The organism is Paenibacillus sp. 23TSA30-6, assembly GCF_014858585.1.
GTDB lineage: Bacteria > Bacillota > Bacilli > Paenibacillales > Paenibacillaceae > Paenibacillus.
Window position 1 is genome coordinate 57,672 of the sequence record NZ_SLTL01000004.1, and the last position, 57,671, is coordinate 115,342.

Here is a 57,671-nt window from a genome sequence, read left to right on the forward strand (position 1 = left end):
AGCCTTCCCTGAGCCAGCAATTGTCCAAGCTGGAGAAAGAGCTAGGGGTCCTGTTATTTCAACGCAATACAAGTGCGGTGGAATTAACGCATGCAGGAGCAAGCTTTGTGGAACAAGCGAAAAAGATCGTCGATGCAGTCGAGCAGCTCCGGCAGGAAATGGACGATATTTCTCAGCTGCGCAAAGGTAAGGTCGTCGTCGGCAGTATGCCTATCACGGGTTCCCATTTGCTGCCACATGTGTTGCCTGTATTTAAAAAAGCTCATCCGGACATTGAAATTGTTTTGGTTGAGGATTCATCCATGAATCTGGAGAAAAAAACAGCCAGCGGCGATACCGATCTCAGCCTGCTTTCTCTCCCGTTAGTAGAGCCGACACTTTCCTATGTGCCTATCGGTGAAGAATGGATTGATCTCGCTGTTCCCCCGGGTCACCCGCTGGCTCTGCGCAAAATCGGTGACCAGCCACAGCCAGTGCATCTGGAAGAGCTGAAAGACGAACCGTTTGTCGTCCTGAAAAAAGGGCAAGGCTTCCGAAAGCTGACGATGGACTTGTGCCATCAAGCGGGCTTTGAGCCGAATGTGGTGTTTGAAAGCACCAATATGGAAACCCTCCAATCGCTCGTAGCGACAGGGATGGGGGTGACACTCGTGCCTCGTTTTATCGCCCGGGCCGCCAGCAGCGAGTTTGTTCCAGCATTGCTGCCACTGGCTGAACCGACACCAAGCCGCACGCTGGCTATTGCGTATCGGAATGGGCGTTATTTATCCAAAGCCGCCGAGGCTTTTATTGAAACTTTCCGCGAAACGGTCAAGCAGCTTTCCCAAAAGTAGTTCTCACGTAAAAAGACCGTCTTCCTCCCCAGCCAAAGCCAGAGAAGAAGACGGTCCCGGGGCTACACCCCTATACATTACACATTTAATGTTCAGTTCCATTAGGTTCGATTACAATGTTGCTATGCTGCTCCACCTGGTTTCAACGAACCTTATTATGTTCCCTTGAATTCCATGTCAGCCTCGCCTGATTACCTTAACCTTGCTCGGAAACTCCACTTTATCCATCCCGCATCACTTCTTTCCATAAGGTCTCATGCCCTGGTTTCCCAAGAATGTCCTACCTCAGTTCCAATGTGCTGTGTGATCCCAAAGTGCCTATCCTCGCCTTATCGTGATCAGGGTCGCCCTGAATCTGGTGGACTTTTATCCTGATCATAGCCCATTTCGTGATTATTGCCGACAACCTGTCTATTTAAGCCTCTCGGCCGTGACAGGCCATCCCTATTCGCCAGTTCGGATCTACTTTGGTTATCCATCGTTATCAACCTCCTGGTGTCGGGATACTATTATAATACACCTATGGGCTGTATCTGAAACAGGAACGGTAATATTTATTTAACGGTCATACAGAGAAGGACGACGGTCCTCGAATACTGGAATACGCCCACGTACGTCCTGCACCAAGGCTGACTCAATTGTTCCTGTGATGATGTCCTCCTGCTCTCCGCCCTCGGCAATGATTTCTCCCCACGGATCAATAATGAGAGAATGCCCGAAGAAATCCGTATCTCCACTGCGTCCTACCCGGTTACAGGCGATGACGTACATTTGATTTTCAATGGCCCGTGCAGTCAGCAACGTACGCCAGTGATGAAGCCGGGGATGTGGCCATTCCGCAGGTACGACAAGCACATTTGCGCCAGACAGGGCCAGACTGCGGGCTAGCTCGGGAAAACGAATATCGTAGCAGATCGACGCACCCGCCTGAATCCCTCCATCCAGCGCGAATAAAACCTTTTCCTCGCCAGGCTGCAAATATTTTTCTTCATCCATAAGCCGGAACAAATGAATCTTGGAATACGAAGCAACCTCTGCACCGGATCGGTCAAAAACGAGCATCGTATTGTACACATGACCGTCGCTTTTCTTCTCCGCGATAGATCCGGCTACCACGTTCACCTGATGAGTAGATGCGAATGCCGATATCCATTCGCGGGTTTCCGCTCCTTCCTGGTCCGCCAGCTCATGAATGCGGTCCAGCGCATACCCCGTGTTCCACATTTCCGGCAGTACAATCAGGTCCGGCTTTAATTCGGCTGTCATCGCTTGTTCCATTAACGTACGAATATGACTGCGGTTCTCCGGGGGATTCCCCAGCTCAATATGAGCTTGTATGAGTGCAACACTGAACGGCTGAGCTTCATGATATGTCAAAATCGTTCATCCTCCCTGTGAACCGGAGCTTCCGGTGATCGCTTGTCCGGCATTTTCTCCCATCATAGCCCGATCAGGCTCGGCCACGCAACCGCATAAGACCAATCCCCTCTATACAACTTGGTTAAATCGTGATAAATTAATCCTCAAACTATTCCAAAAGGTCGTGTGAAATGATGAGTAAGTTTTCCATCCCCTCCGCTGATGTGATGAAACAGTTACCCACTCAATTTTTTGCCACACTCGTACAAAATGTAAACCGTGAAATTGCGGCAGGGCATGATGTCATTAATCTCGGGCAAGGGAACCCGGATACACCTACCCCACTTCATATTGTAAAAGCTTTGCAAGAATCAGCGGATAACCCGCTGTATCATAAATATTCGCCTTTTCGCGGTTACGGCTTTCTCAAGGAAGCCGTGGCCCAGCGCTATCAGGAGGATTACGGTGTGACACTTGACCCGGAAACTGAGGTCGCCATCCTGTTTGGCGGAAAAACAGGCTTGGTGCAGCTACCGCAAATTTTACTCAATCCCGGCGATGTGTGTCTCGTGCCTGATCCCGGCTATCCGGATTACTGGTCTGGCGTAGCCCTGGCTAAAGCGGAAATGTCCTTTCTCCCATTAAAGGGAGAGAACCGTTTTCTGCCCGATTATGAGGCTATTTCCGAGGGAGACCGCCGCCGAGCCAAGCTGATGTTCCTCAATTATCCGAATAATCCGACCTCGGCCACTGCACCTCTTTCCTTCTATGAGGAAACGGTTGAATTTGCGAAGCGTAATGGCATTGTGGTGGCCAGTGATTTTGCCTATGGCGCTATAGGTTTTGACGGCGAACGTCCGGTAAGCTTCCTTCAGGCCGAGGGTGCCAAGGACGTAGGGATTGAGTTTTATACCCTGTCCAAAACGTACAATATGGCGGGCTGGCGCGTCGGTTTCGCGCTCGGCAATGCCGAAATAATCTCGATGATTAATCTGCTACAGGATCATATTTATGTAAGCCTGTTTGGCGGCATTCAGGCAGCGGCGGCAACCGCTCTGACATCCTCGCAGGACTGCGTGGGCGAGCTGGTTGCACGTTATGAATCGCGCCGCAACGCTTTTTATGATGCACTTGAGCAAATAGGCTGGAAGGCGATGCGTCCGAGCGGTTCCTTTTTTAGCTGGTTGCCCGTGCCGCAGGGTTATACCTCAGCTTCCTTTGCCGATCTGCTGCTGCGGGAAGCCAAGGTGGCTGTTGCTCCAGGGATTGGCTTCGGTAACGGCGGCGAAGGATATGTGCGGGCGGGGTTGCTAAGCTCGGAAGCTCGACTGACCGAGGCGGTTGAACGAATTGGCAAGCTGAGCCTGTTTGGTTAAGCCGTATTTTCCAGCTACAACTTCTTTGCCAAACCCGGCCTTTTCATGGTATTCTGTTACCAATATCATTTAGCGTGTTGAAGGGACTATTAAGAGAGACCCGTCCTGTTCAGAGAGTAAATTCCGATAGGCTGCAAGAATTTACCTGGACCCTCTCCCAACTCCTATCCCCGAGCGCCCTGCGCAGTCAGGCGGTTCCTGCCGTTAACAGGTTTCAAGTGGGATGATCATGAATCATCAATGAAGGTGGTACCGCGGAAGCACAAACTTTCGTCCTTTGCATACAAAGGATGAAAGTTTTTTTTGTATAATAAAAAGAGTACAAATTAAGGAAGTGGACGTCTTGTCAACACGAATCGTCATTAAAATCGGAAGCAGCTCCTTAACCGGAGTCGAGGGGGGCTTGAATCGGGAAGCCATTGCTTATTTTGCCCGCGAAATCGCCGGACTTCGTTCAAAGGGCCATGAAGTGCTGCTGGTTACATCAGGGGCAGTCGCCGCCGGGTTTCGGGAGATTGGGTACCCGTTTCGCCCCAAACTGCTGCATGAGAAACAAGCGGCGGCAGCCGTAGGTCAGGCGCTGCTTATGCAAGCCTATGAGCAGGCTTTTAAAGATTTTGACCTAGTGATCGCGCAGGTTCTGCTAACCCGTAGTGACTTTTTGAGCCGCAAACGAATGAACAATGCCGGAATGACCGTAGAAGAATTGTTGCGCCAGCAGGTTATCCCGATCTTTAACGAAAATGACACTGTGTCGATTGACGAATTGAAATTCGGCGATAACGATATGCTGTCCGCACTGGTTGCCAATCTGGTCAAAGCGCAGCATCTGATTATCATTACGGACACCGATGGCGTATATACGGCAGATCCGCGCAAGCATCCGAACGCCGTACGTTTTGAACGCATCGACGAGATTACCGAGGAAATTTATGCATTGGCTGGAGGTTCCGGGTCAGCCGTAGGGACTGGCGGTATGCGATCCAAGATCGAAGCTGCCAAAGTCGCCACACGCGGCGGTGTGCCTGTGTTTGTAGGACGCGTCAACGCAGACGGCGATCTGGATGCCGCCGTGGAGGGACACGGGCCGGGGACTTATTTTGACACCCACCTCTCTTCCCTGCCGATGAAAAAACAATGGCTTGGCTTCATGTCGACGCCGCTCGGTACGGTGCATGTAGACCAGGGAGCCGAGGAAGCGCTGGTGAATGGTGGTCATAGCCTGCTTCCCGTTGGCGTACGGCGCGTGGAAGGCAGCTTTCATGCCGGAGATGTCGTTGAGGTGCTGGGTCCGGAAAATAAGGTATTGGGGCGCGGCATCGTCAATTATGACGATGGGCAGCTTCGAAGCGTACAAGGATTACCAAGCGGCGAGGTTGTGGGCAAGATCGGCCCCATTCACCGGCTTGAGGTGATTCACAGGGATGAATGGATTACATTATAAATGCGGGGAGGCCGTAACATGAGTGAATTAACGACGAACACAGCCACAACAGATGAAAGCCAGTTCAGTGAAGTACGCGCCAAAGCGACTCTGGCCAAAAAAAGCGCCGGGGTCATGAACCGACTGACGACAGCACAAAAAAACGAAGCGCTGCTCGCCATGGCTGAAGCACTGGTAAATCATACGGAAGAGCTGATTGCAGCGAACAAAAACGACTTAGAGCGTGGACGGGAACTAGGAACGTCGGAATCGCTGCTCGACCGCCTCAAGCTGACTGAGGACCGAATCGGGTCCATCGCCGAAGGCTTACGCCAAATTGTGGAGCTGCCTGATCCGGTCGGTGACACGCTGGAGCATATCGAACGTCCAAACGGCCTTCGTATTGAAAAAATACGCGTGCCGCTGGGTGTCATCGGCATCATCTATGAAGCGCGTCCGAATGTGACGGTAGATGCTGCGGGCCTGTGTCTGAAAACAGGAAATCCGGTTGTGCTGCGCGGTGGCTCGGCTGCTCTATTTTCCAACCGCAAAATCATTGAAGTCCTCCAACAGGCATTGGATACAACTGCTGTACCGCGTGATGCGCTTCAGCTCATTGAAGATTCAGACCGCGCCTCTGTCAATGAAATGCTCACGCTGAACGGCTTGCTGAATGTGATCATTCCACGCGGCGGGCGCTCGCTTATTCAAAATGTTGTTCAGAATTCTACTGTACCTGTCATTGAAACCGGAGCTGGTGTGTGCCACACCTATTTGGACGCTACGGCGGATACACAAATGGCTGAGGCCATTACGCTGAACGCCAAGGTGCAAAGACCGTCCGTATGTAACTCCATGGAAACCCTGCTCGTTCACTCGGATTATGCACAGGCACATCTGACGAGTTTAGCAGAACGCTTCCGTGAGGCCGGGGTCGAGCTGCGCGGCTGCGCACGGACACGGAAACTGGCTCCCTGGGCTGTTCCAGCCACGGAAGAGGATTATGGCACCGAGTATAATGATTACATTATGAACGTCAAGGTAGTAGACCATTTGGACGAAGTGCTGGAGCATATTGCCCGGTACGGTACGATGCACTCGGAGTGTATTGTGACCGCAGATGAAGCCCATGCCGAACGTTTTCTGCAAGAAGTGGACGCGGCAGCCGTGTATCACAATGCCTCCACCCGTTTCACGGATGGCTTTGAGTTTGGATTTGGTGCCGAGATCGGGATCAGTACGCAAAAATTACATGCCCGTGGTCCGATGGGACTGCCTGCGCTAACTTCAACCAAGTATCGTGTGTACGGTACTGGACAAATCAGGGAATAATATCATTTATCAATCCGTATCCTTGGAGGTTATGAAACCATGTGTGAATCACAAACAAAGGCTTTAATTCAAGAGCAAATTACGTTTTTCGGAGCAGGCTCGATGGCAGAGGCTATTATTCGCGGGATGATGGCCCGTTCCGTTGTCAAACGTGGTGGTATTACCGTCATCAACCGTAGCAATCAGGCTCGCCTGGAGGAACTTCAACAACAATATGGGGTGTTGTTCCAAACCGAGGATGCCGCCAAAACCGAGCTGCTGCGCCGTTCTCCGGTGATTGTGCTTGCCATGAAGCCCAAAGATGCTGCACAAGCCCTTGGACAGCTCGGCCCGCTCCTGTCCGATGGACAACTGATCATTTCGGTGATCGCCGGACTGTCCATTCGTACGATGCAAACGTTGCTCGGTCGCAAGCAGCCCATCGCCCGGACGATGCCGAACACATCCAGCTCGATTGGATTGGGAGCCACAGGCATCAGCTTTTCCAAGGAGATTAGCGAAGACCAGCGTAAAAACGTGCTTACGATATTCGAATCTGTGGGTACGGTGACGGTTATAGAAGAAGAGAAAATGGATGTTTTGACCGGCATTTCCGGAAGCGGCCCTGCCTATGTCTACTACTTGATGGAAGCCATGATTGCCGGAGGAATCCGTGGCGGCTTGACTCCTGAGCAAGCGCACGAACTGACGGTGCAAACCGCGCTTGGAGCGGCACGCATGGTACAACAAACCGGGGAGGAGCCTTCTGCCCTGCGCCACAAAATCATGTCACCCAACGGCTCCACGGTAGCTGCGTTGGAAACGCTGGACAAAGGCGATTTCTACGAAACGGTAATTGCAGCGGTACAGCGTTGTGCTGTACGATCCCGTGAGATGGGAGCTGTACTAAAGGAGGGAATTGAATGAGCTATTGCTTGGCGACCTACCGGGTATACGATGACAAAGCCGATTTTAACAAAAAGGCCCAATCCATTGCCATCGGCATGACGGTGGGCAGCTGGACCGAGCTTCCGCAAGCCAAGCGGGACGCAATGCAAAAGCAGCTCGGCTCGGTTCAATCCGTGGACGTTCACGATGGAGGGCCCGGTGAACGGTATGCCGACCTGACCATCGCTTACCCGGATGTCAATTTCAGCCGGGACATTCCCGCACTGCTGGTGACGGTCTTCGGCAAAATTTCGATGGACGGCCGTATCAAGCTGACGAAGCTGGGCTTCTCGGAAGCATTCCGTTCCGCTTTTCCGGGGCCGAAATTTGGTATCAGCGGCTTGCGTGAGCAGCTCGGCGTATATGACCGTCCACTGCTAATGAGCATTTTCAAGTCAGTGATTGGTCTTAATCTGGACGAGTTGAGCGAGCAGTTTACCCGACAAGCCCTGGGCGGCGTCGATCTGATCAAGGACGACGAGATTTTATTTGAAAATACGCTGACGCCGATTGAAAAACGCGTCGAAGTCTGCATCAGAGCCGCCGAAGCGGCTGAGAGTGAAACCGGTAAAAAGCTGCTGTACGCCGCTAATTTAACTGGACCAACCTCACAGCTCAAAGCGCAAGCCCTCAAGGCCATCGACGCAGGCGCAAATGCCCTGCTGTTCAACGTGCTGGCCTACGGCTACGATGTGCTGCATGAACTGAGCAGCGATCCTGCTATCTCGGTGCCGATTGCAGCCCACCCTTCGTTGGCGGGTGCTGCTTATCCTTCGCCGCATTATGGTATTTCGGCATCGGTGCTGCTCGGTCAGCTCATGCGACTGGCAGGAGCCGACCTCGTCCTCTTCCCTTCTCCTTACGGCTCGGTTACGATGCCACGGGAGGAAAACATGGCGATCCGCGATGAGCTGATCACCCCTGAGCTGCCGCTGAAGGCCAGCATGCCTGTGCCATCCGCAGGGATTCACCCCGGCCTGGTGCCGTTAATTGTGCGTGATTTCGGCACAGATGTTGTCGTGAACGCCGGGGGCGGCATTCACGGCCATCCGCTCGGCACCGAAGCAGGTGGGCGCGCCTTTGTGCAGGCGATTGAAGCTGTGCGTCAGGCTATGCCGCTGGCGGAATACGCCCGCACGCACCCCGAGCTGCAATCCGCGCTCGACACGTGGGGAGGCGACCGATGAGTACAGCGAAGAAACCTGTCATTTTTTGCGATTTTGACGGGACGATTACGAACAGCGATAATATTGTCGCCATTATGAAGCATTTTCAGCCTGCGGGCTATGAGCCGATTATGCATAATATTGTGAACGGACAGACGTCCATTCGTGAAGGCGTGGGTGCGATGTTCGCTCTGATGCCCTCGACGCAAAAAGATGAAATCATCTCTTATGTACTTGGACAAGCTGGTATACGCGAGGGCTTTGCCCGTTTTTTGGACTATGTACGTGAACAGGATATTGAATTTTTTGTCACCAGCGGCGGTATTGATTTCTTTATTGATCCCCTGCTGGAGCCTTTCGACATTCCACAGGATCACGTTTACTGCAATGGATCCGATTTTTCCGGCGATCATATTGAAATTACGTGGTCTCATCCCTGTCAGGAGCCGTGTACAAACGATTGCGGTATGTGCAAAACAACTGTAATTCGTCAGTACCCTGCCAAACAGTACGATCGAATTTTGATCGGGGACAGCCTGACGGATTTTGAAGGAGCCAAAATTGCTGACCTCGTGTACTCCCGTTCGCACCTGACTTTAAAGTGTCAGGAGTTGGGCGTACCCCATGTGCCCTTTGAAACATTTGACGACATTATTAAGGATTTAAAGCAAAAACAGGAGCAAGGGGTGCTGTAAATGAGCTATAGCCTGGCAGACATTACGTTGGAAGAAAAACGCCGCGCACTGGAAGAACTCGCTGATATCAAGGAGCTATTCGCATCTCGCAACTGGTTCCCCGGCACGAGCGGCAATTTGTCGATACGGATCGGGGATTTTCATCCTGAACAATTTTATTTTGCAGTTACTGCCAGCGGTAAGGATAAAACCAAGCGGACACCGGAAGATTTTCTGTTCGTGGACCAGTTCGGAAAAGCGGCAGAAGCCACGAACCTCAAACCGAGCGCCGAAACGCTGATTCATTGCGAAATTTACCGCCTGACAGGCTGCGGAGCCGTTTTCCATGTGCATACGGTTTTCAACAATCTCATTTCCGAATATTACGGGGAACGCGGCTCTGTACCTGTACAAGGCATTGAACTCATTAAGGCCTTTAACATTTGGGAGGAAAATGCCGCGATTGACATTCCCGTGCTGCCGAATTACACGGATATTGCTGCGATTGCCAAACTGGTGCCGGGTGTGCTGAATGATCAGGTGCCGGGGATCTTGCTGCGCAACCACGGCATTTATGCGTGGGGGCGTGATGTGTTCGAGGCTAAAAAGCATCTGGAGGCGTTTGAATTTTTGTTTGAAACGACGTACCGCTCCCTGCTGCTGAGACCTTAATAATGAAGAACAACTTGCTACATGCGCGCCTGTTTTAATTAGAAAGTGCAAAGTGAATACAGAGTACGTAGCCCCAGCGAGAGCGGGGGAGCGTTCTCTTTTTTAAAATGCAAAGGCAGCCTTGGACGTGTAAATAAAGTCCCGGACTGCCTTTGTATCATTATGGAATCAACCTGATTATACATGCGGGATAGAGTCTCTAGTTATTTATTTAGTAACCATTGCTCACAAGTATCCGCTCGTAGCTGTAACTCATTAAAAAGCACGCCAGCATGGTAGCCGTCGCAGACAACCATATCCTGTCACAATCCCGGCATATTATTTTGCACTGCTATTAATAAACTCTGATCATCTCATGTAATTAGAGCATGCTGCGAGAAAGGATGCTCCTCAGGCTTTGTGCAGCCTCACGGGGGGCTTCTGCCCATGAGATGGCTGAAATGACCGCTATGCCGTCCGCTCCAGCCTGTAGGACGCTGGCAGCGTTGTCCGCTGTAATGCCACCAATGCCTACCAGCGGAAGGCTAGCACCACCTGCACGCAGCCTGCGGACCAGCTCCGGTCCCTGCACAGGATGTGCATCCGACTTGGAACGAGTCGGGAACATCGGCCCTGCGCCCGCATAATCAGCGCCAGCGCGTACCGCCTGCTCCGCTTCTGTTAGGCTGTGTACCGATACGCCGATGATTTTGTCGCCCATTCGGGAGCGAACGCGGTCTGCCGGCTCGTCATCTTGTCCGAGATGGACGCCATCTGCATCCACAGCCAAAGCAAGCTCGACATCATCATTGACGAGAAATGGAACGTCATACTGATGACACAGCCTCCGGGCGGCTTGAGCAAACTCGTGCAAGCGACTTCCCGTCAGACAGCCCTCACCCTTTTCACGCAATTGAAAAAGGGTCACACCTCCCTGCAACGCTTTCTCCAAAACCACCAGCGGATCACGGCCGCAATTCGCACTCCCCATGACCAAATAAAGACGCAGATGCTCCCGCATACGCCCTATATCAACTCTTGGCATCGCTTTTTTCCTCCCTCATTGCCCTGCTCCATACAGACGCTCCTTCTCCTGTCCAGCGTGCATTCCATGCCCAATGGTTCGTCGGTCCATGCCCACTGCCGATACCCAAGCCCTGCTCAATCGCCGCCTGTATAAAAGCCTTGGCCGTCTGCACTGCCTCGGGTACACTGCGTCCTGCCGCCAATCCAGCCGCCAGCGCCGCCGAAAAGGTACAGCCCGTTCCATGGGTATGCGGGGTATGAATTCTTGCCCCGTCCAGTTCGGTAAAATCGCGCCCGTCGAACAACAAATCCACGGACCGTTCCGCTTCCGAACTGTGCCCTCCCTTGATGATCACGTAGCTGGTCCCCAAATCAGCCAGCATTCGAGCGGCTTCCTTCGCATCCTCACGACTGGAGAGGGTTAAGCCTGTCAACGCTTCCGCTTCCGGAAAGTTTGGGGTGACTACCTTCGCCAACGGTAACAAATACGATTTTAGCGTTTCCACTGCCTCGTCATGAAGTAGAGAAGCTCCGCCTTTGGCGATCATTACCGGGTCTACGACAACATTAGGCCACTGAAACTGGCGAATTTGCACGGCCACCTGACGAATGACCTCAGCCCCCACGAGCATACCCGTTTTAACGGCATCAGGTGGTAAATCCGTACCTATGGACTGTAATTGAGCTTCCACCATGGCAACAGGGACAGGATGAACAGCTTGTACACCGCGTGTATTTTGAGCAGTAACTCCCGTCAGGGCAGACATGCCGTACACGCCCAGCTCCTGAAAGGTTTTTAAATCAGCCTGTATGCCCGCGCCCCCTCCGCTGTCCGAGCCTGCAATGGTCAATGCTTTGTACACCGTATGGGTCATAGTTGTGGCCCCCTGACAACGTCTTGCCGCTTCCAATTCTGCTGCTCATCCTGAATCTGATTTTTGGTATAAAGTAAAATGAATTTCAATATCAAGCGAACCCTGCTCCTTTGATGACAGGAGCCTGCGTTTCTTTCCAGCCAAGAGATATGGTTTTCTGCATGTACATGCTCAAGTGTATGAAATAGCAAAAAAACACTATGCAAAAGCAGAGTGTTCCTACACTAAGGTCCCTGCGCTGGCATTATCCAACAGGTTCATACGGTCTACGACAGAATAGTCGTACTCTCAGCTTGCTTCCGCAGGCTCCCGTGCTATTTTTTTATAATCGTAACCCTTTATACTATAAAAAGCAACGTCCCCTATTGGGGACGCTCCAGCTTAAATTGCTCTCCGAGCTTTGCATAATCATTGCCGGCCAAACGACTCACCGGACGCAGCTCCTTGGCGATTATGTATGTATTTTGATACGCTTCCTCGGACAAATGATACTGCACCACGCGCCCGATCAGCAGATCGCAGGCAGGTGCGCCCTCTGTGCCCCCCAGCGGTATCGCCTGCTCCAGGACACATTCCATGCGTATTTTCGCTTCAACCACGCCAGGAACCGCGATTTTTGTGCTTTTTATCGGCGTAAGTCCGGCTAGTGTGATTTCACTTTCCTCCGGCGACAGACGGGAAGCCGTCACATTCACCGCGCCCACATTGTCCTCATCCGTAATATGAACGACAAAGGCTTTTTGCTCCATCGCATTACGTGCTGTATCCTTGGACACCCCATCGACACGTTGCACGGACACAGACAGAAGCGGCGGCTCGGAAGCTACGATGGAAAAATAACTGAACGGCGCACCATTCAGCACCCCTTCATTGCTCAGTGTCGTCACAAAGGCGACTGGCCTTGGGATAATGCTTCCGCTTAACAGCTTATAATTTTCACGCCCGGTAAGCGTATCAGGATTTAATGCTATCATGGTTTCTCCCTCTTTCCTGGTCACATTCGCATTTACAATCAGATTCAGCATACCCATGTCCACCCGCAGGTTCCCACTCACTAAATGAGCAGCTCACAAGCACTTTGGGTTTCTATTGAAGCTTCTTCTTCTAGTATCGCGTGAATGACGCAGGATGTAAAGCCGGAGCCGAAGAGTCTCTCTATTTTTCAATTATATTTCCCTGATTATCGCGCACGGTAACCGTAATCCCCTCGGGTACAGCAATCGTAACGTCGAGCTGATGCTGGGGTTGCATAAAACGTGTCGGGATTTGGCTCAGTAGCACATACAGCGTATCTCCGATATGCTTTGTCTGATACAGCACCTGTCCTTTTAGTTCATCCTCGTTGCCTGTATAGACATAACTTCCGAACACATGCACCTCTGGTGAGGTGGTTGCGTCAATTTTGACCGCATAGGGATTTTCACCCTGCACGATCACCTTGGTCACTCCGACAGGCAGTTTTTCATGCCAATCAGGAAGGACCCTTGTTTCCTGAACCGAGCTCATCATATCCCTGACTTGCGAAGTAAGTCCCAGTGAACTGACCAAAGCAAATCCGATACAACAAAAAACCAAAACTGCTGTAATAAACATGCTGAACAAATCATAACGGATGCGCTCACGTGTCCCTTTCCACGCCGTATACATTAAAATTTCGAGTCCCAGCAAAACAAAAACGACAGGCCACCACGTCAACGCCTGATCCAATATGCTCGCTCCCCAAAACTTGGAGGCAAACGTTACTCCTCCCAACAAGACCAGAAAAAGTCCCATCGACAGCCTTCCGACCTTCCAAACCCCTGCCGGGGCGTTTGGTGTTTTGGAGGAGCTGCTTTTGTTGGTTGATGTACCAAATATACCTGTAGAGCCTCCTGTATCGCTATGAGGATGATGGACTCCCTTAAAGGGAGCCTCACTCTTTGAAAATTCAGTATCCATTCTATTGTTTCTCCTTTACCCGTTTAGATTTGGAATTACCGATCATCATCCAAATACCACCGCCAATCAACAATAAGGATACGATAATCGTCCGTAGATACATGTCAACCAAATTATAAATCTCTTCGTTCGGGAACAGACGATCCAGAGTAGGAACAAGTACGTTGATCAAGATGTAATAGGCACCCAGCAATAGCAACCCCAAGCCTACCCAGCGGTGATATTGTGCAAACATACCGATCACAGGCTTGTCAATCAACGGCTCCCGTCCATAACGGCTTACTTGCTGCAATGCATCAAAAAAACTGTAAAACCAGACCACCGGAATCAGGAACAAAAAGAGTGAAAGATACAGCACGTCCAGTACATAGATGCCTCCTAAAAACAGAAGCATGAGCTGGAGTCCACGCTTTTGCAAACCGATATACATATGTCCGGCACCGGGAAATACCGATAAAATGGTAGCCAGCATTTTACTTCGGCGTCCCTCGACTCTTCCATGCTCTATTTCCTCAAACAAAGTCCGGTCCTGAAGAATTTCTCCAGCTTGTTTGCGATGTACATGCTGCACCGCATCAAACATGCAATACAGCCAAATGATCGGCAACACGCCCCCAAAGGCCAAAAATCCGGATTCGTTTGTAATGCTAGTAATAAAGACGAGGATCGCTCCAAAGCCAAAGAAGGATAGCAGAAAAGACAAACCACGCTGCATCAAACCTAGATGAAGATGTCCCAATCCAGGAATGAACGAGAGCAAAATCGTAAAAAAGCGTTCATTGTCCGATCCTTTTTGAAAAGCAGATGATCCTGCCATACCATAGTTTCCTTGTTGATAATGGTTATAGCCCGGGCCATATCCCATTCCTGCTTCCGGCGCATCCGTATCTGCGTGTGTTGCCTCCTCCGGTACCTCTCCTGTTAAACCAGCCTGTCCATAAGGTCCACTTTGCGAGTAAAAACCATATGGATTGGGCCCTGCATGAGGGGGGTATGGAGCAGCGACTGCACGAGGATCATAACGCAACAAGCTAATAATGATATGCAGCGTGCTGAGTCCCCAGAAAAGGGCGGCAACAAACATACTGGCCAATAAAGGCATTTCGTCACTTGATACCACTGAAAAAAATAATCCTCCCGCCAGACATCCGAAAAACAAAATGGTGTATACAAACGCATTGGCTTTTCTGGTCCAGTAATAGTGTCCCACACCGGGAATAATGTTCAACAGAAATGCCAGGAGCTTGCTTCGTTCCGTATAAGGCACCGCTACACTTCCTTTCTAATCTTGGGATTTTGATAAAATCCTCATCTGGAGGTTTGAATTAAACCTTTTTTCTGTCACTTTAATTTATTTTAGGGCTTTAATTTGTCCAGCCAGCTTGTCGTAGCCCGCATGACCTCTTCACTGTAAGAGACGCGTTCTTTCGGAGGAACAGGCTTACCGCCGGTTTGCGGCATCATTTTGTCAAAAGCACCACTGGACAGCAAGATCAAAGTCAGGCTTGCTGCAACAACGTAGTGAAACACAGGCTTTTCAAACCAACGACGTTTTTTGAAAATCACTTGACTCGCTTCTGCTTCCATATCGGGAAGAGCAGCCATTACCTGATCTGTGAAGCGCTCCGTATCCATCCAGGCAGAACAATCGTCCAATGTTGATTCTAACTGCTCCAGTGCGGCAAGATATAAAACCAGCACCTGTTCATCTTCCAGCAGAAGCTTTTCCAGCCGTTCAGATTCCTTTGTCGTGCAAGCTCCTGTAATATAGGCGTGCCAGTCATTCATCTGCCCTTCAGTCCACGGTTTATCATGTTGGTCAGTCATTGCCATTCCTCCTCCTTCCAGTGATTTCGAATCCACTGCCGTGCCCGGTAGAGTCTGGACTCCACCGTTTTTAAGGCTACCTGCATCTCTTCTGCAATTTGGTCATATGTTTTGCCCTGCATATAATAGGCCTGGATAATATCCCGATGCTGCTGGGGCAGTTGGGCAATTTTTTGCGATAGTTCCACATTTCGTTCCTCGCGGATCAGACGGACCAGCACATCCTCATCCCGGGAAGGGAGCTGTAGGAGGGTTTCTGTCACATCTATAAGCTCTGCGGGCCGCCTGTCCTGTTTGCGCTTGATATCCAGCGCCTTGTGGAGCGCAATTCGGGTCAGCCACGTTTTAAATCCTTCGTTCCGGTACTGGGGGAGAGACTTATGCACCTGAACGAACGCTTCCTGCGCGGCATCTTCCGCTTCTTTGCTATCATGCAGTACCGAATAGGCCACATGATACACATGCTTGCTGTACAGCTCTACCATCTCACGGAACGCCTGCCGGTCGCCAGACCGTATTCGTTCAATGATTCTCTCTATATCAATGATGCTCTCCCCCTTCCCAATACTATAGACGCCGGAGAATTTTCCTCCCCCTGCATATTTCTAAAAAATATTTAAAAAAGGACACACCCTCCTGTTGGAGTGGTGTGTCCTTTATCGCTAAAGCTGCTGTATGCTAGAATATTTTACTTACATACGTTTAGCTTTTAGTTACTTTAACCAAGCATATAAATCTTTCTGGTGCCTGAAAACCTCGGTCTATCGCTTTAGCTGCGTCCGCCGCCACGGAAACGCTGAGCGTATTCCTTTGCATCTTGTGCATTACGGACACGGTTGCGGCTCCACTCCAGCAAAATGCGGTCAATATACCGGAAATGTACCTTCCCTGCAAACACCGCTTCCTTCAAAGCGAGCAAAATCAGCTCCTCGGAATAACGATCCTGATCCACCCAACTGGTGATCGTCTCGTATTCCATCGGTGACAACGGTCGGCCGAATTCCTTCTCGAAAATCGTAAACAAATTCCGTTCCTCTGAAGGTGAAGATTCCGATATACCATTTAGCACATCCGAGTTCCCAGCAAACAAAATATCATCGTCATCGTACTGCTCCGTGCGCTCGGGTATCATACATTCCGCCAACTTACGGTACATCCCCGTTAGATTGTAGCGTTCGAATTGAACGGACGAGTTGCGGTCCTCCACAGTATCAATCCGCAGAAAACCTTCCTTCATCAGCTTGCTGAAATGGAGCGCAATTTCGTTCGCTGTACATCCGATACGGGTCTGCAATTGTTCCCAGGTTGGAAATTCATTGCGTTCGGCTTGTTTAAAAGCAAGCAACTGCATAAGCAGAAGCATTTCGCCATCCGTCAGCCGAAGCGTCTGGTAATGCTTGAGCAGGGCATAGGGAATCTGGACCATTCCGGCTTCCATAGCAAAGGCTACTCCCTCCGCCCACTCTGCCGCTGATGTCTTGTCGAATGATCCGGTCATTGGTTACGGATACAGACGATACAGCATACGTGGGAACGGAATCGTTTCACGTACATGATCGAGTCCACAAATCCATGCTACCGTACGCTCCAGTCCCAGTCCAAAGCCGGAATGCGGAACGGTGCCGTAGGTGCGCAGATCCATATACCATTGGTAAGCTTCACGCGCCAGGTTATGCTCGTTAAAACGCTCTTCCATCAAGGCCGGATCATCAATCCGTTGGGAACCCCCGATAATTTCGCCATAGCCTTCAGGAGCGATCATATCGGCGCACAGTACAACCTCTGGACGAGTTGGATCAGGCTTCATATAAAATGCCTTAATGTGAGTCGGCCAATGTGTAATGAACACTGGCTTGTTATATCTCTCAGCAATAGCCGTTTCATGCGGAGCGCCAAAGTCCTCGCCCCACGGGATATCGAATCCTTCACCTTGAAGGAAAGCAATCGCCTCATCATACGTAATGCGCGGGAATTCTCCCTGAATTTGCTCCAGCTTCGAAACATCGCGTCCGATCGTTTCAAGCTCTTTTGAACAATTTTTCAGCACTGATTGTACGATATGACTCACAAACTGCTCCTGTACGCGCAAAGATTCCTCATGATCTACAAAAGCCATCTCCGGCTCGATCATCCAGAACTCAATCAGGTGACGACGTGTTTTAGACTTTTCCGCACGGAAGGTTGGACCAAACGAGTATACCTTGCCAAGCGCCATGGCTGCCGCTTCCATATACAACTGTCCGCTTTGTGTCAGATAAGCATCCTCGTCAAAATATTTGATATGGAACAGCTCTGTTGTGCCTTCTGCGGAAGAAGGGGTCAAAATTGGCGGGTCCACCTTTGTGAAACCATTGCCGTTAAAAAATTCCTGTACCGCACGGATAATTTCCGCCCGTACGATCAGAACCGCGCGTTGCTTGGCGGAACGCAACCACAGGTGACGGTGATCCATCAGGAAATCTACACCGTGTTCTTTTGGCGTGATCGGGTAGTTTTCTGTCAAATGAATGATTTCAATGCCCGTTACCGTTAATTCAAAGCCGGATTGGCTACGCGGTTCTTCGCGCACAACTCCGGTAACATACAAAGAGCTTTCTTGTGTCAAGGATTTGGCATCATTCCAAATGTCCTCGGACACCTCGCTTTTCACGATAACCCCTTGAATATATCCGGTACCATCGCGCAGTTGCAGGAACTGGATTTTACCGCTAGATCGTTTATTATTTACCCAAGCGCCGATTGTAACCGTTTCCCCTACATGGCGGCCCACTAGGGCAATCGTACTTTTATTCGTCATGATCGTCTCTCTCCTCTTAACCGAAAATCAAACAGCCCTTCCCCCTGGGTCAGGCTGTTTGCTCTCGCTGTTTGGTACATACGGAACCTATTTAAGTGATAGCCCGTATGCATAAAGTTTAAACTTCGGGTCGAACTACTGAACCAGACGGTACGTGTCGCGGGCAATAACCAGCTCTTCGTTCGTCGGAACGATCAATACATCAACCTTCGAATTTGCTGTTGTAATCCGGCGAGGCTCGCCAGAACGAATAGCGTTCAACGATTCATCCAGCTCGATACCGAGGAATGTCAGTTGCTCCAACACTCTCTTACGCAGAACGACGGAGTTTTCGCCTACACCTGCCGTGAATACGATCACGTCTACCCCATTCATTGCCGCGGCATACGAACCAATGTATTTGCGCAGACGGTATTCATACATTTCAAATGCCAATGTAGAATTAGCTTCGCCTTTTTCCATACCTTCCGTGATTTCACGCATATCACTGCTGATACCGGAAATAGCTAAAAGTCCACTGTGCTTGTTCAGCATGGAGTTGACTTCATTGACGGTCAATTCTTGTTTGTTCATCACATAAGGCACGATTGCCGGGTCCAAATCACCACTACGTGTCCCCATCATAAGTCCTTCCAGTGGAGTCATACCCATGGAAGTATCTACGGACAAACCGCCTTGAACCGCTGTTACACTACCACCGTTACCGATGTGACAAGTGATGATTTTCAACTCTTCCAAAGGACGACCGACGAATTTGGCAGCTTCTTTGCTTACATAATCATGGGAAGTACCGTGTGCGCCGTAGCGACGAACCTTGTACTTATTGTACAACACTCTTGGAATGGCGTACATATAAGCTTTTTCAGGCATGGTTTGATGGAACGAGGTATCAAATACAACAACCTGCGGTACATCAGGCATATTCAATTCAGCCGCTTTAATACCCATCATAGAGGCCGGGTTATGCAATGGCGCAAGGTCGAACAAGCGGCGGATTTCACTCTTCGCTTCAGGCGTTACAACCGCTGACTGCTTGAAAATTTCTCCTCCATGAACAACGCGGTGTCCCACAGCCTGAATTTCATTAGTGCTGGAGATTACACCATGTTCCGCATCTGTGAGTGCATTCAGCACTTTACGGATCGCTGTAGTATGCTCCAGAATTTCGCTAACCTCAGTGTATTCTTCTTTGTTGGTTGGCTTATGCGTCAGGATGGATGAATCCATACCGATGCGCTCGACCAATCCTTTTGCCAGAACGGACTCGTCCGTCATATCATACAGCTGGTATTTCAGGGAAGAACTCCCTGCATTAATTACGAGAATTTTCATACCCGGTCACCATCCTTGTCGTACTTAAAGAAGCCTTCGCCCGATTTCACGCCCAGATTACCTGCACGCACCATTTTCTTCAGGACGATGGACGGACGATATTTCAATTCGCCGAATTCACGGAACATGCGCTCCAGAGCAGCCAAAACGGAATCCAGACCAAAGCGGTCAGCCATTTCCAAAGGACCGCTTTGGAAGCTGTAGCCGATTCGCATAGCATCGTCGATATCTTCAGCGGAAGCTACGCCCTCTTGGAGAACGTGAGCTGCTTCATTAATCAGCAGGCAAATGATACGGCTTGTTACAAAGCCAGGGGATTCATAAATCATAACCCCTTTTTTCTCCACTACTTCTTCAACAAACATTTTTGTGTTTTCAAACGTTTCGTCCGAAGTTTTCAAGCCACGAATAATTTCCACAAGATCAATGCGGGATACTGGATAGATAAAGTGCATACCAATAACACGCTCAGGATACTTGGTCGAGCTGGCAAGCTCGGTCAGGCTCAGCGTGGATGTATTACTTGCAAGAATAATGTTGTTTGGACACACATAGTCCAGTTCTTGGAAAACAGCTTTCTTCTCGTCCAGATTTTCTGTAATGGTTTCAATGACCATGTCACAGCTTCCAAGCTCAGCCAAATGGGAAACTTTCTGGATTCGGGATAAAATCAATTTTTTCTCCGCTTGTGTGATAGCCCATTTTTCCAGTTGCTTGTCCAGACTCGTTTCAATCATATTGTAGGCGTAGTCTAGTTTCTCTGGTGTCTGCTCTACCAACAGCACATCAATTCCTTTGGACGCGAGCATTTCAGAAATACCCTGTCCCATGGTGCCGCCGCCGATGACGCCGATTTTTTTAAATTGCATGGTTCTTTACTCCACCCTTTCCTGGTCACTCTCTTATATTGTATCCTTCTTTGTCGAAAAATACATGTTTATGTCCCAATAGCTAATAATATCTTAGCACGGACTAAAAGTAAAAAAAAATAACCAGCATAAAAAATTATGCTGGTAATAGAGCATTTTCACTAAATTGACATCTAAATTGATCCCCAGACAGGGTTTCTTCCTTCATAAGGATGTCAAGAGAGTTGTCGAACACTGGACGATGCTTTTCGAGCATCTCCAAAGTACGGTTATGAAGGTCGTCCATAATCTCACCATTTTCGCGCATGAGCTCTTCTTTCGTTACCATTTCCATGTTAATAATGCCAAGTGAAGTCAAACCGGAAGTCATCATCGTATGAACAATGTTCAGCGCCTGCTCAAAATCGTTGCTAGAGCCTGTACTGCGACCGCCATAGTACATTTCTTCCGCCGTAGCCCCTGCGAGCGAGATCATGATCTGCTCCTCCAGGAACTGCTTGGTATACAAATAATGCTCTTGCTGTGGATTGTGCCGCACATAGCCGAGCGCTTTCCCACGCGGGCTGAGCGCTACCTGGCTGACACTGCCCGGACGAACGATTTCAGCCATAATAGCATGTCCCAGTTCATGAATCGCTACACGTTTTTTCTCTTCCAACGTTGATTCACGATCCGTTTTCTCACCCATCATCACCTTGTCAATCGCCATCGACAGATGCTTTTGCGCAATCGTTTCCTGTTCCTGTCTCATCGCATAGATTGCCGCTTCGTTCATGACACTTTCCAGCTGTGCACCGGAAAACCCGTAGGATTCCTCAGCAATTTTGTCCAGATTCGCATCTTCCTGAATCGGTTTGTTTTTGGCATGGATTTTAAGAATATGAAGACGGCCCTTCTTATCAGGTAAGTCCACTTGAATATGACGGTCAAAACGCCCCGGACGCGTTAAGGCGCTGTCCAGCATTTCTTTACGGTTTGTAGCCGCAATGATCAAAATGCGCGGAGTATCTGCTGAATAGATGCCATCCATTTCAGTCAGCAACTGATTCAAGGTTTGGTCATATTCACGTTGCTGTCCACCCTCACGCTTGCCGCCAATCACGTCGATCTCGTCAATAAAAATAATAGCATTTTCCTTCTTTTCCTTGGCTGCACGAGTGCGGGCCTCCCGAAACAGCTCACGGACACGGCCTGCACCAACACCTACGTACATTTCAACAAACTCACTGCCTGCAGCGGCAACAAATATAGAATTGGTATAGTGCGCAGCTGCCTTCGCCATCAGTGTTTTCCCGGTTCCCGGAGGGCCTGTAAGCAAAACACCTTTTAATGGACGAATGCCAAACTTGGAAATTTCATCATGCCGATTCAAAAAATCCAGCGCTTCGCGCAGCTCCTGCTTGGCGCTTTCTTGCCCACCGATTTCCTCAAAAGTCAGCTTGTCCGGGCCATTCTTTTTGCGTTTACGTTCTTGCCCGGCCCCTACAGCCAAGCCTCCACGTGCATGCATGAGCATTAACAAGCCGCTAAGCATCACGCCTGCAATCAGAAGGGGGATGATATTCACCCCGATAAAAATGAGAAATATAATGGTCACCGGCACAATGCCGATTAGTGCTTCCTTGATCCATCTAGGCATTAGGCCATACCCCCATTTGCTGAGATTGACGTGGCAAAACGATGAACTTGGTCGCTTTGCCTTCGCTGAGTCGGATATAGACGTTGTTTGAATCCATATCGGTATCGGCCTCGATACCGGTTTTTTTCTTTTTCATCTGCTCGACGGTAGATGAAATTTGGGTGTATTTTTTATTTTCCATCGCTTCCGCTACCGAAAACATGGCCTCAGACCACCACTGGTTCAACGCTGGACTGGAATGATCCGCAATTTCCAGCTTAACTGTACGGCTGCCAATGATGGACTGTCCTTTTTGCTTAACTACATTGACCAATCCGGCGACATCTGCCTGCGGTTTGAGATCCAGATTCAAAACAACCTGATCCGGTTTAATATCTATTTGAGCGCTTGTGACGCCGGGATATTGGGAAACCAGTTTTTCCAGAGGACTCTGCATTGTAAACTGACGGTAAATAAACCATCCTCCAAACAACAGCGATGCTGCCAGAACCGCGGCAACAACGATAGGAACTGCACGTAATTTCAAATAACATCCTCCTCTCAAAATGTAAAACACAGAAGAAACGGGACGAATGTCAACACATAAACCAGAATGCATGATCTACAGGATCAGCAGGTCTTTTTCTATCATTTTTGTCTATCACTTATAAATTATAGTATATCATAACGTATATCTAATATCGAAGGCAATGTGTGGGGGAGTTGTGAGTGGGCAAAATCTTTGGTTATGGTGGTGGGAGACGCTCCGGGAATGATTTGATCTTACGAATCGCTGTTGCCGCCGGATTTTTTTCGATCAGATTCTTATGGGGAAAATCCGGCGGCAAAGGCGAACGCTATCGCTTCTTCAGATTCAAATCCTCCACTCCGCTACTGCATAGCCATAAAGATGAATTTGCCTTAGGAGGGAAGTTGGGTAGGTAAAGATGCTTAGCTGGCTTTCAGCCAAGCTTCGCAGAGTGGCAGTGAAAAAAGACGTAAATACGAAATTTATCGTATTTACGTCTTTTTTTTAGTTTTTTTAGGCGGAAACAAAGATTTTCGTATAGCAATTAGATCTCATACTGTAAGCTAACCTTACACTGTATATAGAGGATTGATTATTACCTCATAGTACAACCTTTAAAGCTTTAAAGAAACATCATCCCGCCGTCGATCAGAGGGGATTGTCCTGTCATGTAATCGGAATCGGGGCCTGCCAGGAAGGATACGAAGGCGGATACGTCTTCTGGTGTAGACAGACGGCCAAGGGCAATTTTGCTGCCGAATTCCTTGGTTGCATCCCCTGTTGCTTCGCCTTTGGATGCCGTAATTTCTTTATCGATACCGCTCCACATTGGCGTTTGTACAATGCCGGGACAGTATGCGTTTGCTGTAATACCGTATTGGGCATATTCCTGAGCAGCGGTTTGTGTCAGAGCACGAACCGCAAATTTGGTCGCGGAGTAAATACCGAGATTGGCATTACCAACATGGCCTGCCTGAGAAGAGGCATTGATGATTTTACCACCATGACCCAGTTCCTTGAATTTGGCGGCTGCCGCCTGAATGCCCCAAAGTACACTGGTCACATTGATGTGGAACAGCTTATCAAAATCAGCCAGCGTAACATCCTCCAATAGCTTGGCGGGAGCAATCCCAGCATTATTTACAATGACATCAAAGCCACCGAGCTTCTCAGATGCTTCCTTTACAGCCGCAAAAACCTGATCCCGGTCGGAAACATCGACTTTAAGGGCAAGCGAGCGCCCTCCTGCCTTTGTAATCTCACCAGCAACACTTTGCGCCGTTTCTTCATTTAAATCTACAACTGCCACTGCGAAGCCGTCTTGGCTCAGGCGTAAAGCAATAGCCCGTCCAATCCCTTGACCTCCACCCGTTACTAATGCAACTTTCCCATCCACTTTTCCCATGTCCATGAATCTCCTTTTTGTACAAGTAGTCATGATAACATAGCCACAAAATTATGGGTTACGTTAGTCTGCACCTATAATTAAACCATTATAAGGAAAAAATTATTATGATCTATGTAATAGACTTCATATTTAACCTGTTTAAGGGAAATTCAAGTGATAGTTGAGCTTGAAAGATACATGCGGAGTCACTGCGCAGGCGGATGGTGCTTCCCATCGCTGTTGCCCCCGGATTTCTAGAATGAGCACACATGGGTAGAAATCCGGGCAGGTGATGCTTTCGAAGCGAGCTTTCCTACGGAAAGCTTTTAAAACGAATACTACCGCTTGTACAGCACCATTCCGCCTACTCCGTTTTTATGTACATTTTCGAGTTCTGCTTATATAACATTTTTTAAGTTAAACACAATCAGTCATTCCATGATAAACACTTACCCAACAAAAAAAGCTAAAAAAGACGTAAATACGAATAAACCGCATTTGCGTCTTTTTTTAGCTTTCAACCATTCTTTTTATAAGACAATGTCTTCATCTTTTTTAGTAAAAACGATTTTCCAGTTCGTACAGAATTAGTTTGGTGTAAAACCCAAAACGGAAATAAGCGCAGCGGCGTCCGTGCCCCCTACCCCAACTCCCCTCCCATAAAAAGAGTGGTGTTTGGAGTGACTCCATAGCGGTCAGCCAGCGGAGTGGGCCATTTGAATCTGAAGAAGCGAAGCGTTCGCCTTTGCCGCCGGATTTTCCCCATAAGAATCTGATCGAAAAAAATCCGGCGGCAAGAGCGATCGTAAGATCAAATGGACTACGCAGCGCTCCTAGCGTCCCTAACACTCCCAAACCACCATCAGCCAGTCCTCACATCACTCTAGTAATTGGGCAAAGTATACTTTACCCCCACCGATCCCCCATCCGAGAAGCGATAAAAGGTATAGTAATGATGACTGCCGTCATCATAAAACAGCTGCCACACATATTGACCGTTAAACACACTCGGCTGAAGACTCACAATATCTGCACCCGGAAGCTGCTGCTGGATCATCGCCGTCATTTTTTGCTCGTCGACTCCGTTTTTCAGTAGCTCGGTATGAACACCACTATTATCTGTGACAGGTACATTCGGTTGGCCCTCCACTTTTTGAAAAGGAACCCACACCATAATATTTTCGTTCTGAGCATTTTTCCCTTGAACTACCCAGTATACCTGATCCCACACCGACTTCCACGTCTGCGTCGTGCTGACCAGACCACCCGATTGCTTGGCCTTTACGATAGCGGCATTTCTCTCGGTCACCTGGTCTTGAGTAACGTAGGAATAATACCAGAAAATGCTGACCAGGACCAGTATGACGGCCAGAATGGCGACCGCTATCCATTTTTTCTTTTTTTTCAAACCTGTGCTTCCTCTCTAAGGGGATGTGACACCTGAATTAGCGCGACAGCAGCCCTTCAAAGGCGGCTTGGGCCTCATGCTTGATACGTTCCTCATCCATAGTCAGGCACTCACCGTTTTTCACAACCTGACGACCGTCTACCCATACATGAGCCACGTCTTTGGCGCTTGCAGAGTATACGGCATGGGAAATGAGATCCGTACGCGGCAGGAAATGCGCCTGATTCAGATCGAGCGCGATAAAGTCTGCCTTGTTGCCTGCTGCCAGCGCTCCTACCTCTTTCAAGCCAATCGACTTCGCTCCGTACTCCGTTGCCAGACGCAACGCCTCACCCGCAGGAACTGCGGTTGGGTCGCCAGATACTCCCTTGTGAATGAGTGCAGCCAGACGCATTTCCTCAAACATATCCAGGTTATTGTTACTCGCGGGACCATCTGTTCCGAGAGAGACAGTAACGCCTGCACGCAGCAGGTCAGGCACTCTTGCCACACCACTTGCGAGCTTCAAGTTGCTGCCCGGATTATGCGAAACCGCTACACCACGTTCAGCCAGCAAAGCTATTTCTTCGTCATTCAAATGAACGCCATGGGCAACAAGCGATGGACGGGAGAAAAAGCCCAGCTTATCCAGATGTGCAACCGGACGCAAGCCGTAATCGCGTACGTTTTGCTCTACTTCGGCAATCGTTTCGGACATATGCGTATGCAACGGCAAGTCCAGATCATGCGCTGCCTGTACGAATTTTTCGATAAACGCAGGCGGGCACGTATACGGCGCATGCGGAGACATCATGGTCGTAATGCGACCGTCTGCTTTTCCATGCCAATTACGCGCAAAGGTCACAGCCTCAGCCAGCTTGATCCGCTGCTCTTCCTCCGAACATAGTCCAATCGCTCCACGCATCAGACTGGCACGGATGCCGGACTCTTCAGCTACACGAGCCACCTCATCCATATGATCGTACATGTCCAAAAAGGTTGTTGTACCACCTTTCAGCATTTCCAGCACGGACAAGGACGTACCCCAGTACACATCCGTAGACGTAAACTTGGCTTCCATCGGCCACATTTTTTCCTGTAGCCATACTTGGAGAGCCAGATCGTCCCCATACCCACGTAGCAAAGACATCGCCGCATGACCATGTGTATTAATCAGGCCAGGTAAAAACAGCAGCCCGTTACCGTCAATCGCGTCCGTCTCTTCCTCACCCGCTGGCAAAGTCTCACCAATGTAGGTGATGCGGCTATCCTCCACGATCATATAGCCGTGGATTACCCCGGCTTCCGGTCTGTTCACGGCAAAGGAGCCGTTTTTAATCATCCATTTATTCGCTGTCATGTTGCGTATCTTCCTTTCCGTCCTCCAAATAATAAGCAAGGCTTAACAAATCCGTTGTAAAATCTGTGGCATGTACCCGAATGTTTGCCGGTGTCTTGAGAGTAGTGGGTGCAAAGTTCAAAATTGCTCCAATCCCACTCTCAATGAGCCTGTCAGCGACGTGCTGTGCTTCAAAATCCGGTACGGTAATAATCCCGATCCGAATGTTTTGTTCCTTCACGGTCGCTTCCAGTTCATCCATCGGCTGTACGACCAGCGTATTGATCCTGGTTCCAACTTTATCTGGAACAGCATCAAATACCGCTACAATTTTCATATTGTCTTTTAAATAAGCATTATAATTCGAAAGGGCTTGCCCCAGATTACCTGCTCCGACCAATACCACGTTAATTTGCTGGTCGATTTTCAGGATATGGCGTATTTTCTCGATAAGATAAGTAACATCATAGCCGATACCCTTACGGCCAAAATCTCCAAAATACGCGAGATCCTTTCGAATTTGAGCCGGATTCAGATCCAGTCTTTGTCCCAGCTCCTGGGAAGAGACCGTAGACACCTCCCGTTTGTGCAGTGCATTCAGATAACGTAAATATACGGGTAACCTCCGTACGACAGCCTCTGAAATTTTATCTGATTTCATACTTGCTCCCCCTAATTGTAACGGACACATTTAGATGTCCGTCCGTTATGCCTCTGTCTCCGGGGCGGATTGGAGCCATTCGGCGATGCGGGGCACCATTTGCTCCGTCGGCATATGCTCCATTTTTGGTCCCGGTAATGAGTACAAAAAATGCTTCCCGTAATAGGATTCGATCACACGCGTATCGTAAACGATAACGACCCCGTGGTCGCTCGCCGTACGTACCAAACGTCCAAATCCCTGTTTGAAGCGAATGACAGCCTGTGGAACAGACAGCTTCATAAAAGGATTTTTCTTCTGCTGCTGGAGCAGCTCACTTTTAGCCTCCAGCAGCGGGTGATTGGGCGGTTGGAACGGCAAGCGGACGATAGCCAGACACGTCAGCGCCTTGCCCGGAATATCGACGCCTTCCCAAAAGCTGCTGGTTCCCAGCAACACAGAAGCTTTCGCTTCCTGAAAACGTCGGGTCAGCTTGCTGCGGCTCCCACTGTCCACGCCCTGCCCCAGCACGGTGATATCGCTGGAAGACAACGCCTCCTTAAGCGGCTCATACACCTGCCGGAGCATACGGTAGGAGGTAAAGAGAACGAGCATTCTCCCCCGCGTCGCTTGAGCAGTCGCGCCTAGCGAGCTGACGAGCATATCTACAAAATGCTCATCTCCTACACTGCCCTTCACGCTCGGGAAATCTCTTGGAATGACTAGCAGCACCTGATCCCTGTAGTTAAAGGGTGACGGGAGCTGCGTAGTCATCAGCCGTCCTTGATCTGCGGCCTCCTGCAAGCCGAGCTGATCGGTCATGTACTGAAACGACTTATCCACCGATAAGGTAGCAGATGTCAGAATAATGCTTCTTTTTTTGTCAAAAAACATTTCTTTCAGCTGGCGGCTCACATCGACGGGCACCGCATAAAATTGCAGCGACTTGCTGCGGAATTGCCCGCTCGCTTCAAGCCAGTATACGGTCGTTTCATCATCCAGCCGCATGAAAAAGCGCAAGCTTTCCCTAATGCCTGCCAAATCCTTGAGCAGCCCCGTAATATCCGTAATGAGGCTGTCAGCCGCATAATCGTCATGTTCTTCCTTCACATCGAGCATCAGCTTGTCGCCCTTGCGCAAAATTTCGCTCATCGTTACATAAAGCTGATTTTCCAGCGCAGCCGCCTGATCCCACTTGGCAGGCTTGGCCGATGGCTTGAGACGGGAAGAAAACTGCCCTGTTTCGCCCGGTGTCGCATCACTTCGCTCCGGCAGCATGTCAAACAGCTTGTCGCTCAGCAAATCCCAAGTCTCCTTGACCTCCAGCACGAGCGGATACAACTGGTCGATGGTAGAGGCCCAATCCGTCGACTTCTCATGCCCCGACTTTGCCAACTGCTGACGCAGCGAAGGCAATTGTCCGTTCTTGCTGTCCTTGAACAACCGGGTCAGCGTATGCACGAGTGTGAAATATTTCATATGCATGCCCAGATGCTTACCAGCAACTTCCTCCAGGTGATGGGCTTCATCAATCACCAGATGCTCATAGCTCGGCAATAGCTGATGACTTGCTTTTACGTCCGTGAACAGCTTGGAGTGATTCGTAATAACCACATCCGATATTCCCGCCTCATGGCGCGCACGATGATAAAAGCATTTGCGGAACCACGGACATGAACGACCAAGACAGGACTCGGAATCACTGGCCACCGTTTCCCAAAAATCTCCGCCACGATTACTCAGATTAAGTTCTTCATCATCGCCGGTTTCCGTCAACGTCAGCCAGACGATCATCTGGGCGGCTGTAATTAAATCTTCCTTCGGCGTTGCGAAGTCTCTTCTGTTTATTTTATGTTCAAACTTACGCAGACACAAATAATGTCCCCGGCCCTTAAAAATGGCAGCCCGGAACGGGAACGGGATCACCTTGGTCAGCATCGGAATATCACGCTCGCGTAATTGCTCCTGCAGGTTGATCGTATGCGTACTTACCATGACTCGCTGTCCATTTTTCACACTGTGATACAGCGATGGGAGCAAATAACCAAGGGACTTGCCTGTCCCCGTACCCGCCTCGATCAACAGGTGCTTGTCTTCACTCAGCGCCTGATTCACACCCTCAATCATTTGCGTCTGCGCTTCGCGCTCCTCATATTGGCTCAAGGATGAACGTAAATTGTCCCGCACATCATCCATGTATTCCTCAAAGGAAATACCTGCCAGCGGATTGGGGTCGTCCTCTCTGCGAGGGGCATTTAGCTCCGTCCAATCCTCCACCTTCAGTGCAAGCTGACGAAAAAACTGATGACCCTCCAAATCCTGAATAGGATCATGCTCTTTGTCTTCACGCACCCCGTCCAAAAACCATCCGAGGTCACTGTCTTCCTCTGCGAACAAATCACTGAGCCGCTGTATCGTAATCAAAGGCAGCGCGTGAAGCTCATCCAGACATTTTAAAAACACCTCAGCCGTAGCCAACGCGTCGCTGTCTGCTTGATGAGGTCGGTCATGCGCCAGCCCAAATTCAGAAGAAACAAAACCCAACTGATAGGAAGATAGCGATGGAAACATGATTTTCAGAAAATCCATCGTATCCAAAATCCTGCCGGTAAACGGCAAGTATCCGCACCGATCCAAAGCGCTTTGCAAAAAATTAAAATCAAACGCCACATTATGACCGACCAGCACGACATCGTCCAGCATAGGCACAAGCTCCATCATCATCTCTTCGAGCGCAGGAGCATCCTTGACGTCATCGTCTGTAATCCCGGTCAACCCGGTAATAAAAGGCGGAATGGATCTGCCAGGGTTCACATAAGAACCATAAACACGGGAAATGCTGTTATCATGATCTATAATTGCAAGTCCGACTTGAATGATGTCATCCGCGGACTGGGTGCCTGTCGTTTCAAAATCCAATACCGCAAATTTCATTCGGGCTTAATCCTTTCTTTTGACACATACAAAAATAATAACTCTGTATAACAGCATAGCAGAAGATCGCCTGTTTGGAAATTAAGACAGTCAAAAAAGACGATGCACACGCCGCCTGGGGAGGTGGGTATGCATCGTCTCGCTCGGTGTCTGACAACTATAGCCAGGTCATCATGGAGCTGTCGTACCGAAGCATTCCGGCACCGGACAAACAGGCTTCCATATTGTGCAACGGCTCGGGCAAAGCAGGATCGAACTGATGCGCGAGAGCAAAACATTTTTGCGCCTCCTCTACATCAGCCTGCTTCGCCATAAGACAGCCCAGCGCATTATAAATGACCGCTTTCAGCCCGGGCTGGTCTGTCAGGTGCAGCACCTTCTGAAAATGGCGTACAGCCTCCGCTGTGTCCTCCAGTTGGAAATACGCCATCCCCATATACATCTGGCTTTGCCAACTGTTCGGAAAATGCTGTAGCACCTGTTCAAATTGGCGGATGGCCTCAGGATACATGAGCAGTCGGTAATACCCTTGACCCCGAGTAAAAGCTGGCAGTTCCTTTTCAGGCAGCTCAGCGTCCGACATACCAGACTCCGCGGAAAAACCTGCAGCACGCAGGCGAACCATTTTTTCCTCAAAAGCCAGCCATTCATCCATAATTCCGTCACTCATTCTCCGCAGCAAACTCCAGTGCTGTAGCAACTCCTGCCTGCGGGAGCCCTGGGCTGATGGGTAATGCTTCACGATATCATCTAACATGCTGTTCATTTCTGCGAATACATGCTGGAACATGTGCATCCCGCCCTTACGAAAGATGGATTAATACACTCACATTTTTCGCTTAAAGGACGGATTTCATCCGCACTCCCATTCATTACATGATCGTGGCGTGTACTTCCTTGTTCGCCTTTTGGGCAGGTTTATTATGTTCATCGACGAATACAACGGTCGGTTTGTAAGTTTTGGCCTCTTCATTCGACATGGAAGCGTAGGAAATAATAATGACCGTATCACCAGGCTGCACCAAACGCGCTGCTGCGCCGTTGAGACAAATCACACCGCTACCACGCGGTCCGGGGATAACGTAAGTTTCCAGTCGGGCTCCATTGTTATTGTTCACAATTTGAACCTTTTCATTCTCCAGCAGATCGGAAGTCTCCATCAGATCCTCATCAATAGTAATACTGCCCACATAGTTAAGGTTGGCCTCGGTAACCGTTGCCCGGTGAATTTTGGATTTCATCATCGTTCTAAACATGGGAAAGCACCTCCGCCTTCTGTATTCTCATATTATCAATCAGTCGAGTGTTCCCAAACTTTACAGCCAGCGCTACAATGATGTCTTCTTCGACATCACTTAGTCGCTGCTTGGGAAGAAGGGGCTCCAGACTTGGAAAGGTTAAGATTTCAATGTAGTCAATGTCAGCCAATGGTGAGGAGGTAATCGTAGTCTCCACCATTTGGTATAACTGACGGATCGTAAACGTATTCTGCACATCATCTTCGCTCACTTCACGCACCTTGCGCAGTGACTGTGACAGCACCAACGCCTGCTCCCGCTGTTCCGCGCTCAAATACACATTACGCGAGCTAAGGGCCAAACCGTCGGCCTCTCTGATGATAGGACAAGGAACGATGGTCACGTTCATATTGAGGTCGTTCACCATCTGCTGGAGCACCGCTACCTGCTGCGCATCCTTCATGCCGAAGAAGGCCAGATCAGGACCTATCATGTTAAAAAGCTTGGCAACTACGGTGGTCACACCATCAAAATGTCCCGGACGGGAAGCGCCACATAACCGATCCGTCAAAGCAGATACGCTTATTTTCGTACGGGTTGGCTGTGGATACATTTCTGCTACAGTTGGTAAAAATACGATATCCACACCTTCACGCCGCGCCACCTCTAAATCACGCGCTTCATCGCGAGGGTAGCTATCGAGATCCTCGTTAGGTCCGAATTGAATCGGGTTTACAAAAATGCTAAGTACCACCGTATCTGCCATTTCACGCGCCTTGTGCATCAAGCTCGCATGGCCTTCATGTAAATACCCCATCGTCGGCACAAAGCCGACTGTATGTGGCCGTATAGCAGCGGAACCTCGTTCCGCTTTTGCTCCGTCTGCGCCGAGCTGTCGGCGTTCAGCAATGGCCTGCCGCAGCTGAGCCACTTCTCTTACGATAATCATGACCGGGATTCCACCTTTTCCTTAGCTTGTTCCTCTTGTTCTTCTTGTTCCTGCACTTGCGCCTTTTCCTGACGTTTCTTATGGCCGTAGAGAGCCTCTACAACACTGTCGTCGGCGCTAAACACATGCTCTTCAGCCGGGAAGGCCCGCCCCTTCACATCGCTCACATACTGCTCAATGCTACTACGGATCAAGCCGCCGACATCGGCATAGGTTTTGACAAAACGTTTGCTGTAATAAGGCGATGCATATTGAATCAGGTCGTGATAAACAAGCACCTGACCGTCACATCCGCGTCCTGCGCCAATACCGATGGTCGGAATGGACAGTTCTTTGGAAATTGCCGCTGCCACTTCCTCGGTCACCAACTCCAGCACGATGCCAAAGGCACCCGCCTGCTCCAGCGCCTTGGCGTCTGCCATCAGCCGCCGTGCGTCCGCTTCGTCCTTGCCTTGAATGCGGTAGCCGCCAAGCTGATTGACCGACTGTGGTGTAAGACCGATATGACCCAGCACGGGTACACCTGCCTGAACAGTCGCTTTTACGACGTCGGCAATTTCTGATCCGCCCTCCAATTTGACAGCATGCACATGTCCTTCCTGCATCAGACGGCGGATGCCCTGGAGGCTTTCCGATACGCTGCCGTGATATGTCATAAACGGCATGTCCGCTACAATAAACGTATGCTCCGCGCCTCTCGCTACTGCTCGGGAATGATACACGATATCATCCAGTGTTACGGGAATGGTCGAATCATAGCCGAGAACGACGTTGCCCAGCGAGTCACCCACGAGAATCATATCAATTCCCGCCTCCTCGGCTATTTTAGCCGATGGATAATCGTAGGCGGTCAGCATACTGAGCGGAATGCCCTCCTGCTTCATTTTTTTCATTTTCACAATGTTCAGTGCGTGCTTTCCTGCCATGGTACATGGCTCCCTTCCATCTTTTTTTGGCACAAAAAATAACCTTTTATGAACGCCTGTACATTTGCGTCATCAAAAGGTCCGAACAGCCAAAAAAGACACTCATTTTGAGATCGTCCCTTCTGTCTCGGTCCTGTTCGGCTCAGAGCAGAATCCAACGTAACCTTCAAATGAAGTTATGATGGTCTAACTTGCTTGCAGTGGTGGAGCATATGCCCCGGAGTGCAGCTCGGACCGTCCGATGCCGCCTCCTGCACAGTATAACAAAAAACATCAGCTTTTTCACGTGAAGTTTTGCATAGAAAAAGAACAATTGTAGTCGCTATGCTCAGCTAAGGCTACACCTGCAATTGTATATCACCGGAAACGACCTGTATTCGCTCTCCTTGCTTCGTTTCAACCACTAGCGCACCGGAAGGGTCCAAACCGACGGCTGTACCTTCCACCACACTCCCTTGTCCCGTATGTGCCCGCACGAAGCGATTCATCGTCACGGATAGCGCCTCCCACAGCATAGCTATAGGCTTAAAACCCTGATCCGCATATAACGCACATAGCTGCTCCATCTCTTCCAGCACGGCAGCAATCAGTGCAGTACGATCGATTTCGCGACCAGCCTCTATTCTCAGGGATGTCCCCAACCGTGACAGCTCCTCCGGGTAATCCTCTGTATTTAAATTAACATCAATGCCGATACCTGCAATACAGTAGCGGACCCGTTGATCCTCTGTTGCAGATTCCAGCAGAATACCGCACACTTTGCGACCATGAACAAGCAGATCATTCGGCCACTTGATGCCAGCTTCCACACCCGTCAACCGACGAATGGCTCTGCATACCGCTACGCCTGTAAGCAGCGTTAACTGTGGAGTGAAGGCCAAGGGCTGGCTTGGTCGCAACACAATGCTCATCCAGATTCCTTTGCCCCGAGGTGAAAACCACTTTCGGCCCAAACGTCCCCGGCCCGCCGTCTGTTCCTCCGCCAGAACTACCGTCCCCTGCGGTGCACCCTCTTCTGCCAGACGCATCGCATCCTGCTGGGTAGAGACCGTCGAGTCCAGCACAACGATACGTTGTCCGAACGATTGGGTATTTAGCATATATGCCAGTTTGGAGACTTCCAGTCGATCGGGTCGGGACACAATCCGATAACCCCTACGCGAGGAAGCTTCAATATTGTAGCCCAGCTCACGCAGCTTGTTGATCTGCTTCCATATGGCCGTACGGCTAACCGAAAGGCGACGGCTGATTTCCTCCCCGGATACGTAATCGGATGAATCTTCCTCCAGTATGCCTAATAGTCTTTCATGATTATTCACTACTCATCACCCGTTTCGCTTCTTGAAGCAATGCTTCTAATTCATTTGGAATATCTCCGCAGGCGGCAGCCAGCAAAAGTCGTTCCATCGTCTGACCCAGCCAAGGACCACCCGGTCGATTCATCGCCTGAACCAGTTCATTTCCAGTAATATTTAAATCTTTGATACGAACAACTGCGGCATCCTTAGTCCACGCCTCTGCCAGCTCAGCCATTCTCGCTACATGCTTTTCTGCCCGTGGGGGTAATCCACGAAACGAAGCAGGCAATGACTTATAAAGCTGTAGCCAGTCAGACGAGATATCCCGTCCCCATTTAATTAACAGTCGAATCCAGCTACGGCGTAACGCCTCATCGTTGATTCCTTCACCTTCCACCGAAGTGGAACTGTCTGCTATCGAAATAGCACTGTCCGTTAGTACGCGCTCCCATTCCAACAGATGCACCAACCGTAAGCGTACACCGTTGGAGAAAGTCCATGCTCTTAACAACTCATCCGCTGCCTCTGAGGTAAGTCTGCAAGACAGCAACAGTAACCCCCACCGCAGTTCTTCCGGCAGTTGTACCATTCCATTGAGCGCCCGAGCTTCGCATTGCTCCCAGGGAACCGGAACCTTCGTACACGCGAGCAAGCCGCTTCGACCCAGCAATTCCAGTCCACGCAAAGGGTCCGGCCCAGCCAGCATCTTTTCCAGCTCAACACGCACACGTTCCATCGCAATGTAACGAAGTCCCTCTTTACGACGGATCATGCCTTTCCATGTGTTATAGGCTATACGGAACCGGAATACGGAAGCAAAACGAATGCAACGTAGCATTCGCAGCCCGTCCTCCTCAAATCGTTCCTCAGCTCGTCCTACACAACGAACAATAGCGGCACGCAAATCGACTTCCCCTCCGAACGGGTCCACCGTTTCCCCATGTTCATTCATGGCAATCGCGTTCATCGTGAAATCCCGCCGCATCAGGTCTTCGCGGATATCCTTCACGAAAGCGACTTCTGTCGGACGGCGATGGTCAGCATAACCGCTTTCTGTCCGAAAAGTAGTCACCTCGAACGGATGCCCACCCTGCATCACCGTAACCGTCCCATGCTGAATCCCAGTCGGAATGACATGGGGGAACAGTGCTATGACCTGTTCAGGTTCAGCCGATGTGGTCATATCCATATCATGAATAGCTCGGCCTAATAGTTCATCCCGCACACAACCGCCGACCCAGTAAGCCTCGTAGCCGGCTGTGGTTAGTATATGTATGACTTCCTTGCCATGAAGAGCCATTTCTGGGTCAGCATATTGCCAAGTGTTTATTTTCACAGGGTTTCCCCCTTTGCTTATAAAGTTTTCAAAAAGACTTATTATACAAATGACTTATCATAAAAAACGGACGCGAGTCCGCCTTCTTAAACGCTGATCGGTTTAAGATCCGGCACCTCGCGTCCCAACACACGGTAATATATCTCTTCATATTCACGGGTAATCAGCGTATCACAGAATACGGTACGAGCCCGCACCAGACAGGCTTCACGAAAACGCTCTGCCATCGCTTCATCCGATAATAGCTGCACCGCATACTCCGCCATCTTCTCGGTATTGCCGATTTCAGCAAGATAACCTGTACTCCCGTGAACAACCAGCTCAGGCACGCCTCCTGCCTCGGAACCAATCGTTGGTACTCCACAAGCCATCGCTTCCAGCGCAACCAGTCCAAAGCTTTCCTTTTCCGATGGAAGCAGCAGCACATCCGCCATAGAAATCACTTCAGCGATCTGATCCTGCTTGCCCAAAAAGAAAACCTTATCCTGCAAGCCCAAGCTTTCGATTTTGCAGCGAATTTTTGGAAGGTCGGGTCCTTCTCCAACCAGCAGCAGCTTTGCAGGTACTTTTCGTTGCACTCTTTCAAATATATCCAGCACGTCTCCCACTCTTTTGACCGGACGGAAGTTTGAAATGTGCATCATAATCTTTTCATTAGGCTGGGCAAAATCTCTCCGTAGCGCAGCTGCATCCCGCGGATAATACACTCGTTTATCCACAAAATTGTAGGTCAAATCAATAGGGCGTGTAATCTCCAGCGCATCTATCGTCTCCCGAATCAAATCTTTCGAAACCGCTGTTACCGCGTCACTTTTGTTGATCGCTAGCCGGATTAGATCCTTCAACGATTCATCCTGCGCCAACACCGTAATGTCCGTGCCGTGAAGCGTGGTTACCACTTTGAGATGGTCGCCTACCATTTCCTTTGCCAAATAAGCACATACCGCATGCGGTACAGCATAGTGAACATGGAGTACATCCAAATTTTTCATTTGTGCGACCTGAGCCATTTTGGTCGCCAGCGATAGATCATAAGGCGGATATCTGAACACGTAATAGTCGTTAACCTCAACCTCATGATAAAAAATATTTTTCTGGAATTCCCCGCCTAATCTGAACGGAATGCTGTTGGCAATAAAATGGACCTCATGCCCTTTTTCGGCAAGCAGTTTGCCCAGCTCTGTAGCCACTACGCCGGAACCGCCCAACGACGGATAGCAGGTAATTCCGATTTTCAATTTGTCATTCAAGTTAAGCTGCCCCCTTCCGTCCACCGATGATGACTTTTCAATGTTGGTGCCACACCAATCAGTGCGCATCTATAACCGCTACACGAACGGATTCTATTTATTGTTTATGTGTCTGGATTTTTATAATCCCTTATGTGAATAGCTTAACCAGATGAGGCGTTTTGGACGCAAAGCCCTCTGCATACGAAATCAGCTTGCGCTGACCCAACAGCGAATCCCGGGCTTTTACACGCTCAACATACCCCTGGTTTAATGGCGTGGATACCGTGTCTTTACCCGGTGCAGCCTGAAATTGGGAAGCATAGCTTAGTAATGCCTGCTCCTTGGCTTCAACATGATCCGTGATGTCCACAATCAGATCCGTTCTGCCGATATCATTAATGAAATAAAAATATAACTGCTCCACCAGCACCGCAGGCTGTTCCGGCATAAATCGACGTAGCTTGGCGTTAAACACCGCTTCCTCCACCAGCTTGCTGCACATGACATGATCCGGGTGCCGATCCTCCCAGTAGGGAGCAAATACGACTTTCGGCGCATGACGCCGAATTTCCGCGGTCACTGCGGCTACATTCTCCGGTGTAACATACAAACCCCGATCAGGCAGTCCCAAATTCGTCCGTGCAGCAAGGCCCAGCACTTTTGAAGCATCTTCGGCTTCTGCCATACGGGTATCTACATCGCCATTGGATGACATTTCAGCACGCGTCAAATCACATACGCCCACCTTTAAACCAGCGGCTGTATGCTTAGCAATCGTGCCTCCCATACCAATCTCAGCATCATCGGCATGAGCTCCAAAAATCAATATGTCCAGTGTCATTTTATATCATCCTGCTGATCAATGCCTGGTTTATATTTATGTACCAGCTCACGCCAAGCAAAATCGCCCCGATCCAGCGCCTTGACCAATATTTCAGCAGTCGCAACATTGGTCGCCAAAGGAATACCCTGCACGTCACACAGACGCAGCAGTGCACTAATATCCGGCTCATGCGGCTGTGCCATTAGCGGATCACGCAGGAAGATAATCAGATCCATATCATTTTGCGCGACCATGGCCCCGATCTGCTGGTCACCTCCGAGCGGCCCTGACATAAAGCGGTGAATTTGAAGCTTCGTTTGCTCCATAATGCGCAGACCCGTTGTACCTGTTGAATACAATTGATGTCCTGTAAAAACATGCTCATACGCGGTTATAAAGTTAACCATTTCATCTTTTTTGCGGTCATGCGCTATAAATGCAATCTTGAACATTCCAAATTCCCCCTGCCTCATTCTATAATTCCGTTCGTCATTTCATTCGCGTTATTTCTTAATCAATGTAATGCTCAAAACCGTATACAAGTCCGGGTTGCTCCATTACCTTTTGAATGCCGATTTTGACGCCGGGCATGTAGCCTGCCCGTTCGTAGGAATCCTGACGAATTTTGAGGGATTGTCCAAATCCTCCGAAAATAACTTCCTGCTGTGCGAATACACCGGGAAGACGGACACTGTGGATACGGAACCCTTGGTAGTAGCCGCCGCGTGATCCTTCGAGCGTTTCTTCCTCCTCCGGGTTCCCTTGACGCAACTCCTGTCGCTGCTCAGCGATGAGTTCTGCGGTCTTAATTGCCGTTCCCGATGGCGCGTCCAATTTCTGGTCGCCATGATATTCGATAATCTCCAGATGAGGGAAGTATTTAGCAGCCTGAGCCGCAAACCGCATCATCAAAATAACTCCTATTGAAAAGTTAGGCGCAATCAGACCGCCAATTTGCTGTTCCCGGCACTGCTTGTCCAGTTCGTCAATCTGTTCCGGTGTAAATCCTGTTGTCCCAATAACTGGACGAACGCCATGTTTGATCGCAAGCGCTGTATGTGCGTACGCAAAACGAGGACCAGTAAAATCGACCATCACATCCGGGCGACTATCCAGCAAAGCCTGCTCCACATCCTCCACAATAGCAACGCCCGCTTCTGGAAGTCCGACGAGAAGGCCGGCATCACTGCCGGCGTTCGTTCTGTTTACTGCGGCTACCAGCCGAAGTTCTTCATCCTGGAGAACCAATTTGACAACCTCACGGCCCATACGCCCGGCTGCTCCAACGACAACCACCTTTATTTGCTCTGGCATATCTTACAACTCCTTACGCATCAATTCGTGCTAGATCTGTTCATTCATTTGCTGGCATAACTTCTTCATGAGATTGGCAAGCTGTTCATTGTGAGGAAACAAAGCGGCCGCCTCACGAGCAGCCTGCACAGCCAGCTTATATTCATTCATTTCAGCATAAACCAATGCAAGCAGCATAAAAGCGTCACCACATAGCGGATCAAGGGCAATTGCCCGTTCCAGCAGCAGGATTGCATCTCTGCGCACCTGTGGCGTAGCTTTATCGACATCCAGCATCTTTCTGGCTTTCTCCGTCTGCTGTCTGGCCTCCAACGTATGCAAATGCAGCACATATTCATCCTGCTGCGGGGCCAGACGAACCGCATCGCCCGCATAAGCAAGCGCCTGCTCTATCCGCCCGCTGCGGGCATAGGTGACCGAACAGCGGAAATAATGCTCCGCATGATCAGGCTGAGCGGAAATTGCTTTTTCGAACCATTCCACGGCCTGCTCAAAATCGTTCTTTAAAATACACTGATAAGCTTTCTGAACGTATTCCTCTGCCTTCATGACACCGCACCTCCGGGTAACCGGTTTGGTACAGCATATGTACAAAACGCCTAATCGGTGTCCTTTTTGGTCCAGCGATTCGCGTCACGTGTGTTAAATTTATGCATGACCTTATCATGGGCATCGGTCAAATTAATACCCAGCGAGTTTGCAAAGCAGACCGTGATAAACAAAATGTCTCCCAGCTCCAGCTCAATCGAATTGTTGGCCTCATCCGTTTTTTTCGGTTTCTCGCCAAAGGAATGATTGACTTCTCTGGCCAGCTCCCCGACTTCCTCGGACATCCGGGCCAGCATTGCCAGCGGGCTGAAATATCCTTCTTTAAATTGGGAAATATATTGGTCTACCTCATGTTGAATTTCATCAAGCGATTTTTCCATGAAACACAATCCCCTCTAATGTGCAGGTTTATTCATATGTTATCGTAAAGCACATTTGAAAACAAATATTTTTTTAATGTGAAATTACTCACATCTTGTAATGGTCTGTCTTTTAAAGCTACCATAAAAAGGTATACTAAACATAAGGATCTACGATCTGCTCCAAAATCAAATATCAAATCGTTCATCCCAATTTGCCATTGTGAGGGATTATATGAAAACATCTAGGTCTATTGAACAGCTTAAAATCATTTTACCCATTGTGCTCGGCACTGCTATTTATGCATTCGGCCTGCTTTATTTCATTATACCCAGCAAGCTGATGGAAGGCGGCATCACAGGTATCACCCTGCTGCTGAACTATGCTTTTTCGATTTCCCCATCCCTTTCCACATTGCTCCTGAACATTCCTCTATTTTTAATCGGATGGAAGATGCTTGGCGGCAAACAAATTATTTATAGCGGGGTTGGCATCGGGGCGCTCACTTTTTTTCTGTGGTTGTTTGAAAAAATGATTCACCTCGGGTGGATGGGCACGTTTCAGACCGAGCACGATTTTATACTTTCTTCATTATATGCCGGGGTTACGCTCGGGGCCGGGCTAGGCATCGTATTCCGGTTTGGTGGTACCACCGGCGGGTCGGATATTATCGCTCGTATTTTGAACCGGAAGTTTGGCTGGAGTATGGGAAGGATTTTGCTGGTGATTGATATCGTCATCATCGGCGCATCGCTGCTGTACATACCTAAGGAAAAAATCCTGTATACGCTGGTCGCTGTGTTTATCGCATCGAAGATCATTGATTTTATACAGGAAGGGGCCTACTCCGCCAGAGCCTTTATGATTATCAGTGACCATACGATGGATATTGCGGATATCATTACACGGGATATGGATCGCGGTGTTACTATTATTCCGGCTATGGGTGCATTTTCCAAGCAGACCAAGCATGTTGCTTACTGTGTCGTATCCCGTCAGGAAATACGACGTTTGCATCAAATTGTGAAATCGATTGATCCACGAGCGTTCATCATCATTCAGGATGTGCATGATGTACACGGGGAGGGCTTCAAAGAGGAATAGCCCGGAAATCCGGGCAAGTAGTCAGGGCATATATTCATTTTATCCATGACAGCGAAGTCGGTGGCAGCATTTCAGCCTTAACTAGAGAAACCGGATCGATACTTACGGTAACCCACATAAGCCAGGGTCAGCAGGATCGTCAAGCCGATTGCCAGTTCTGCCCGGCGCTCGCTTTCATGCGGGATGAATGGAGCCAGTGCGGTAGCATCTTTTTCACGTCCAAACAAGGCATTGAATGTCGGGTTTCCCTGCTCTAGTGCCCCTCTTATCGCTGAAGCATCCGCATTTTGCTGGTTCCCCAATCCCTTAACGTAAGAAATCCATGAATCCGTTCGAACAACCTCGGTTGTTTTGCCGCTGATCAACGCCGCCGTTCGGATCGTCTCGTAATGATCCTCCAGCACTGCTGCTCCGGCGGCGAAACCCTTCATATTTCCTTTAGCAAACTGGCTATTTAAGCCGCTGACATCTTCTTTTAAAATTTTATAATACTGCTGCCATAATGGCTGGCGCGGATGCGCTATCGCATCTGCCGCAAGCCGCAAATTGGCAGCGGCCTTCACCCATTCATCCGGCGATGCTTGCACGGATTGTGTAGCTTGCTGTACCTCAAGGATACTGCCGGACAAAGCATGAATGGCCTCCACAGACAGCGCAGCCTGTACCTGACCCGTGCTGAACCATCGGCTGACCTCCGCTACATCGGCGCGGGCTTTTTCAATATTTCCATCCATTACATCCCGGTACAACATCGCAGCCGTACGATCCAGTTCCTCTATTTCCTTTGCATTACTGGTGGACTTGGGCTGATCCCGCGCTTCCGCAATGCCCGGAGGGAAACATAGGGAAAGCAACAAAACCATAGATAACACAACTCCCGAAACAACACGCAGCACACCACGCAACGCCTGACTCCAAACCATGGGACATCCCTCCTCACCTTACTGTATGGCAAGGTTACATGGACTAGAACTTGGCTTTAGCGTGCCGCTATCTGCCAGGGCAGGTTATGCCCGTGACAAAATAGGAAACATTAGTGTATATTCTGTACATATACTTTCATTGTTAGATCTATAAAATAGTGTGGTATCCTCTTGATTCAGAAGAGAAATTTCGCAACCGTCCATTGGATCTGGCGTAAAGCCGAAAACAATTTTCTTCGTTTCTTTTTCCATGACTACAGATAAAATCAATTCTATAGGAATATCCCCCGTTCCAAAAATATCGTAACAATTCATGATATTTTCTTCAAAATCCATAATGACAATCGTGTCATACAGAGGGATATAGAACACCTTATCTTTAAAAAAAGAAGTGCAATAGAACAAAATTAACCATTCACTGCTTTCCATAGAAAAATATGAATAAGGATTTAAAGAGGAACATTTTCTTTTCAATAGCTGTAAATCTGACGTCGCCTCCATATTCAATTTTTCAACTGGAACGTCCGTGCTTTTAATTGGTGCTTTCCGGATACATTGATACTCTTGTGCAGCAGCAAAACCAAATTTAGGATAAAACTCCTTCACATCATCATTCGCAAAAAGATACATTGCATCACAATTCCCATGCCAATCCTGTAGCACACGTTCTATCAAAAAGCGACTTAGCCCTTGATTCCTATAGTTAGGATCTGTCATTACGGTTCCGATTTGAATAAATTTCATCTGTTCACCTGACAAACTAAAATCCATCAGACTCACAGATACATTAGCCACCACGCAATCCCCATCTAACAGTACATAAGGAATATATTTTTCATCCCAGAATCCTAATTGATGCCAAACTTCAAAATTCAGATCAAAACTTTGTTTTGCTAATTGGTTAAAGCTCTTTCTTATTTTAAAATCATCACGAATTCCCTTTTCAAATCTATATTCTTTTTTATTTATAACGATATCCATCAATAATTCTCCAATTCGTAAAAATTAAATCATAAAATTAATATTGGACCTATTCCAATGATTTGGCCTTATTAAGTGAGGAAGTCATTCGATCACGCACGTACATGGCAAGCCATGAAGCTGCGATACTGAAAAGGGTCAGCATATAGGTAAAAGTACGCACTTGTGGTACATCATCCGTTAGCGACCTCGGAAGATACGGATATATGCCAAATGTATAATCGACCGTATCATTTAACAGTGTCCACAAAGCTGCTACGCACAGAGCCGCCCATTTGCAGGTAAAAAAACGAACGAACAGCAAGGCTTCGACTGCCATTGCCGTATGAGATGCTACCAGCATCCAATCCTGCCATATCATATGCCCTCCCTGCGCGACACCCCAAAAAATAATAGCTGAGGCCCAGATGCCGTATTTTACACTCGTAACCACAGCTAACGCCTCCATCAGTTGGCGAATGACCTTTAAGCCCTTCAGGCGCGGAGGGTAAAGCAGGAATAATACAGAAATCGTAAAAAACAGGCTGGCCGTCGGACTATCAGGTACAAATACAATCTGCCATATCGGGTGGTAGTTTAGCGTGTATTCCAATTGCCCTCCATACCATATGTACCCATACACGGTTCCAACCAGGTTACACCAGAACAACAGCCACAAAAAAGGCCGGCTCGTCAAGAACGACCGGCTCCACAAATAAGACAACGACACGTCCTCATCCTCCGTTCATACGATAGATGCCCCGTACAGGCTCCATCTACAAAGACTATATCATATAAAAGCGTATCAAAAAAACCTGGCCGCTGCTACGGTCAGGCTTGATGATTAGGGTCTTGTATTGCCAACTAGTCTGTTACCCAAGGCCAGATCTCCTGAAACGGCTCAATTGATCGCCTTCAGTTCATCCGTAAGATGACGAAAAGCTACTTCATCTCCGGAGGCCAGCGCCTCATCAATATCCTTGTAGAGCTTTTCACTCCGGTGTTTACGTAATGCCTCGTCCAAAACCATTTCAGCAGACAGGCCCAACATTACTTCATAAGTAACCTTCATTTTATCCATAGGATGCACCTCCAACATGAGTTTAAGAGATCCTATATTCTTTTCCTTTCGCCACATAGCTGAGTGCCGTCCGTGACATCCGCTGCAAATCTGCATCTGTCAATTCTCGCACCACTTTGGCAGGTGTACCGAGAGAAAGAGTATAGGGTGGTATTTTGGTATTTTCCGTAACGACCGACCCTGCTCCTATTAAAGCATATTCACCAAGCTCAGCTCCGTTGAGTACAATGGCCCCCATACCGATTAAAGTGCCTTTGCCTACCATGCAGCCATGGATAATCGCAGCATGTCCCACCGAAATATCATCCGCCAGCACCAGGGGCTGGTCCGTGTTCACATGTCCCACGACTCCGTCCTGGATATTGCAGCGTTCACCGATGATGACAGGCGCCATATCCCCGCGCAGTACGGCATTGAACCAAACTGAGGAATCTTGGCCGACCGTTACCTTTCCGACAACTTTTGCTCCTTCTGCCACATAGACAGATGAATGGAGCTGTGGCATGTTCCCGTTATAGTGAATCAGCATCAACTTCACCCTCTCATTTTGGGTGAATTCTATCAACATGTATGCTGCTTGTCAATGGAGCCGCATACCCGGGTCGTTCCTCCCAATGCGGTACTCTCCTGCCAGATTCAGCCCCCAGGCGGTCATCTGTACAGATGGCCCCGTCGAATGCTCACCCAGACGAAGCATACCCAAGTGCAGCATCATTCGTATAATTCTCTGATCAAAAACCGAACGGGGCGTATCATAGTAGAACGGTCTGATCAGCGGGCCGATATGTACAAAAAGTGACTCCGAGGACGTCCAGGGCCTGGCACATTCTCCTATCCAGTAGACCAGAGAAAGTAGATTGGGAACGGCTCCCTTATACAATCTTAACCAAAACCTGAATAGCTGTATCATCTCATCCTCGATCGCGTACTCCCTGTGTGCCTCCCCCTTTGCCGTCAGCACAACTCGATCCCCCTTTTCCTCAATAAACCTGGAGTGACGTGCATAATCATACAGCAGTGCCATTCGGTCGGGATAAAACTTAAAGGAGGAACCATATCCGAAACGCCAGCCTCCTTTACCCAGAAGTGGCTCCGCAATGTGCAAATGCTCCATTAGTTGCTGCTGATTGCGACGATACCAAGCCCCCTCGGGGTTAAGCGGAACTTCATGCTGCTCCATATACTGAAGGAAAAGTCGTAAATCCTCCGCCAAAAGATGTCCTTCATCCCGGTAAGACGTTGGCTCACTTACCCGGATCATTCCGTTTTGCAAGTCTTGTACCATGACACGACGGAAACGCTCCTTCATGTCCAACGGAATTTGATACAAATACCTCGTATTATGCGTCGAACCGTTGAATAACCAGCCACTGTTGCGTAAACGGGCCACGATGTCCCGCGGTCGCTCACCGGAATCCCCATCCTCCTCGGCAGATTGTTTGGCAACCGCAATCAATTCCTCCATACTGAAATAAGGTCGGTCATCGAATAGCAGTGTGTTCAAAAACCTTACCTCTGACAGCTTTAGCTCCCTGACTTGCATCTCAAAAAAACTGCTGCTGCCGAGCTTTGTCAAAATGCCCTGGATCAGCTCATGTTTGGAATTGGGCTTACAGTCACATTCGTAATACACCGCGATTCTGTTCAAATGCACAATATCCGCAAATGTCAGCATATCCGCCAGATTCATCGTTCCATCGCCTCGTCACTGGACTGTCATCCGGAATTGATTCTTACCTGTTGTACCCACAGCTTTGACGGAATGTTCAGACTCTAAACCTCTTTTTTTCAAAGCTATAATTAAAAAATAAAAAGACCACGGCTTCTACGCTGAGTAGAAATTCGTGGTCTTTCGTCAACCTTTTAAGTTACAATCGCTTTTTTCCTGTAAATGTCTGGTGCAATTATACAACAGCGGCGTCCAATCCGTATCCTCACGCTGGAGAACACTCAGTGACAGATTACCAATTCGTTCCGTAAACTTTTCCTGATACAAAGCCTTATACAAATTAGCCAAAAAACCGCCATGAGAAACGACCAGCAGGTTCTTGTCCCGATTTTCCGACCAAATGGCCTCCATAAAAGCCAAACCTCGAAGTTGAAGAGCTTCATCGCTCTCCTGTCCCAGATCCAGCAGATGCCAGTCGCTCCCCCACTTCTTCTCACGCTCGACCTGCGTCATGCCCTCGACCTGACCATAAGCACGTTCTCTCAGCCGATCGTCCGGCTCCAGCAAAGGAAGATGAAGAGCAGATGCAATAATCTCTCCCGTCTCCTTGGCTCTCGAAAGGCTGCTTGTAATAAGTCCATCCCAATGATAGGGCTCATCCTTTAATCGTTCTGCCAGCAAGCGTGCCTGCCGGCGCCCTTCCTCATTCAACGGAATATCACTGTGGCCCTGGATTTTACCTACCGCATTCCAATCCGTTAATCCATGTCTGATCAAGCCAATAAGCATCGTGTTGTTTCCTCCGCTATTTAGTTATTCAGGCATTGTTATGAATCCGTATTGGAGCCCAGCCGTGCTGCTAATTTCTAACCCGTTTCGCACGATGAATCCAGCCCAAAGAAAATAAGGCAAGCGCAAGTGCCAACACAGACAACAACATCCAATATTGCGGGTAAGTAGGAACAATGCTTGCAACCAGCGGGTCCATAATGCCACTATTCACATTTTTAATGTGGTATTGATATTGTGAAGATGTACTTGTAGTTTCCAGCAAGCCTGTCGGTAAAATACCCGTATCCATGACAGGTGCCGCTTGAGGAGGATTTTCTTGAGAGGAGCTTCCATTCCAGTTCAAAAACAAAAAGCTACACAAAAATACCGCCAAAAAGCCGGCGATCCATACGGACATATACTTACGGGCTGCCGGGTTCACACGCGCACGCCGATGCTCGCCGGGAACAAGCCACGGTGACTCTTCATAAATTCGATCCATGACCCTGCGATTCATAGATTCCGCCTGCTCATCTGTTATCTCAAAGGAAATATCACGAATAGCGGATCGACTTTCTTTTGACAAATTCCACTCATTTTCTTCCGAACCATGCTCCCATCCGGCAGACGAGCTTTTGGCCCGTCTGCGCTCCGAGTCTTGTTTCGATACATTCTTGCCTGTAGCGAACAAATCCTCAGCGTCCCTGGATTTCATTGGCTGCTCATCCCTTCGTTTTCCTCATAGAGAGGCTCAAAAAAATAAGGCTCCAACTGCGTCTTCACACTGGTTCTGGCCCGGAAAAGCAACGATTTCACCGCACTGACCGTCTGCCCCAAAATCGTAGCAATCTCCTGATAATCCAATTGCTCGTATTCGCGCAAAATCAGCGCAGACCGCTGCTTCTCTGGCAATCTGTTGATCGCTTCACGAACCATCTCTACCTTCTCGCCGCGAAGGACGGCCTGCTCTGGAATCACATCCAATGGAGCAACCGGCACATAACCGCTCTCCTCCAATGGAACCTGACCGCTACGATGCTTGCGAAGCTCGCTCAGCACCGTATTACGTGCAATCGTATATAACCATGTGGAGAACGATGCATCTACCTCGCGAAAAGAGTGCAGGCTCCGGTACGCTTTATAAAACGTCTCCGAGCATAAGTCCTCAGCGATCATTTCCAGGTTCGAACTTTTCAGCATATGATAAACAAAAGCTAAAATTTTACGTTGGTGCCGCCTCATTAATTCTGAATAAACCTCAACATTACCTTGTTTGATTTCCTGAATCATCTGGGAATCTGTCATCATCCGAGTGAGACCCTCCTCGCCCATACATGTGCTGTTCTCCCATTCGATTCTGTCTATATATACCGAACAGGCCAAAAAAAGTTGCGCACTCCGCACAAATGGATGAAACAGCATCATGGAACATTTATTTTTTTCTTACCCTATGTAGTGCCAACAATAACGGTGCTATCCCCAACATTTCTCAACATCCAAAATGGACTTACCCATTGTACCACAAAATAGTCGTCAGTAAAAAAGTCCAAAATCCCCATGATTTCCATCACAGGCTACGTAACGCTAGCAACTGTTTCCGGTATACGGCATTTCCGACCTATTTTAAGTTTTTTCAAGATAAAGTGACATAACCTTGAATCTATTCCTTTTGAAAACGCTGGTAAGAATAATTATCCAAAAGAAAACGCTTTAAAAAATCATTGACAAAATGAAAACGTATACATATAATAAAAGTACAGTATGGTTTCTCTCCACTCCTATCCTACTCAGCTACTCCATAAGAGCAGCTACCACCCGGGGCTTTACCCGGGTGGTCTTTTTTTGTTTTCAAGAAACACCCTTCGTTTAATCCTATCTATATCACTATAACTTAATCTCAGTCCATAAAATAACAAAAAAACGGGCGAAGAGAATCTCACGCTCGTTTTAAATCTTTTCTACTACTTAACTCCCAGAAAGTGTATTGCTTTTAAGGCGGTCAGTAGCGCAGCGGTCCATTTGGATCTGAAGAAGCGTAGCAATCGTAAGATCAAATGGAACGCGAAGCGCCTCATCCTCCTTAACCAACAATCACACTTTCCTTTCTATACCACCACTTTATAACTCATTGAATCCAGCAGTGCCTTGGCGCGCTCCCAGTCCCGTTCTTGGCGGAAGGAAAGCCGCATAATACCGGGAACATCCTCTCGGCTTTCGATGATTTGCATATTGCTCAGGTTAATGCTGTTGTCCCCCAGCTCTGTTGCAATTCGACCGATAATCCCCGGGGTATCCGGTACATCAATATACAGATCAAACGTTGAGACGATGACACCTTTGCGGCGTTCTGGCAGCTCACTGCGGAAATGCCCCGCCGTCAAAAACTCGTCAGCAATTCCCTCTCCGTCTTGTATTCTCAGTAAATGGGTAAAACGCTCAATCTGCCCGTTCCACTCTTCCAGCAGACCTAGCAAAACATCACGATTGCTCAGCAAAATGTCCCGCCATACAATCGGATCACTGGAAGCAATTCGCGTAATATCGCGGAAGCCGCCGGCAGCCAGCGTACGGTACAACGGATTTTCGTCATTGTGCTTGCGCACCTGATTCACCAGCGCTGCTGCAATAATATGCGGAAGATGGCTGATCGCCCCGACAATGTCATCGTGCATATCAGGCTGGACACGGACAACCTGGGCTCCTGTGTATTTCAACAGACGCTCCAGCGAACTGTATGCTTCCTCAGGCACACCCTCTGCCGGGGAAAGTACATAGTAGGCATTCTCAAACAGCAATGCGGAAGCAGCCTTCACACCGGAACGCTCCGAGCCGGCCATCGGATGGCCACCGATAAAATAAGCATTACGTAAAGAGATTTCCGACGCTTTTTTGGCAATCGACGATTTTGTGCTGCCTACATCGGTAATAATGCAACCCTCTTTAAGCGGTAGCCTGCTTAACAACTCCAAGTAATGCTCCAGTAAGCCGACAGGTACGCATAAAAAAATAAAATCGGCATCCTCTGCCGCCTCTTCAACCGAAAGAGTCACGGTGTCCACGACACCACGGCTCAACATCGGCTCCATCAGTTCGGGAAGATGAGCATGACCGACAACGGTAATGCCCGGCTTCCCTTTAAAACATAGCGCAAGGGACCCACCAATCAGTCCCACGCCGAAAATGGCAATCTTCATCAATTATCAAATCCCATCTGCGGAAATTATAGACGCGCTTTCGCCGCTTCCGCCCCCAGGACCTGTTCCAGCGCACGGATAAACCACTCATTTTGCGGCTGTGATCCAACCGACACCCTAATGTATGTCGGATATTTGTAATGACCAGCGCGAATAATTACGCCTTTTTGAAGCAACTCCTGAAATACCTCACCCGACGGGCGACGTACATTCAGCATAATAAAGTTTCCATGTGCCGGAAAAGATTCCAGTCCAAGGCGCTTCAACTCATTTTGCAAATAGGCTCTGCCCTCCGCGTTGCGGTCACGGCATTCCTGCACAAAATCCTGATCTTCCAACGCCGCAATCGCTGCAGCCTGTGCTACCCGTGAAGTATTGAACGGCTCACGAACCTGATTAATCATACGGATCGTTGCCGCAGTCCCCATTCCGTATCCGATGCGAAGCGATGCTAGGCCATATATTTTGGAGAAGGTGCGTAATACAAGCAGATTTTCATAGGCCGGTAACAAACGAATACCGTCTGGATACGTGCTGTCTGTCACAAACTCGAAATACGCCTCATCCAGCACGACCAAAACATGCTTTGGCACTCGATCCAAAAATGCGATCAGCTCTGCTTCAGGTACAATCGTGCCTGTCGGGTTGTTCGGATTACAGATCCAGATCATTTTCGTACGGTCGTTAATCTGAGACAACATGGCTTCCAGATCATGTACCCCGTCACGCAAAGGCACCTCAACTGCAACCGCTCCCTCAATCTCCACATTGCTCTTGTACACAGAGAAGGTCTGATCCGCCATGATGCTTTCTTCCCCGGGAAGAAGAAAAGCACGCGTAATCAACGCAATAATCTCGTCAGAGCCACAGCCATAAATAAACTGATCCTCTTTCAAGCCCGTATGTTTAGCCAGCGCCTGTGTTAAAGCTACCGCGCTGCCGTCAGGATATACACTAATGTTCGCAAATTCCTCCTGAATGGCTTGCAATACTTTGGGAGAACTGCCGTACGGATTTTCATTCGAGGCGAGCTTAATCACTTCATCAAGTCCCAGCTCGCGCTTCACATCTTCAATTGGTTTACCAGGCTGATATACCGGCAAATGTACAATATGCGGTTTAGGTCGCATGCCCCTACCTCCTCTAATCCATTCAAAACTAAATTTGCTGCTTTCTATATTGACGCCAGTTTACTGCTTTAATTGTGCCACAAAATTGCGAATTTGGAAAAGCCCCTCTTCTCTGCGCGCAGAATCGTCCAGCAACGGGATAGCTTCCTCCACCTGACGCACAATGGCACTTCCGACGACAACTCCATCGCAAATGTCCGAAAAACGAATTACCTGCTCCCGGGTGGAGATACCGAACCCAACCGCTACCGGAATATCCGTATGCCGCTTGACCTGCTCGATGAAGCCCTCTATACCCTCAAAAAAGGAAGCTCTTTCCCCGGTCACCCCAAGGGAGGATACACAGTATACAAATCCGCGTGCTTGACGAACAATTCGTTCAATCCGCTGTTCAGAAGTTGGAGCCACCAACGGAATCAGATGTACACCAACCTCTGCCGCCCGTCCTCCCAGCTCTTCTGCTTCCTCAAGTGGAAGATCGGGAATAATCAGACCGCTGATGCCATGCTTCTGCAAGCCTGCAAAGAAAGCATCCATGCCCATCTGCAACACAGGATTATAATACGTGAACAAAATAAAAGGCAGGCTTGATCCCGCCGCCCGGGCCAAAGAAGCCGTCTCCATACACGTGCGGATCGAGATTTGCCGTTTCAACGCACGCTCAGACGCACGCTGAATGACAGGTCCGTCAGCCAGCGGGTCCGAATATGGCACGCCCAGCTCCAATATATCGGCTCCGGCCGACTCCAGTTGCCGAATGATTTCTACCGTCGTGTCGACATCCGGATCGCCTACCGTCAAGAAAGGAATTAATGCCGTTTTGCCTTCATTTTTGAGGCGTCCAAACACCTGATCAATTAAATTCATGACGGATTTCCTCCCAAATGCTTAATAATGGAGTCCACATCTTTGTCACCACGACCCGATAAACAGATAACAATAATATCATCCGCCGTCAAGGCAGGTGCCAGTTTAACGACCTGCGCGACTGCATGTGCCGACTCCAATGCCGGAAGAATACCTTCCGTGCGGCATAACAATTGGAGAGCATCCAGCGCTTCCTGATCGGTAATCGGAACATACTTGGCCCGCTCGATATCCTTCAAATACGAATGCTCCGGTCCAACACCCGGATAGTCCAATCCCGCCGAGATGGAATGCGCAGGCTGTACCTGTCCATATTCATCCTGAAGCAGATAGCTCATTGAGCCTTGGAAGACACCTTGCGTTCCCTTGCTCATCGTTGCTGCATGAAATTCCGTTTCCACGCCTTTTCCAGCCGCCTCAACCCCAAGCAAGGCAACCTCGTGATCCTCGATAAATGGATAGAACATACCGATGGCATTACTTCCGCCACCAATCGCCGCTACCACGACATCTGGAAGTCTGCCTTCTTTTTCGAGAATTTGACGGCGGGTTTCGTCGCCAATGACACGCTGGAAGTTGCGCACCATCATTGGATACGGATGTGGTCCGACCGCCGAGCCCAAAATATAGAACGTATCATGGACATGGCTCACCCAATACCGCAAAGCTTCATTCCCGGCATCCTTGAGTGTACGTGTGCCCGATGTAACCGGAATGACCTCTGCACCTAATAGTTGCATACGGAATACATTTAGCTGCTGGCGTACGGTATCCTCTTCTCCCATGAACACCTTGCACTCCAGTCCGAGCAATGCCGCGACAGTCGCCGTCGCAACACCATGCTGGCCTGCGCCTGTTTCGGCAATGACCTTCTGCTTGCCCATACGCTTCGCCAGCAGTCCCTGCGCCAGCGCATTATTAATTTTGTGGGCTCCGGTATGGTTCAGATCTTCGCGTTTCAAGTAAATTTTAGCCTTGCCCAAATGCTGACTCAGACGCTCCGCATAATAGAGCGGCGTTTCCCGGCCCGAATAATCCTTTAGCAGTCCGTTCAGCTCAGCGTTAAAATCAGGATCATCCGCATACTTCCGGTAGGATTCCTCCAATTCAATCAGTGCGTTCATCAACGTTTCCGGTACAAAACGTCCGCCAAATGTTCCAAAACGTCCGTTGTTATCAGGTAATTGTGTCATGCCTGCTTCACCCTTTCTACGAATGCTGTGATTTTTGCAATGTCCTTGACTCCATCCGTCTCTACACCGCTGGACACATCCAGCCCTTCGGGATGATACTCGGTAACCAGCTTTTCCGCATTATCGGCAGTCAGCCCGCCGGCTACAAACAAAGGAATTCCATGTTGTTGGGTCCAAGCATGATAGGCAGGAATCCGATCCCACGCAAACGTTTTGCCGGAGCCGCCACCATACAAGGGATCATATGTATCCAGCAGTAAAGCGTCAATCGTCCCGACATAGGCATCCAATTCGTCCGTCGGGCGTTCTGTCTCGCCCTTCACCGTCTGCCCTTTACTATCCACAGACCATGCCTTGAATACCTGTACGCCAAAATGCTCCCTGATCTCCCGGCAGCGCTGCGGACTCTCCTGCCCGTGCAGTTGAATGACATCTAATGGTGCTTTCTCCATGACATCATTTAACAGTGCATCATCAGGGTTCACAAATACGCCCACGCTGCGCGGTCTGCTGCCTGGGGTCCATTCATCCAATACGCGAAGCAGCTCTCCAGCCTGCGCGCCGTCAATCCGGCGCTTGCTGTCGGCAAACACAAAACCTATATAATCGACCGGTAAGTTTACCATAGATTTTAGCACTTCAACGCTTTGAAGTCCACAAATTTTTACGCCCGTTTTGTTCATGCTCTAACCCCGTCCATCAAATCGGCTACAGCCTGTCCTACATCATCCTTGCGCATCAGATGCTCCCCTACCAGGATGCCGTGTGCACCTACCGAATGTAAATACTTTACATCTTCGGGTCCGGCAATGCCGCTTTCGCTAATAAACGTAACTCCTTTAGGAATCAGTGAGATCAACTCCTCTGTCGTCTGGAGGCGGGTCTCAAATGTCCTCAAATTTCGGTTGTTCACGCCAATCAAGGTAGCTGTCCCCAGATCCAGCACAGCTTTAAGCTCCTCACTGTCATGCACCTCTACCAATGCGTCCAGCCCTAGGTTCTTAGCAATCTGTAAAAATGACCCCAAAACACGTGGCTCCAGTATAGCCGCAATCAACAGCACCGCATCCGCTCCCAGCAGACGAGCTTCATAAATTTGCCGTTCATCAATGATAAAATCCTTGCGCAGCAGCGGAATCTTTACCTGTTCACGAATTTGGTGCAAATATTCAGAACTCCCCTGAAAGTACGTCACATCCGTCAAGACAGAAATACAATCGGCTCCAGCTTCCTCATATGCCCGTGCAATGTCCACCGGATGAAAATCCGGTCGGATCAACCCTTTGGAGGGGGAAGCCTTCTTCACTTCGGCAATCAGTCCGAGCGGACGGTTGCGACGCAGAGCTATAGCATCCTCGAACCCTCTCGTCGCAGGTAAATCGGCAACCAATCGTTCGGCTTCACTGATTTGAAAATACTCCTTAAGCTGCTCCACTTCTTGTCGCTTCGTCACTACAATTCGATCAAGATACATATTGATATTCCCCCGTTGCCTGTATTAATTGATCCAGCTTGGACAGGGCCAGCCCCGAGTCAATAGCTTCAGCCGCTCGTGCTACTCCGTCCGTTAAGGTAGCTGCTGCGCCCGATACATAGATGCACGCGCCGGCATTCGCTAACACGACGTCCCGATAAGCTCCCCGCTCCCCGTTCAAAATCCGACCTATAATGTCGGCGTTAACATGGGCGTCCCCACCCAGCACTTCATCGAGACGGTGCGTCTGTAAACCCAGATCCGACGGGTTAAGTTCAAACGTATGAACCTGACCATCCTTCAACTCAGATACCCGTGTCGGTGCCGAAATGCTGATTTCATCCAATCCGTCCAGACTGCTTACGACCATGGCCCGCTTGGAGCCGAGTCGATTCAGCACCTCAGCGATCACTTCCGTTTTTCCCGCGTCATAAATGCCCAGCAACTGGCGATCCGCACCTGCCGGATTCGTCAAGGGACCGAGCATGTTAAACACCGTTCGTACTCCAAGCTCCCTGCGTGGAGCGGCAGCATGCTTCATAGACGGATGGTACAACTGCGCAAATAAAAAGCAGATGCCGATACGATCCAGACATGACCGCGCCTGATCACTCGTCAAATGGATATTGACCCCTAGGGCCTCCAGCACATCGGCGCTCCCGGCACGTCCGCTTGCAGAGCGATTGCCATGCTTCGCTACGCGTACAGATACCGAAGCCGCAATAATAGCGGATATCGTGGAAATATTAAACTTGTGAATACCCGAACCTCCGGTTCCACATGTGTCCAGCAAATGGGTATCACCTTCTCCGATTTGCACCGGACTGGCATAGCTGCGCATAGCTTCGGCAAATCCGGTGATTTCATCCACCGTCTCCCCCTTGATGCGCAGAGCCGTCAGCAGCCCACCAATTTGCGCCTGCGTGGCACTCCCACTCATAATCTGTTCCATCACGCCGCGGGCCTCCGTACGTGAAAGATGCTGTCCCTCAATGACCCGGCTTAACCCCACTTGCATCATGTCATGTCGTTCCATCGTCGTCTCCTCCTCAAAATCAGATTTTTGTATGTTACGGAGTGTACAAATAATCCTGGTTGATGACGCTGTTGTAGGGCTGTACCGTCGCCGGGAACATCGCTTCAGCCGTGCGGATCGCTTTCAGCATCGCCTTGGCCTTGTTCACCGTCTCCTGATACTCGCTTTCCGGAACCGAGTCCCACACAATCCCTGCACCCGCCTGAACATAGGCCCGGTTCTTTTTAAACACAATCGTACGAATCGTAATGCAAGTATCCATATTGCCCGAGAAGCCCAAATATCCGATGGCTCCTGCATACGGACCGCGCGCTTCCCGCTCCAGCTCGGCAATAATCTCCATCGCCCGCAGCTTCGGAGCCCCCGATACCGTGCCCGCTGGCAGGCAGGACAGGAACGCATCGAAAAAATCTTTATCTTCGCGCAGCTTACCCGATACATTGGATACAATGTGCATCACGTGGGAATAGCGTTCAATTTCCATAAACGTATCGCATTTGACCGTACCGAACTGAGATACACGTCCCAGATCATTTCTTCCCAAATCGACCAGCATCAGATGCTCGGCACGTTCTTTTTCATCCTTCAGCAGCTCTTCGGCGAGCGCTATATCTTCTGTTTCCGTCACGCCACGCGGCCTCGTTCCGGCAATAGGACGGGTTTCCACCCGACCGTTTTCCACCTTGACGAGCGCCTCCGGCGAAGTGCCCACGATGATCTCGTCATCCATTTTCAAATAATACATATACGGAGACGGGTTCATCGTGCGCAGCACGCGGTATACCTGTAAAGGAGAGGCATCTGTATCAATGTGAAAGCGCTGGGATAGCACGACTTGAAAAATATCGCCTGAGCGGATATATTCCTTTGCCTGCTCCACGTTTGAAATAAACTGCTCCTTCGTCACATTCGATTGAATCTCACCCAGCTCCACATCATCAGGAATCGAGGCTGCCCCCAATGTCTCTGGCGGTGTCTGCTTACGCAGATACTGCGCCGTTGCTTCCAGCTTGCGTTCCACCTCGGCATAAGCAGCGCGGATGTCCTCATCACTGTAGCCTTCGCCTACATGAACATTGCCGACCAGCAAAATTTGCTGCTTCACGTGGTCAAAGACGATAACTTGATCACAGAACATAAAACGAATATCATCCATATTCAAATCATCTACTGCATGTTCTGGCAGTTTTTCATAGTATTGCAGCAAATCATATCCAAAAAATCCGATGGCCCCGCCTGTAAATGGAGGCATCTCTTTCAGCTTCGGGCTACGGTACTTGCGAAGCAACGCCTTGAGCGCTTCAAGCGGCTTGTCGTTTAATATTTGTCGCTTACCATGCTGTTCCAGGATTAAACGGCCTTTTTTGCCGGAAACCATCAGGAACGGGTCGGTCCCGATGAATGAATGTCGCGCCCATTGCTCGCCTCCCTCTACACTCTCCAGCAGAAAGGCCCGGTCCCGCTCAGCATATCGACGGAAAATCCGAATTGGCGTCTCCATATCGGCCAGCACTTTTTTGTACACAGGAATCAGGTTAAATTCATTCGCCATCGTTATCACTTGCTCCACATGCGGCGTTAACATGAGATCACTTCCTTTCCAAATTGGCGCAGAACCCAAAGGAGAGAACATAAAAAAGCCTCCACCCGGAAGGTAGAGGCTGTCAGTTATTGAAATTATAAGAATGCTACCATATACAAAATGACTACAGCAAATATACAAAGTATACACTCATCCCTTTGTATAACCTGGGTTACTTCAAATAAGCACCTCCCCCAGAAACATTCTCCGTGGACAAAGGCTTACCCGCTACCGCTGGTCTCTGTAATCTTCATATGGAATTGGCTCAACTGCACTCTTCTCATCTCAACTTAACTCTGGCTAACTCTACTCAACTCTGCTACAAACACTATATCTCATACGATGTTACTTTGGCAACCATCAACTTTAAAAACAGGCGATTACTTCCCTTGGGAAGCCAAATCCGGTCTTAGCGCCTGCGCT

Annotated in this window: 61 protein-coding genes (2 of these 61 cut by a window edge); 10 read left to right on the plus strand and 51 right to left on the minus strand. The window is 49.2% G+C overall.

Features of this window, described 5'->3' with window-relative positions; translation table 11 throughout:
• Positions 1-833: the 3' portion of a LysR family transcriptional regulator gene (locus E0698_RS04770; protein ID WP_192510796.1), read on the plus strand. The gene continues 85 nt to the left of window position 1, outside the view; the window shows 833 of its 918 coding nt (coding positions 86-918); its start codon lies off the left edge, out of view; the stop codon is at positions 831-833.
• A gap of 338 nt (positions 834-1,171) precedes the next feature.
• Here the strand turns inward: E0698_RS04770 and E0698_RS04775 are convergent, their stop codons facing one another.
• Both E0698_RS04775 and E0698_RS04780 read right to left on the minus strand, forming a co-directional pair.
• Entirely contained in the window at positions 1,172-1,312 is a 141-nt protein-coding gene (locus tag E0698_RS04775; RefSeq protein ID WP_162833909.1) for a hypothetical protein, read from the minus strand.
• 79 nt (positions 1,313-1,391) lie between these two features.
• Positions 1,392-2,210, minus strand: coding sequence for a carbon-nitrogen family hydrolase (locus E0698_RS04780; protein WP_192510797.1), 819 nt, complete (start codon positions 2,208-2,210; stop codon positions 1,392-1,394).
• A 176-nt stretch (positions 2,211-2,386) separates the two neighbouring features.
• On the opposite strand from E0698_RS04780, the gene E0698_RS04785 reads away from it, so the two are divergent.
• The 7 genes from E0698_RS04785 (at position 2,387) to mtnB (ending at position 9,762) form a co-directional block, all read left to right on the plus strand.
• Positions 2,387-3,568 carry a pyridoxal phosphate-dependent aminotransferase gene (locus E0698_RS04785; protein ID WP_192510798.1) on the plus strand — a complete coding sequence of 394 codons (1,182 nt, stop codon included), beginning with the start codon at positions 2,387-2,389 and terminating at the stop codon, positions 3,566-3,568.
• Between the two features lie 343 nt (positions 3,569-3,911).
• Positions 3,912-5,012: a glutamate 5-kinase gene (gene proB, locus E0698_RS04790; RefSeq protein ID WP_192510799.1), complete on the plus strand. Its 1,101-nt coding sequence runs from the start codon at positions 3,912-3,914 to the stop codon at positions 5,010-5,012.
• Between the two features lie 18 nt (positions 5,013-5,030).
• Positions 5,031-6,323 carry a glutamate-5-semialdehyde dehydrogenase gene (locus E0698_RS04795; protein WP_192510800.1) on the plus strand — a complete coding sequence of 431 codons (1,293 nt, stop codon included), beginning with the start codon at positions 5,031-5,033 and terminating at the stop codon, positions 6,321-6,323.
• A 39-nt stretch (positions 6,324-6,362) separates the two neighbouring features.
• Positions 6,363-7,229 (plus strand): pyrroline-5-carboxylate reductase, encoded by an 867-nt coding sequence (proC, locus tag E0698_RS04800; protein ID WP_134913958.1) that lies wholly within the window; start codon positions 6,363-6,365, stop codon positions 7,227-7,229.
• Positions 7,226-8,437, plus strand: coding sequence for a 2,3-diketo-5-methylthiopentyl-1-phosphate enolase (locus E0698_RS04805; RefSeq protein WP_192510801.1), 1,212 nt, complete (start codon positions 7,226-7,228; stop codon positions 8,435-8,437). Before proC ends, E0698_RS04805 begins: the two co-directional genes overlap by 4 nt.
• Positions 8,434-9,111 carry a 2-hydroxy-3-keto-5-methylthiopentenyl-1-phosphate phosphatase gene (locus E0698_RS04810; protein ID WP_192510802.1) on the plus strand — a complete coding sequence of 226 codons (678 nt, stop codon included), beginning with the start codon at positions 8,434-8,436 and terminating at the stop codon, positions 9,109-9,111. The genes E0698_RS04805 and E0698_RS04810 overlap by 4 nt, the downstream gene beginning before the upstream one ends.
• Positions 9,112-9,762 (plus strand): methylthioribulose 1-phosphate dehydratase, encoded by a 651-nt coding sequence (gene mtnB, locus E0698_RS04815; RefSeq protein WP_192510803.1) that lies wholly within the window; start codon positions 9,112-9,114, stop codon positions 9,760-9,762.
• A 361-nt stretch (positions 9,763-10,123) separates the two neighbouring features.
• Here the strand turns inward: mtnB and thiE are convergent, their stop codons facing one another.
• From thiE to E0698_RS04880, 13 genes are all read right to left on the minus strand, one after another.
• Positions 10,124-10,786 carry a thiamine phosphate synthase gene (thiE, locus tag E0698_RS04820; RefSeq protein ID WP_149093637.1) on the minus strand — a complete coding sequence of 221 codons (663 nt, stop codon included), beginning with the start codon at positions 10,784-10,786 and terminating at the stop codon, positions 10,124-10,126.
• Entirely contained in the window at positions 10,773-11,642 is an 870-nt protein-coding gene (gene thiD / locus E0698_RS04825) for a bifunctional hydroxymethylpyrimidine kinase/phosphomethylpyrimidine kinase (protein WP_149093636.1), read from the minus strand. Before thiD ends, thiE begins: the two co-directional genes overlap by 14 nt.
• A gap of 362 nt (positions 11,643-12,004) precedes the next feature.
• Positions 12,005-12,616 (minus strand): flavin reductase family protein, encoded by a 612-nt coding sequence (locus E0698_RS04830; RefSeq protein ID WP_192510900.1) that lies wholly within the window; start codon positions 12,614-12,616, stop codon positions 12,005-12,007.
• A 181-nt stretch (positions 12,617-12,797) separates the two neighbouring features.
• Positions 12,798-13,580: a hypothetical protein gene (locus tag E0698_RS04835; protein WP_149093635.1), complete on the minus strand. Its 783-nt coding sequence runs from the start codon at positions 13,578-13,580 to the stop codon at positions 12,798-12,800.
• Between the two features lies 1 nt (position 13,581).
• The gene (locus tag E0698_RS04840) at positions 13,582-14,847 is read right to left on the minus strand and encodes a multi-tm2 domain protein (protein WP_192510804.1); all 1,266 of its coding nucleotides are present in this window, start codon (positions 14,845-14,847) and stop codon (positions 13,582-13,584) included.
• An 89-nt stretch (positions 14,848-14,936) separates the two neighbouring features.
• The gene (locus E0698_RS04845) at positions 14,937-15,407 is read right to left on the minus strand and encodes a hypothetical protein (protein ID WP_192510805.1); all 471 of its coding nucleotides are present in this window, start codon (positions 15,405-15,407) and stop codon (positions 14,937-14,939) included.
• Positions 15,404-15,892 (minus strand): RNA polymerase sigma factor, encoded by a 489-nt coding sequence (locus tag E0698_RS04850; protein ID WP_238353863.1) that lies wholly within the window; start codon positions 15,890-15,892, stop codon positions 15,404-15,406. The genes E0698_RS04845 and E0698_RS04850 overlap by 4 nt, the downstream gene beginning before the upstream one ends.
• A 284-nt stretch (positions 15,893-16,176) precedes the next feature.
• On the minus strand, positions 16,177-16,905 hold the full coding sequence (locus tag E0698_RS04855) for a DnaD domain-containing protein (protein WP_238353864.1): 729 nt from the start codon (positions 16,903-16,905) through the stop codon (positions 16,177-16,179).
• A gap of 3 nt (positions 16,906-16,908) precedes the next feature.
• On the minus strand, positions 16,909-18,204 hold the full coding sequence (asnS, locus tag E0698_RS04860; protein ID WP_134913942.1) for an asparagine--tRNA ligase: 1,296 nt from the start codon (positions 18,202-18,204) through the stop codon (positions 16,909-16,911).
• Positions 18,205-18,339: 135 nt separating this feature from the next.
• On the minus strand, positions 18,340-19,536 hold the full coding sequence (locus E0698_RS04865; RefSeq protein ID WP_134913940.1) for an acetate/propionate family kinase: 1,197 nt from the start codon (positions 19,534-19,536) through the stop codon (positions 18,340-18,342).
• Positions 19,533-20,405, minus strand: a complete 873-nt coding sequence (locus E0698_RS04870) for a 3-hydroxyacyl-CoA dehydrogenase family protein (protein ID WP_134913938.1) — start codon at positions 20,403-20,405, stop codon at positions 19,533-19,535. The genes E0698_RS04865 and E0698_RS04870 overlap by 4 nt, the downstream gene beginning before the upstream one ends.
• 136 nt (positions 20,406-20,541) lie before the next feature.
• The gene (locus tag E0698_RS04875) at positions 20,542-22,044 is read right to left on the minus strand and encodes an AAA family ATPase (protein WP_192510806.1); all 1,503 of its coding nucleotides are present in this window, start codon (positions 22,042-22,044) and stop codon (positions 20,542-20,544) included.
• The gene (locus E0698_RS04880) at positions 22,037-22,570 is read right to left on the minus strand and encodes a hypothetical protein (RefSeq protein WP_192510807.1); all 534 of its coding nucleotides are present in this window, start codon (positions 22,568-22,570) and stop codon (positions 22,037-22,039) included. Before E0698_RS04880 ends, E0698_RS04875 begins: the two co-directional genes overlap by 8 nt.
• A 182-nt stretch (positions 22,571-22,752) precedes the next feature.
• Here E0698_RS04880 and E0698_RS04885 point away from each other — a divergent pair, with 182 nt between their 5' ends.
• Positions 22,753-22,968: a hypothetical protein gene (locus tag E0698_RS04885; protein WP_192510808.1), complete on the plus strand. Its 216-nt coding sequence runs from the start codon at positions 22,753-22,755 to the stop codon at positions 22,966-22,968.
• 206 nt (positions 22,969-23,174) lie between these two features.
• On the opposite strand, the gene E0698_RS04890 is transcribed toward E0698_RS04885, so the two are convergent.
• From E0698_RS04890 to E0698_RS04975, 18 genes are all read right to left on the minus strand, one after another.
• Entirely contained in the window at positions 23,175-23,957 is a 783-nt protein-coding gene (locus E0698_RS04890) for a (S)-acetoin forming diacetyl reductase (protein WP_192510809.1), read from the minus strand.
• A gap of 537 nt (positions 23,958-24,494) precedes the next feature.
• Entirely contained in the window at positions 24,495-24,788 is a 294-nt protein-coding gene (locus E0698_RS04895) for a hypothetical protein (RefSeq protein WP_192510810.1), read from the minus strand.
• 34 nt (positions 24,789-24,822) lie between these two features.
• Complete coding sequence (locus tag E0698_RS04900; protein ID WP_192510811.1) at positions 24,823-25,347, minus strand: cell wall elongation regulator TseB-like domain-containing protein; 525 nt, start codon at positions 25,345-25,347, stop codon at positions 24,823-24,825.
• Positions 25,348-25,384: 37 nt separating this feature from the next.
• On the minus strand, positions 25,385-26,686 hold the full coding sequence (locus E0698_RS04905) for an amidohydrolase (protein ID WP_134913929.1): 1,302 nt from the start codon (positions 26,684-26,686) through the stop codon (positions 25,385-25,387).
• The gene (locus E0698_RS04910; RefSeq protein WP_134913927.1) at positions 26,673-27,326 is read right to left on the minus strand and encodes a redox-sensing transcriptional repressor Rex; all 654 of its coding nucleotides are present in this window, start codon (positions 27,324-27,326) and stop codon (positions 26,673-26,675) included. The genes E0698_RS04905 and E0698_RS04910 overlap by 14 nt, the downstream gene beginning before the upstream one ends.
• A 45-nt stretch (positions 27,327-27,371) precedes the next feature.
• Positions 27,372-30,239 carry an ATP-dependent DNA helicase DinG gene (dinG, locus tag E0698_RS04915; RefSeq protein ID WP_192510812.1) on the minus strand — a complete coding sequence of 956 codons (2,868 nt, stop codon included), beginning with the start codon at positions 30,237-30,239 and terminating at the stop codon, positions 27,372-27,374.
• Between the two features lie 157 nt (positions 30,240-30,396).
• Positions 30,397-31,029 (minus strand): tetratricopeptide repeat protein, encoded by a 633-nt coding sequence (locus E0698_RS04920; RefSeq protein ID WP_134913925.1) that lies wholly within the window; start codon positions 31,027-31,029, stop codon positions 30,397-30,399.
• Positions 31,030-31,111: 82 nt separating this feature from the next.
• Positions 31,112-31,495, minus strand: coding sequence for an aspartate 1-decarboxylase (gene panD / locus E0698_RS04925; protein ID WP_134913923.1), 384 nt, complete (start codon positions 31,493-31,495; stop codon positions 31,112-31,114).
• Positions 31,488-32,426 (minus strand): pantoate--beta-alanine ligase, encoded by a 939-nt coding sequence (panC, locus tag E0698_RS04930; protein WP_192510813.1) that lies wholly within the window; start codon positions 32,424-32,426, stop codon positions 31,488-31,490. Before panC ends, panD begins: the two co-directional genes overlap by 8 nt.
• On the minus strand, positions 32,423-33,352 hold the full coding sequence (panB, locus tag E0698_RS04935; RefSeq protein ID WP_192510814.1) for a 3-methyl-2-oxobutanoate hydroxymethyltransferase: 930 nt from the start codon (positions 33,350-33,352) through the stop codon (positions 32,423-32,425). The genes panC and panB overlap by 4 nt, the downstream gene beginning before the upstream one ends.
• Positions 33,353-33,690: 338 nt before the next feature.
• A complete protein-coding gene (locus tag E0698_RS04940; RefSeq protein WP_192510815.1) occupies positions 33,691-34,671 on the minus strand; it encodes a biotin--[acetyl-CoA-carboxylase] ligase in 981 nt (326 codons plus the stop codon).
• Positions 34,664-35,986, minus strand: a complete 1,323-nt coding sequence (locus tag E0698_RS04945) for a CCA tRNA nucleotidyltransferase (RefSeq protein WP_192510816.1) — start codon at positions 35,984-35,986, stop codon at positions 34,664-34,666. Before E0698_RS04945 ends, E0698_RS04940 begins: the two co-directional genes overlap by 8 nt.
• A gap of 86 nt (positions 35,987-36,072) precedes the next feature.
• The gene (gene bshA / locus E0698_RS04950; RefSeq protein ID WP_192510817.1) at positions 36,073-37,236 is read right to left on the minus strand and encodes an N-acetyl-alpha-D-glucosaminyl L-malate synthase BshA; all 1,164 of its coding nucleotides are present in this window, start codon (positions 37,234-37,236) and stop codon (positions 36,073-36,075) included.
• A gap of 130 nt (positions 37,237-37,366) precedes the next feature.
• The gene (gene bshB1 / locus E0698_RS04955) at positions 37,367-38,059 is read right to left on the minus strand and encodes a bacillithiol biosynthesis deacetylase BshB1 (protein ID WP_192510818.1); all 693 of its coding nucleotides are present in this window, start codon (positions 38,057-38,059) and stop codon (positions 37,367-37,369) included.
• A complete protein-coding gene (gene mgsA / locus E0698_RS04960) occupies positions 38,056-38,493 on the minus strand; it encodes a methylglyoxal synthase (protein WP_134913910.1) in 438 nt (145 codons plus the stop codon). The genes bshB1 and mgsA overlap by 4 nt, the downstream gene beginning before the upstream one ends.
• 58 nt (positions 38,494-38,551) lie before the next feature.
• Complete coding sequence (dapB, locus tag E0698_RS04965) at positions 38,552-39,355, minus strand: 4-hydroxy-tetrahydrodipicolinate reductase (RefSeq protein ID WP_149093618.1); 804 nt, start codon at positions 39,353-39,355, stop codon at positions 38,552-38,554.
• A gap of 30 nt (positions 39,356-39,385) precedes the next feature.
• On the minus strand, positions 39,386-39,904 hold the full coding sequence (locus tag E0698_RS04970) for a tetratricopeptide repeat protein (protein ID WP_134913906.1): 519 nt from the start codon (positions 39,902-39,904) through the stop codon (positions 39,386-39,388).
• Between the two features lie 50 nt (positions 39,905-39,954).
• Positions 39,955-40,284, minus strand: coding sequence for a nucleotide pyrophosphohydrolase (locus E0698_RS04975; protein WP_149093617.1), 330 nt, complete (start codon positions 40,282-40,284; stop codon positions 39,955-39,957).
• A 214-nt stretch (positions 40,285-40,498) separates the two neighbouring features.
• Here E0698_RS04975 and E0698_RS04980 point away from each other — a divergent pair, with 214 nt between their 5' ends.
• The gene (locus tag E0698_RS04980) at positions 40,499-41,368 is read left to right on the plus strand and encodes a YitT family protein (RefSeq protein WP_134913902.1); all 870 of its coding nucleotides are present in this window, start codon (positions 40,499-40,501) and stop codon (positions 41,366-41,368) included.
• 77 nt (positions 41,369-41,445) lie between these two features.
• Here the strand turns inward: E0698_RS04980 and E0698_RS04985 are convergent, their stop codons facing one another.
• From E0698_RS04985 to aroH, 18 genes are all read right to left on the minus strand, one after another.
• A complete protein-coding gene (locus E0698_RS04985) occupies positions 41,446-42,291 on the minus strand; it encodes a sporulation protein YpjB (RefSeq protein ID WP_192510819.1) in 846 nt (281 codons plus the stop codon).
• 84 nt (positions 42,292-42,375) lie between these two features.
• Positions 42,376-43,272, minus strand: coding sequence for a GNAT family N-acetyltransferase (locus tag E0698_RS04990; protein ID WP_192510820.1), 897 nt, complete (start codon positions 43,270-43,272; stop codon positions 42,376-42,378).
• Between the two features lie 49 nt (positions 43,273-43,321).
• Entirely contained in the window at positions 43,322-43,981 is a 660-nt protein-coding gene (locus E0698_RS04995) for a DUF1405 domain-containing protein (protein WP_192510821.1), read from the minus strand.
• Between the two features lie 171 nt (positions 43,982-44,152).
• Positions 44,153-44,332 carry an IDEAL domain-containing protein gene (locus E0698_RS05000; protein ID WP_025682222.1) on the minus strand — a complete coding sequence of 60 codons (180 nt, stop codon included), beginning with the start codon at positions 44,330-44,332 and terminating at the stop codon, positions 44,153-44,155.
• 22 nt (positions 44,333-44,354) lie between these two features.
• Positions 44,355-44,861: a gamma carbonic anhydrase family protein gene (locus E0698_RS05005; protein WP_149093613.1), complete on the minus strand. Its 507-nt coding sequence runs from the start codon at positions 44,859-44,861 to the stop codon at positions 44,355-44,357.
• 51 nt (positions 44,862-44,912) lie between these two features.
• Complete coding sequence (locus tag E0698_RS05010; protein WP_149093612.1) at positions 44,913-46,022, minus strand: hypothetical protein; 1,110 nt, start codon at positions 46,020-46,022, stop codon at positions 44,913-44,915.
• Positions 46,023-46,187: 165 nt separating this feature from the next.
• On the minus strand, positions 46,188-46,790 hold the full coding sequence (locus E0698_RS05015) for a histidine phosphatase family protein (RefSeq protein WP_149093611.1): 603 nt from the start codon (positions 46,788-46,790) through the stop codon (positions 46,188-46,190).
• Positions 46,791-46,860: 70 nt separating this feature from the next.
• Positions 46,861-47,487, minus strand: coding sequence for an anti-sigma factor (locus E0698_RS05020; protein ID WP_192510822.1), 627 nt, complete (start codon positions 47,485-47,487; stop codon positions 46,861-46,863).
• Positions 47,484-48,080, minus strand: coding sequence for an RNA polymerase sigma factor (locus tag E0698_RS05025; RefSeq protein WP_014282079.1), 597 nt, complete (start codon positions 48,078-48,080; stop codon positions 47,484-47,486). The genes E0698_RS05020 and E0698_RS05025 overlap by 4 nt, the downstream gene beginning before the upstream one ends.
• 797 nt (positions 48,081-48,877) lie before the next feature.
• Positions 48,878-49,966, minus strand: coding sequence for a prephenate dehydrogenase (locus tag E0698_RS05030; RefSeq protein WP_149093609.1), 1,089 nt, complete (start codon positions 49,964-49,966; stop codon positions 48,878-48,880).
• 26 nt (positions 49,967-49,992) lie between these two features.
• Positions 49,993-51,096, minus strand: a complete 1,104-nt coding sequence (gene hisC, locus E0698_RS05035; protein WP_149093608.1) for a histidinol-phosphate transaminase — start codon at positions 51,094-51,096, stop codon at positions 49,993-49,995.
• 60 nt (positions 51,097-51,156) lie between these two features.
• On the minus strand, positions 51,157-51,963 hold the full coding sequence (gene trpA / locus E0698_RS05040) for a tryptophan synthase subunit alpha (protein WP_192510823.1): 807 nt from the start codon (positions 51,961-51,963) through the stop codon (positions 51,157-51,159).
• Positions 51,960-53,156 carry a tryptophan synthase subunit beta gene (trpB, locus tag E0698_RS05045; protein ID WP_134913881.1) on the minus strand — a complete coding sequence of 399 codons (1,197 nt, stop codon included), beginning with the start codon at positions 53,154-53,156 and terminating at the stop codon, positions 51,960-51,962. The genes trpA and trpB overlap by 4 nt, the downstream gene beginning before the upstream one ends.
• Positions 53,153-53,839, minus strand: coding sequence for a phosphoribosylanthranilate isomerase (locus tag E0698_RS05050; RefSeq protein WP_192510824.1), 687 nt, complete (start codon positions 53,837-53,839; stop codon positions 53,153-53,155). The genes trpB and E0698_RS05050 overlap by 4 nt, the downstream gene beginning before the upstream one ends.
• Entirely contained in the window at positions 53,836-54,630 is a 795-nt protein-coding gene (gene trpC / locus E0698_RS05055; RefSeq protein WP_192510825.1) for an indole-3-glycerol phosphate synthase TrpC, read from the minus strand. Before trpC ends, E0698_RS05050 begins: the two co-directional genes overlap by 4 nt.
• Positions 54,620-55,666, minus strand: coding sequence for an anthranilate phosphoribosyltransferase (trpD, locus tag E0698_RS05060; RefSeq protein WP_149093603.1), 1,047 nt, complete (start codon positions 55,664-55,666; stop codon positions 54,620-54,622). Before trpD ends, trpC begins: the two co-directional genes overlap by 11 nt.
• A gap of 34 nt (positions 55,667-55,700) precedes the next feature.
• Positions 55,701-57,251: an anthranilate synthase component I gene (gene trpE / locus E0698_RS05065; RefSeq protein ID WP_149093602.1), complete on the minus strand. Its 1,551-nt coding sequence runs from the start codon at positions 57,249-57,251 to the stop codon at positions 55,701-55,703.
• Positions 57,252-57,628: 377 nt separating this feature from the next.
• Positions 57,629-57,671 carry the end of a chorismate mutase gene (aroH, locus tag E0698_RS05070; protein ID WP_134913873.1) on the minus strand. It continues 332 nt past the right edge of the window, so 43 of the gene's 375 nt are visible here — the last part of the coding sequence; the start codon falls outside the window, past its right edge; it ends in the stop codon at positions 57,629-57,631.

Excerpts from the sequence above, each read along its gene's own strand:
- E0698_RS04775 (WP_162833909.1), bottom strand. The coding sequence starts at position 1,312 with ATGGATAACCAAAGTAGATCCGAACTGGCGAATAGGGATGGCCTGTCA.
- E0698_RS04785 (WP_192510798.1), top strand. The coding sequence starts at position 2,387 with ATGAGTAAGTTTTCCATCCCCTCCGCTGATGTGATGAAACAGTTACCC.
- E0698_RS04795 (WP_192510800.1), top strand. The coding sequence starts at position 5,031 with ATGAGTGAATTAACGACGAACACAGCCACAACAGATGAAAGCCAGTTC.
- proC (WP_134913958.1), top strand. The coding sequence starts at position 6,363 with ATGTGTGAATCACAAACAAAGGCTTTAATTCAAGAGCAAATTACGTTT.
- E0698_RS04805 (WP_192510801.1), top strand. The coding sequence starts at position 7,226 with ATGAGCTATTGCTTGGCGACCTACCGGGTATACGATGACAAAGCCGAT.
- E0698_RS04810 (WP_192510802.1), top strand. The coding sequence starts at position 8,434 with ATGAGTACAGCGAAGAAACCTGTCATTTTTTGCGATTTTGACGGGACG.
- mtnB (WP_192510803.1), top strand. The coding sequence starts at position 9,112 with ATGAGCTATAGCCTGGCAGACATTACGTTGGAAGAAAAACGCCGCGCA.
- thiE (WP_149093637.1), bottom strand. The coding sequence starts at position 10,786 with ATGCCAAGAGTTGATATAGGGCGTATGCGGGAGCATCTGCGTCTTTAT.
- thiD (WP_149093636.1), bottom strand. The coding sequence starts at position 11,642 with ATGACCCATACGGTGTACAAAGCATTGACCATTGCAGGCTCGGACAGC.
- E0698_RS04830 (WP_192510900.1), bottom strand. The coding sequence starts at position 12,616 with ATGATAGCATTAAATCCTGATACGCTTACCGGGCGTGAAAATTATAAG.
- E0698_RS04835 (WP_149093635.1), bottom strand. The coding sequence starts at position 13,580 with ATGGATACTGAATTTTCAAAGAGTGAGGCTCCCTTTAAGGGAGTCCAT.
- E0698_RS04845 (WP_192510805.1), bottom strand. The coding sequence starts at position 15,407 with ATGACTGACCAACATGATAAACCGTGGACTGAAGGGCAGATGAATGAC.
- E0698_RS04850 (WP_238353863.1), bottom strand. The coding sequence starts at position 15,892 with ATGGTAGAGCTGTACAGCAAGCATGTGTATCATGTGGCCTATTCGGTA.
- E0698_RS04855 (WP_238353864.1), bottom strand. The coding sequence starts at position 16,905 with ATGACCGGATCATTCGACAAGACATCAGCGGCAGAGTGGGCGGAGGGA.
- asnS (WP_134913942.1), bottom strand. The coding sequence starts at position 18,204 with ATGACGAATAAAAGTACGATTGCCCTAGTGGGCCGCCATGTAGGGGAA.
- E0698_RS04865 (WP_134913940.1), bottom strand. The coding sequence starts at position 19,536 with ATGAAAATTCTCGTAATTAATGCAGGGAGTTCTTCCCTGAAATACCAG.
- E0698_RS04870 (WP_134913938.1), bottom strand. The coding sequence starts at position 20,405 with ATGCAATTTAAAAAAATCGGCGTCATCGGCGGCGGCACCATGGGACAG.
- E0698_RS04875 (WP_192510806.1), bottom strand. The coding sequence starts at position 22,044 with ATGCCTAGATGGATCAAGGAAGCACTAATCGGCATTGTGCCGGTGACC.
- E0698_RS04890 (WP_192510809.1), bottom strand. The coding sequence starts at position 23,957 with ATGGGAAAAGTGGATGGGAAAGTTGCATTAGTAACGGGTGGAGGTCAA.
- E0698_RS04905 (WP_134913929.1), bottom strand. The coding sequence starts at position 26,686 with ATGACAGCGAATAAATGGATGATTAAAAACGGCTCCTTTGCCGTGAAC.
- E0698_RS04910 (WP_134913927.1), bottom strand. The coding sequence starts at position 27,326 with ATGAAATCAGATAAAATTTCAGAGGCTGTCGTACGGAGGTTACCCGTA.
- dinG (WP_192510812.1), bottom strand. The coding sequence starts at position 30,239 with ATGAAATTTGCGGTATTGGATTTTGAAACGACAGGCACCCAGTCCGCG.
- E0698_RS04920 (WP_134913925.1), bottom strand. The coding sequence starts at position 31,029 with ATGTTCCAGCATGTATTCGCAGAAATGAACAGCATGTTAGATGATATC.
- panD (WP_134913923.1), bottom strand. The coding sequence starts at position 31,495 with ATGTTTAGAACGATGATGAAATCCAAAATTCACCGGGCAACGGTTACC.
- panC (WP_192510813.1), bottom strand. The coding sequence starts at position 32,426 with ATGATTATCGTAAGAGAAGTGGCTCAGCTGCGGCAGGCCATTGCTGAA.
- panB (WP_192510814.1), bottom strand. The coding sequence starts at position 33,352 with ATGGCAGGAAAGCACGCACTGAACATTGTGAAAATGAAAAAAATGAAG.
- bshB1 (WP_192510818.1), bottom strand. The coding sequence starts at position 38,059 with ATGACACTGGACATATTGATTTTTGGAGCTCATGCCGATGATGCTGAG.
- mgsA (WP_134913910.1), bottom strand. The coding sequence starts at position 38,493 with ATGTTCAAGATTGCATTTATAGCGCATGACCGCAAAAAAGATGAAATG.
- dapB (WP_149093618.1), bottom strand. The coding sequence starts at position 39,355 with ATGCCAGAGCAAATAAAGGTGGTTGTCGTTGGAGCAGCCGGGCGTATG.
- E0698_RS04970 (WP_134913906.1), bottom strand. The coding sequence starts at position 39,904 with ATGAAGGCAGAGGAATACGTTCAGAAAGCTTATCAGTGTATTTTAAAG.
- E0698_RS04975 (WP_149093617.1), bottom strand. The coding sequence starts at position 40,284 with ATGGAAAAATCGCTTGATGAAATTCAACATGAGGTAGACCAATATATT.
- E0698_RS04980 (WP_134913902.1), top strand. The coding sequence starts at position 40,499 with ATGAAAACATCTAGGTCTATTGAACAGCTTAAAATCATTTTACCCATT.
- E0698_RS04985 (WP_192510819.1), bottom strand. The coding sequence starts at position 42,291 with ATGGTTTGGAGTCAGGCGTTGCGTGGTGTGCTGCGTGTTGTTTCGGGA.
- E0698_RS04990 (WP_192510820.1), bottom strand. The coding sequence starts at position 43,272 with ATGGATATCGTTATAAATAAAAAAGAATATAGATTTGAAAAGGGAATT.
- E0698_RS05000 (WP_025682222.1), bottom strand. The coding sequence starts at position 44,332 with ATGGATAAAATGAAGGTTACTTATGAAGTAATGTTGGGCCTGTCTGCT.
- E0698_RS05005 (WP_149093613.1), bottom strand. The coding sequence starts at position 44,861 with ATGCTGATTCACTATAACGGGAACATGCCACAGCTCCATTCATCTGTC.
- E0698_RS05010 (WP_149093612.1), bottom strand. The coding sequence starts at position 46,022 with ATGAATCTGGCGGATATGCTGACATTTGCGGATATTGTGCATTTGAAC.
- E0698_RS05015 (WP_149093611.1), bottom strand. The coding sequence starts at position 46,790 with ATGCTTATTGGCTTGATCAGACATGGATTAACGGATTGGAATGCGGTA.
- E0698_RS05020 (WP_192510822.1), bottom strand. The coding sequence starts at position 47,487 with ATGAAATCCAGGGACGCTGAGGATTTGTTCGCTACAGGCAAGAATGTA.
- E0698_RS05025 (WP_014282079.1), bottom strand. The coding sequence starts at position 48,080 with ATGATGACAGATTCCCAGATGATTCAGGAAATCAAACAAGGTAATGTT.
- E0698_RS05030 (WP_149093609.1), bottom strand. The coding sequence starts at position 49,966 with ATGAAGATTGCCATTTTCGGCGTGGGACTGATTGGTGGGTCCCTTGCG.
- hisC (WP_149093608.1), bottom strand. The coding sequence starts at position 51,096 with ATGCGACCTAAACCGCATATTGTACATTTGCCGGTATATCAGCCTGGT.
- trpA (WP_192510823.1), bottom strand. The coding sequence starts at position 51,963 with ATGAATTTAATTGATCAGGTGTTTGGACGCCTCAAAAATGAAGGCAAA.
- trpB (WP_134913881.1), bottom strand. The coding sequence starts at position 53,156 with ATGACACAATTACCTGATAACAACGGACGTTTTGGAACATTTGGCGGA.
- E0698_RS05050 (WP_192510824.1), bottom strand. The coding sequence starts at position 53,839 with ATGAACAAAACGGGCGTAAAAATTTGTGGACTTCAAAGCGTTGAAGTG.
- trpC (WP_192510825.1), bottom strand. The coding sequence starts at position 54,630 with ATGTATCTTGATCGAATTGTAGTGACGAAGCGACAAGAAGTGGAGCAG.
- trpD (WP_149093603.1), bottom strand. The coding sequence starts at position 55,666 with ATGGAACGACATGACATGATGCAAGTGGGGTTAAGCCGGGTCATTGAG.
- trpE (WP_149093602.1), bottom strand. The coding sequence starts at position 57,251 with ATGTTAACGCCGCATGTGGAGCAAGTGATAACGATGGCGAATGAATTT.